The sequence below is a fragment of the Ochrobactrum sp. Marseille-Q0166 genome, from assembly GCF_014397025.1.
Classification (GTDB): domain Bacteria; phylum Pseudomonadota; class Alphaproteobacteria; order Rhizobiales; family Rhizobiaceae; genus Brucella.
Genome location: NZ_JACJUO010000001.1, coordinates 288,357 through 346,027 on the forward strand (window position 1 = coordinate 288,357; position 57,671 = coordinate 346,027).

Genomic DNA, 57,671 nt, shown 5'->3' on the forward strand with positions numbered 1-57,671 from the left:
TAGCCTCACGCCAACGCAATGGGCAATTGCTGCATAACGCTCAATCGATTCGGAAGCGCAACGAAGCGGAGAATAGGGCTTTCCGAAGCGCTTTTCGAACCATAGATGAACGCGCGCTTGATTGCGTATCTCGACAGGATGCGTATAGCCTTCAAAAGCAATAGCCCCCGCTTGAATGGCCAAATCTTCCGCGTGCCATGAGAGATCAGAACCATCGAAATAAGCGATATCGATATCTTTGATGCCATAGCCATGAGTGCGCCCGGTCAACGCGTTCCATACAGAATTATAAAGCGCACCGGAAACGAGCCACCAATCCGGAAGGTCAAGACGGCGTGCGCGCGAAAGTGCGCCCGATAGGATCGGATCGTTTTCGATTATTCTGCAAAAATGTTCTGTCTGCGCTGATCGGGGGAGGCCGGAATAGCAAAGATGTTTCAAATTCACGCCCCCATAAAGTGATGCTGCATCTCATACGATCCGCGAAAAAAATCAATGAATGCGCGGAGTGCCGGGCGCATCTGGCGACGGCTTGGATAATACATGTAAAGACCCGCAAACGGCTGGCACCAGTCCTCAAGTACCCTCACCAGTCTTCCATCCGTGAGGGCATCCCGAACGTGATCTTCGAACAGATAAGCGAGACCAGCGCCATTCAGAACTGCATCGAGAATCAGTCGGTCATCATTGAGAATAAGCGAGCCGTTGACGGCAACTTCCAGCTCTTCGCCCGCCTTTTCAAACTCCCAGCGATAGATACGGCCACTTGAAAAGCGATGCCGAACACAGCGATGCTGCATCAGATCATTGGGGTGTATGGGAATCGTTGTCGCTTCAAGATAGGACGGTGAGGCAACAATCGCCGCACGTAGATCACTTGTCAGGCGGGCGCAGATCATGTCAGCCTCAAGGCTCTCGCCCAGCCGCATACCAGCATCAAAACCAGACGCGACAATATCGGTGAATGCGCTTTCAACCGTCAGATCAAGCGTAATGTCGGGATAGGCTTGAGCGAACTCACCCAAACGCGGCGCAATGACAAACTGTGCTGCGATATGTGGCAACGTTATGCGCAAGGTCCCTGCAGGGCGCTCACGCGCTTCAATCGCGGCACCCAACGCCTGATGAATTTCCTCCAGTGCGGGTGCAAGTCGTTCCAGCAATTGTCGTCCGGCATCCGTGGGCGCAACACTTCGCGTAGTGCGCGACAAAAGCCGGATGCCAAGACTGTCTTCGAGCGCTGCGACTGCATGGCTGACTGCAGAAGGTGCAATCGACAATTCACGTGCCGCGCCACGAAAACTGCCATGGGCAGCCACAGCTGCCAGAACAGCCAGTTGGGAAAGCTGATTTCGATTCATTGTTCTAAAATATAGAACAACCCGTGAAAATAAATCAGTATTATCGAGCGCCTGTTCGAGCGTTAGTTTCAACCTTACCGGATATGCCGAGTTTTCGGAGTATCCGTTCCTCGCAGATTTCAGAACTCGCCCCGAAAGGAATACCGATGAAAACGCGCAAGCTTGGCCAGGAACTAACTGTCTCCACAATCGGCCTCGGCTGCATGGGCATGAGCTACGCCTATGGCGGACAGGACGAAAACGATGCCATTGCCACTTTGCACCGAGCCTTTGATCTTGGCATCACATTCTTCGATACCGCAGAAGTTTACGGGCCTTATGAAAACGAAAAGCTCCTGGGCAAGGCACTCAAGCCATTTCGCGATAAAGTAACGATTGCCACGAAATTCGGCTTCAAGATAGTGGATGGCAATCCGGTTGGCGTCGATAGCCGTCCTGAAAATATCCGATCCGTGGCCGATGCTTCCCTCAAACGCCTCGGTATCGAAACCATTGATCTTTTCTATCAGCATCGCGTTGATCCGAATGTGCCGATTGAAGATGTCATAGGTACCATGAAAGATCTGATCGATGAGGGCAAGATCCGCACCATCGGCCTTTCAGAGGCAGGTGTAAAGACGCTGCGCCGTGCCCACGCCGTTCACCCGATTGCGGCACTTCAGAGTGAGTATTCTCTCTGGGCGAGAGATCCTGAGAGTGATGTTCTGTCTGTCTGTGCCGAACTTGGCATCGGCTTTGTACCTTATAGCCCACTTGGTCGCGGCATGTTGACCGGCAAGGTGCGTTCGCAATCCGATCTCGCAGCAGATGATTTCCGCAAAACCCTGCCACGCTTCCAGCCAGAAAACCTTGAAGCCAATAACAAGCAGGTGGATCTAATTGTCGATATTGCAAAGGAAAAGCAGGTGACACCAGCACAGCTCGCACTTGCCTGGGTTCTCCATCGGGGCGATTTCATCGTTCCTATCCCCGGCGCACGCAAGATCAACCACCTCGAAGACAATGCAAAGGCTGCCTATGTATCACTAAGCAATCATGAGCTGGAACGCTTGGACACGCTTTTCAGCTCTGGCACGATTGCTGGCAAACGCTATCCCGATGCATTGCTGGCAATTACCGGCCTATAAAGCTTTTGGCTTTATGCAAGGAAAGGCAGTTGATCATCTCTGCCTTTCCCGTTCACAGAATAAAACAGATACGAAGATTTAAATTACCAATCTCATAAAGTAGAAAAATCTAATAAGGCTTGTCATTCTTGCAGCCGCATGCTTTTTGCGCGCTATGCAAACAGGAACCATCACGAAAGTGCTTGGCATATTTGCCATCGCCGCCGCTGCTATTGCTTGCTGCTCCCTCGTGGGGCTTGGCCTTATGTATGGGATCTATGGTGTCATCTTCATCGATGGTGTCGCAAGCATCTTTCTTATTGCTGTCTGCGCGGCGATATTCTGGTTCTCGAAAATCGACTGGCGAAAGCCGGAAGCAGCGGCCATCATGATTTCATTCATGTCGTTTATGGCCATGTTTTTCGACAGCCGCGGCAACCCTGTTTACAACCAACCTCTCGCATGGCTGTTCGGAAGCCCCGGTAGCCGCCTTCAAATCAAAGAAATCGTAAGCCATGGCGGCGGCAGTACCGGCGTGAATTACGAGTTCCAGATCGTTAATGTTTATGGCGCAATTGAACGTACGATCAGCGGCTGGTTTGTGATTCCGTTCCGTTTTGTCGAATACCTGATCGTGCTTTCAATCGTCACATCCATCATCACGGTCATAAGAAATCACTCCGGGAGCAACTGGCTCCCGGACAACGCCAGAGAATGATGGGCCAGAGAATGATATTCGACCGTTCGGAGGGGTACATGTTTCCGGCTTTTGAACTGCAATCATTTCACCGTTTTTAGAATGTGCTCAATGAGGGAAAAACACATGAAACGCTTCTCGCCTCGTGCGATCCTGTTCACGCTTCTCGCGGTCATTCTGCCAACCGCTGCTTTCGCGCAAACTGCCGATGAGGCAGATCCAAATGCCGCGATTGAAAAAATGAATGCCTATGTTTCGCTTCTCAACCGCACCATTCGCGCTTCGGAATCGCTCGACCGCTATGATAGCTGGGTCGACATGAAGAAAGGCCCGACCGGTAAGGAACGCAATGTCTACGGTCTTTACTCGCTTTATGATGTACGCAGCGAAATTGAAGCAGCCGAGGAAGCCACCAAGCAAGACCCAAAACTCCCTGCGCTTGATGAAGCGATGGTGAGCTATATTGCGATCTATCAGAAGCTGGCCCCGGTGGTTGATAAAGCGAGCAAATATTACGACCGCAAGGACTACAAGTCCGACAAGTTTGCAGGTGCCAAGGAATTTCATAAGCAGATCGCGGAATATGCGCCGGAATTCACCAAGGAACGCAAGCGTGTTGATGCCCTGTTGAGTGAAGAAAAGAGCAAGATCGACCTTGCAGAGCTCAATGCGCTTGAAAAAGCAGAAGGCAAGAAAGCCAGCTGGCAGGTTCGCAATGTCATGATGCGTGCCAATGCTGTTGTTGAATTGCTACCGGAAAATGAAAAGCCGGTTGTGGATATGGAAGCCTTTGGCAAGGCCATGGATGCTTATGCAGCGGCTGTTCGCGAAATGGACGATTACGCATCCGAGCATCCAAACTCGTTCCACGTTTTTGAATCCCGCCCTGCAAGCCTTTTGGGCAAGCTGCGTGACTTCCAGGAAAAGCTGGAAAAGACCAAGGGCGATGCCCGCAAGGGCAACGTAGCGTCTGATCTGCAATGGATCGTCAACGACTATAATACCATGGTCTCGACATCGCAGAGCGCAACCATTTTCTCGAAGGATTAGAGCGTAATCCGACCGGAGTGAAACGAAGATCGATAAGGTTATGCTTTAAATAGAATGATTAGAATACCGGTTTGATCCAATCAGATGGGCATTCTTAATCACTCCTTCCGATAAAAAGAGCCGGGGCATCAACCCCGGCTTTTTGTTTGCAGGTTGAGAATTACATCCGGCGCAAGGCACGAGGCGCAAGTGTCAGCAGACCCAAAAGCGTCATGATAAGGCCCACCCATAGCGGTGCGTGAAGGCTGTATCCGGATTGAAGCGCAAGACCGCCTGCCCATGGCCCAAGCCCCAGACCGATATTAATGACCGAAGCGTGCATCGCATTGACCAGCGCTCCGGGATGCGCAATCCGCATGACTCGGGCAATGAAAGCCGGATTAAGAGCAATCCCCGTAAGACCAATCATGACGATTGCCAGCATGGTTGCAAATTTCAGTTCAGCGAAGAGGGCAAAGATCCCCATTGCCGCCAGCATGATCAGAATGCCGGTGAAAATGGTTGCAATCGTATGACGGTCGGCAAAACGACCAACAATGTAATTGCCGATGATGTTTGCAGCGCCATAAACCGCCAGCAAGTAAGGCAATTGCGCTTCCGGGAAGCCAGCCAGTTTCGCGGTAATAGGCGAAAGATAGCTATAGACCGAAAAAGAAGCGCCGATCACCAGAGCGCTGGTTGCATAAGCTGCCCAGAGCCGTGGCTTGCGCATTTCATTGAGCTCTGAACGCAGATTTACGTCGTCGTTATTCGGTGCTGCTTCGATCTTGAGAGCGATCACGAAGGCGCAGAATAGAATAAGCACAACAATCATCCAGAAACTTGTCCGCCAGCCAAAGGCGTTGGTGATGGCAGTTGCAAGCGGCACCCCAAGAACCGTGCAAAGCATCAATCCTGCAAACACCAGCGAAGACGCGCGGCCACGCAGTTCAGGCGTAACCAGCTGCGCAGTAATTGCCAACATCAGACCAAAACTGGTTGCAGCCGCCATACCCGTCACAACACGCGCCACGAGCATCACATGAAAACTGCTGGTCGAAGCAGCTACACTTTGAGCAGCCGCATAAAAGATCAACAGAAAGAGTAATCCGCGCTTGTTCTCGATTCTGAGGGCGAGAAAAAGCACCGTGACCAGTGGGCCACCGACAGTCATCCCCAGCGCATAGACCGAAATCAGATTGCCGATATCCGAAACGGACCGCCCAAAAGCCTGCTGAAGTGCTGGCATCATGCCTGAAATCATCAGTTCGGAAGTGGTCAGTGCAAAGACGCCGAGCGTCAGGCAATAAACCACCAGCGGAATTGCACGCGCCTTGCTTGAAGACGCAGAAACCCCTTCCGCCGCGAGGGCAGAATCACACACTTCGTTCATGGGACGAATCCTATTTATGTAGTCAATACTACATAATTCATATCGTCTTGCTCCAAAGCGTCAAGCAAATTATATAAGGGCGACTACAGAAAGGGCAAAAAATGGTTCCGCGCGGCCGACCGCGCAGTTTCGACCGCGATACTGCGCTGGAAAAAGTCATGAAAGTCTTCTGGGCAAAAGGCTATGAATGCGCCCAAATCAACGATTTCACATCGGCGATCAGCATTACACCGCCGAGCTTCTACGCAGCCTTTGGCAATAAGGAGCAGGCCTTTCGCGAGGCCGTGGACTATTATAACCGCACGATTGGCGCTGCCCCTTTCGATGCGCTTGAAAATGCGCGCACCATTCAGGACGGTATGCGGCAGTGGCTTGAACTAAGCGCCGACAGCGCCTTTGCCTGCCCTGCTGGTGGCTGCATGATCAGTGTCAGCTCCATCCAGTGCAAACCGGAAAATGCCAATGTGAAGGCGTTCCTTCAGAAGGTTCGCCATCACAATCAAGACCGGCTTTCACAGCGCCTGAAACGTGCCATTACTGCAGGTGATCTGCCAGAACAAACCGACGTCACGCAGATGACTGAATTTTATCACATGATCCAGCAGAGCATTTCTTTTGAAGCCCGCGATGGTAATTCGAGGGAAGCTGTACAGAAAATCATCGACATGGCCATGTTTGCCATGCCTTCGCGTGCAGACGTTCCTGCATGAGTAGCGCAATATCCGCCATCCTGATCCATGTCAGTGATGTTGATGCAGCAATCGAATGGTATCGAAAGGCCTTTCCACACGCGGTCCTCAAACATCTCGAAGCATTTGATTTCAGCTATCTGCAAATCGGCGATGTTGATCTGGAAATTGTCCCGGCAGACGAAAAGCTTTTGTCAGGTGCAGCCGGAAGCATTGTCTATTGGCATGTCGAGGACTTCGATCAATCGCTCGCACATTTTATAGCTATTGGCGGCACGCTTTATCGCGGACCGCTCGAAATCCAGGACAACATGCGCATGTGTCAGATTAGAGACCCATCGGGCAATTGCGTTGGTCTGCGAGGTTAGAAACAGTCTAGAATTAAACCGCATCTCCAATTGAATAAATCAATTGGCGCTCTGATCTTCCTTATTTCAATCATAATCTTTTTGATTCTCGTTAAATTTATTTATTTTAAAAATCAAAGTTGGAATAATTTTATATTGGTTAAACGATCCGAAAACCGCAAGAATAAATTAAATTTATTTAAAAAAGTAAATCCAGAAATAAAAACCGGATTTACTTGTATTTAAATGTCAAATAAATCCATTTATCCTTTTTTTGCAGTTAAAGAATTATATGCTGAATTTAAATTTCCAGCATTTTTAACGCCTGCCGATATCAACGCAGTTGCTGTTCCCCCCACCAAAGCGGCACCAGCACCTCCAGTGGCCAATCCGGCAACCGTTGCGACAACAACAGCAGGGGCAGCCTTACCAATCTCCCCACCAAGCTGCCTAGCGCTCTCATGAATGCTATCCAAATCGTCAGTCTGAAGTGAACTACAAAAATTTGCACAGCAAAGGCTACTCAAAATACCCTTTTTAAGGCCGCGAAAGATTGCTGTCAGCTTACTATTATCAAACGCATCCTCCCCTCTATAAGAGTTTCTTTTTGACTCAATATTATCTTCATATTTCTTTAATATAAGATTCTTTAAGTCACCAGATTCTATAAATTTATCCTTCCCATAAGATAAATTACTGACATTTTCAAATAGTAATGAACTAGTAATATCTTCATCTTTAGTATAAATACTATCCGGCCTAATATTAATCTTTGATATTTCGCCTCCAAATTTTAAAATCCATTTATCTTCTGGTTTATTCAAATTAACCAAAAACATTCCGCAAGGATTTTTACTTTTCTGACCATCCTTATCTATATAAGCATAATTAAACTTCAAGCTTTCGTGTTCATTAGAAATTTTTTCTTCTTTTAGAAGCAATGCTTCTTTTATGACATCATTATCATCCAATTTAGAAGCATGGTGATACGTTAGGTTCATCAAGTAATGGACAACGTCTTTTTTAAATTCATTAAAAACCTTGTTATACAGCTTTTTAGATTTTGATGAACTTACGTTATTCGGATTTAAATCACGATTCGTCAGGACTCTATCCTGTGTTGGCGGTTGAATTTCATTGACAAATACAGATGCCGCAGAAACAGACCAAGGGTATTGCCCTTCTTTCGCCTCAGTGTGCCAATCATTCGTATGATTCAATTCTGCATTTTTAATTTCAACCTTTCTCATTTTCTCAACTCGCGAAAATTGCTCTAGCAAAAACGCAGACCTTAAGTCCTGCAACTTTGGAGTTTTATACGTTGAAGAAACACCACTTGGACTGGGAACAAAAATAATTTTGGGCTTTTTGTTTTCAACAGGCGTAGGAATATTAACAGAATGCGCACTTGTTGCTTCGCTTACGTTCATAAAAAACCTCAATTAATAAATCGAATAGAGAAAATTATCATTACTAAACATGATGCCAAAAGTCATATATATTATATATATATTGATATATAAAAATATAAATTTTAGGCAAACAAATAAGAAATACATATTTATTGTATATTGACATCGCTGTTGCTCGCGAAGCGCACGATTGTCGGGTTGGCAACACGAGACTGGATTTCAGGTGACAATGCTTCCAGCTCTCTGTGTCGGTCAGTGTACAATCATCCCTGCAACAGCACCGCGACCGCAGGCCGCTTTAAGCTCACCAAGCGAAGCTCCGTCGAAGAAATCAAACCTGAAAACCAGCTCTCGACATAACCGTACGGAGCTTTATTCAACCTTTGAGAGTAGGCGCTTGGCAATGCTATAATCGTCGTTGCTATGCGTAAGCATGTGGCGGCTTCCGAACAAATAGCATGACGAAAAAGACCGAGGAAACGCCTCGGCCTTTCGAATACTGCTATAGCACTAAAACTTATCAGCTTAGCTTTGGATGCCGGTCAACAAGCGACTGCCTGCGTAATTTAAGTGCCTCTATATCACTCTCAAGAGACGCAATTTTTTCGTCAATATCGTCAACGCGTTCTTCAATATTGGCATAAGCCTCTTTAAGCAAAATCTTTGCCTCAGACTTATTCGAAGCGCTTGGCGTATCGCCCCGAAGTGGCTTGTTTGCTGTTTCACTCAGAAAAAACGCTGTTATCAAACCGATTATTGAAGCAGCCATTAAATAATAAGCCGGCACGTAAAGACTATCTGTTGCTTCAACAAGCCAGGCTGCAACAGTCGGCGTTAGTCCTGCTATAATAATGGATATGTTGAAGGCACTCGCCAGCGCACTATAGCGTATTCTCGCTGGAAACAAGGCTGGCAATGTCGACGCCATGACACCGGTTAAGCAATTGAGGAACACTGCAAGCATTAACAATCCAGCAAAAATCCTAGGCGTATTATTGCTCGTGACGAGATGAAATGCGGGAAGCGACAGACACAGCAATCCGAGGCTACCAATCAGCAAAAATGGCTTGCGTCCGAATCTGTCACTTAGAAATCCAACGACTGGCTGGACAAACAACATACCAATCATCACAACGATGATAATCAAAACACCATGATCTTCTGAATATCCAAGGCTTTGGGACAGATAGGTCGGCATATAAGTCAGCAGCATATAGTAAGTGATGTTTGTAACAAGCACCATGCCAATGCACACTGAGAGCGACTTCCAATAGTTGCGGACGATCTCCTTAAACGAGACCATCGGGCGGTCTTTTATCGCATCCTGATCCTCTTTTTCCATACGCTCGAGCTGCTGGGTAAAGGCCGGCGTTTCTTCAGCAGCATGGCGAAGGTAAAGACCGATAAGTCCCAAAGGTGCAGCGAGATAAAATGGAATGCGCCATCCCCAGTCCAGAAATGCGGCTTCACCCATCATGGTGCTTAAGAACACCACAAGCCCCGCTCCCATGACAAAGCCTGCAATCGACCCGAAATCGAGCCAGCTCCCAAGAAAACCTCTTCGGCGGTCGGGTGCGTATTCCGCAACGAAAATCGCAGCGCCTGTATATTCTCCGCCGACCGAAAAACCCTGAACAAGTTTACAGGCCAGCAGCAGAATTGGGGCCCATATGCCAATTGTCGCATAGGATGGAATAAGGCCGATACAAAAAGTACTGGCTGCCATAATAATGATCGTCAGCGACAAGACTTTTTGCCGCCCAAAACGATCGCCCATAACGCCGAAGAACAGGCCTCCTAGTGGGCGTACCAAAAATGGCACCGAGAATGTTGCGAGCGCTGCAATCGTCTGAATTCCGGGTGCTGCATTTGGGAAGAAAACCTGGCCTAACGCATAGGCGACAAATCCGTAGACGCCAAAATCGAACCATTCCATCGCATTGCCAAGTGCAGCGGCGGTGATTGCTTTTTTGAGCTTAACATTGTCGATGACTTTGATGTCTTGGATTTTCAACGGTTCAACAGATGTTGCACCACCCGAATTATTATCTTGCACCATTCGCGCAGCCTCTACATTTCGCAATCATATGAATGTCTTGGGATATAAAGGGGACATTTTCTGAAAGACAAGGCAAGCCGGAAGATCGCGATCGGGAATAGTTATAAATATCTCGCAAATTATTATGCTTTGGAAAGAAAAGCCCGACTTGAGCCGGGCTTTTTGCTTTTGCTTATCCGCGAAGAATGCCGCCAGTTTGCTTTGTCACATTGGCAACGATCTGCTTTGACAATGCTTCCAGATCCTCGTCTGTCAGTGTGCGATCCTGCGGCTGTAGGAGCACTTCAACCGCAATCGACTTCTTGCCTTCACCAAGCGACGCGCCTGAGAACACGTCGAACACTTGAACCCCAACGATCAGCTTCTTGTCAGCGGAGGAGACTGCCTTCACGACGTTGCCAGCTTCAACATCCGCATCCACCACGAAAGCATAATCACGCTTGAGACTCTGGAACTGCGAAAGATTGAGTGCAGGCTTGGTACGAGTGGCCTTGGCCTTCGGCTCAGGGATTGCATCAATATAGACTTCAAAGCCGCAGAGCACGCCCGACACGTCAAGCGCTTCCAGCGTATCCGGATGGAATTCACCGAAATAGCCTAAGATCACCTTTGGTCCGAGCTTCAGCGTGCCCGAGCGACCCGGATGGAACCACTCTGGACCACCGGCTTCGATCTGGATACGATCAACCGGAGCACCAGCCGCTTCAAGTGCTGCCAGCGCATCAGCTTTCGCATCGAAGACCCCAACGGGCGCTGCATTGCCAGACCAGAAACGACCCGAGCCTTCAACGCCTGCCGTGCCGCGACGAATACCGCCAGCCACACGACGCTGCTGTTCAGGCTTGTCGCCTTCATAGATGCCCGACACTTCAAACAAAGCCGTATCGCCAAAGCCGCGATCCGCATTGCGCTGTGCCGCTGCAAGCAGGCCCGGTAACAGGCTGGGGCGCATATCCGACATGTCTGAAGCAATCGGATTGGCAAGTTTAAGTTCAGCTTTGCCACCGCCAAAAGCTTTGGCCTGTGCTTCGGAAATGAAGGAATAAGTCACGGCTTCCATCATGCCGCGCGAAGCAAGTGTGCGGCGAGCCAGACGCGTACGGATCTGTAAAGTCGTCAGAATGCGGCCATTAACCGTGCCAAGGCCCGGCAGCGGCTGTGGTTCGATTTGATTGATACCATGAATACGCATGACTTCTTCAACGAGGTCGGCCTTGCCTTCCACATCGCCACGCCATGTTGGCACGGTTGCCTTGATAACCTTGCCATCACCTTCAACGCCGAAGCCAAGACGCTTCAGAATGTCGAAGGATGCATCATAGGAGACGTCGATACCGGTAAGGCGTTTGACTTCCGAAACCGGGAAATCGATGATACGCGGTGCGGGCTTCTCATAACCGACGACATCCAGCACTGTCGGCTGACCGCCGCAGAGTTCCAGAACCAGCTTGGTGGCAATTTCAGCACCAGGAACCATCATTTCGGGATCGACACCGCGCTCGAAACGATAACGTGCATCCGTGATGATACCCAGTTCACGGCCTGTACGGGCGATCATGCGCGGGTCCCACAGAGCCGATTCGATCAGCACATCGGTGGTGTTTTCATCGCAGCCCGAATGCTCTCCGCCCATGATACCGGCAATCGATTCGGGTCCGTTATCATCGGCAATCACATACATGCCCGGCTTGAACTTATATTCGCGCTGATCGAGGCCGAGAATCGTTTCGCCATCCTTTGCCGCACGCACTGTCAGATTGCCTTTGACCTTTGCCGCATCAAAAACATGCAGCGGACGGCCCTGATCGAATGTCACATAATTGGTAATATCCACCAGTGCATTGATCGGACGCAGCCCAATATCTTTCAGACGCTGCTGCATCCATTTAGGGCTTGGGCCGTTCTTGACGCCCTTAACCATACGCAGTGCGAAGCCGGTACAGAACGGGTTTTCGGCATCCTGATCGAGAATGACCTTAACAGGTGTTTCCCCCTCGCCCTTCACTGCTTCTGGAAGGGTATTTTTAAGCGTGCCAAGCCCCGCGGCTGCCAGATCGCGTGCTATGCCGCGAATGCCGGTGCAATCCGCGCGGTTAGGCGTCAGTCCGATCTCGATAATAGGATCGTCAATGCCTAGATAGCTTGCGAAGCTTGTGCCAACCGGTGCATCTTCAGGCAGATCGATAATGCCGTTATGTTCGTCAGAAAGTTCCAGCTCGCGTTCGGAACACATCATGCCGAAGCTTTCGACACCACGGATTTTGCCAACCGAAAGTGTGACATCGAGGCCCGGTACATAATCGCCCGGACGGCCCAGAACACCAACGAGACCGGCGCGCGCATTGGGTGCACCGCAAACGACCTGAACCGGTTGACCTTCCCCCGTATCGACTGAGAGAACGCGTAGCTTATCAGCATCAGGATGCTGTACCGCCGTCAAAACCTTGGCAATTTTGAAAGCCTTAAAAGCAGCGCGGTCATCGACCCCGTCCACTTCCAAACCAATATCGGTCAGCTTTTCGACAATCTCATCAAGCGTCGCATCGGTTTCAAGGTGATCCTTGAGCCAGGAAAGTGTGAATTTCATTTGTGTGTTCCTTCCTGTCTTTATGCGCTCAGACCGCCGAACAGCGTCGGCAAGTCGAGTGGACGGAAACCGTAATGGTTGAGCCAGCGCACATCAGCATCGAAGAAGGCGCGCAGATCAGGCATGCCGTATTTCAGCATGGCAATGCGGTCGATCCCCATGCCCCAGGCAAAGCCCTGATAAACATCTGGATCAAAACCTGAAGCGCGCAGCACATTCGGATGCACCATGCCGCAGCCCAAAATTTCGAGCCAGTCAGTGCCTTCACCGAACTTCACATGCGGGCCGGAACGATCGCACTGAATATCAACCTCAACGGATGGCTCGGTGAATGGGAAGAAGCTCGGACGCATACGCATCGTGACATTGGGTACTTCGAAGAAAGCCTTGCAGAACTCTTCCAGCACCCATTTCATATTTGCGACATTGGCCGACTTATCGACAACCAGACCTTCGACCTGATGGAACATCGGCGAATGGGTGGCGTCGGAATCCATGCGGTAGGTTTTGCCGGGAATGACAATACGAATCGGATCGTCGCGGCCTTCCTTATCGCGGATCGCCGCAAATTTCTCCATCGTATGCACCTGCACAGGCGAGGTATGCGTGCGCAGAAGTTTGCGCTCACCCTTCTCGTCTGCATTGAAGAAGAACGTGTCGTGCATTTCGCGCGCCGGATGGCCTTCAGGGAAGTTCAGCGCCGTGAAATTATAATAGTCGGTCTCGATATCCGGACCTTCGGCAATCGAGAAACCCATATCGGCGAAAATCGCCGTGATTTCATCAATGACCTGAGAAATCGGATGGATGCGGCCACGCGATACAGCAGCTTCGCGAACAGGAAGCGTCACATCGACCTTTTCACGCTCAAGGCGTACTGCAATGGCTTGCTTGCGCAGCTCTGTCTTGCGTTCAGTCAGTGCATCAGCGACGCGGTTCTTGAGGCCGTTGATGGCAGGTCCCTGCGCCTGACGCTCTTCAGGCGTCATTGCGCCCAGCGTCTTCAGCTTTTCAGAGATAGTGCCTTTTTTACCGAGTGCTGCAACGCGCACCGCTTCGATCGCCTGCTCGTCGCTGGCTGCAGCGATTTCGCCCATGATCGTTTGTTCGAGTTGTTCAAGATCGCTCATTGTCTATATCCCTCTCGTGTCCAGGGGACACTCGACGCCTCTTGATTTGCTTTCCCTGTCGTGCCTGTGGCACTCCACGCCTCTTGATTTAAATCCCGTCACACATGCGCATAACAGAAAGGAAAACCCGCGCCAGCCGAGCCAGCGCGGGTTCCCAAAATTCAAAATATCACTTGGGAAGGACTGGCTTAGCGAACAGCGCCTTCAAAAGCGTTTGGCGTCTCGGTGTTCTTGAGATACTCGAGAGCCTTCTTTGCCGACGCAACCAGTGCACCGAATGCATCAGGTTCATGGATTGCGATGTCGGAAAGAACCTTACGGTCGATTTCGATGCCAGCCTTAGCAAGACCATCGATGAAACGGCCATAGGTCAGGCCCTGTTCACGAACAGCAGCGTTGATACGCTGAATCCAGAGAGCGCGGAACGTACGCTTGCGATTCTTGCGGTCGCGGTAAGCATACTGCTTCGAACGATCTACAGCAGCCTTGGCGGTGCGAATCGTATTCTTACGACGGCCACGAAAACCGGAAGCCTGATCGAGAACTTTTTTGTGCTTGGCGTGGGCGGTAACGCCGCGTTTTACACGTGCCATGATATGATCTCCTTAGAGGATAGACGGCTTAGAGGCCGTTAGGCAGGAACTGTTTGACGATCTTCGCATCGGCTTCCGAGAGCACCATGGTGCCGCGTGCATCGCGAATGAACTTGTTCGAGCGCTTGATCATGCCATGGCGCTTGCCTGCAGCCGCAGCTACAACTTTGCCAGTGCCAGTAATTTTGAACCGCTTCTTAGCAGCCGATTTGGTCTTCATCTTGGGCATTTTGCTACTCCTTTGTTTAGTCCCCGTCGTGCTTGCAGCACTCCACGCCTCTTGTGTTAAGTGGCGTCCATCCTGAAAAAGACCGGAACCTTGTTTGACTCCCGGACCGACCAAGTCCGAAAAGCATACGAAACCGCCACGGCATGCCCTGCCGGGCGGTTCGAACGCGGCCTTATAGGCTTAAAGGCCAGAAAACGCAATGCCTGATTCAGCCCGAATTGGGCTTAATCAGGCTTCAACATCAATAAAGTCGCAGCAAAACCGGCAACACAGCTATGTTTTGCAGATACTCAATGAATTCAAAGAACGGATAGGCCACAAAGAACACCAGACCATCGGTAAATGTCCGATAAAGACGGTCAGGCTTTACTTTGAGCTCATCATCATCACGGAACAGCGAGATACGCGGAAAGAATCGTGGCACACGGGCGCAATAATCCTCATATGGCTTGCCGAAATTGGCTTTGAGGAACTTCTCTTCCGTGCGAATGACAGTGGAAAAAGCCAGGTAGCACAGCACGCCGAAAGCCAGAGCCACGATGATACTGCCTGTTTGAGCGCCGATACCTATCGCGCCAATGCTGCTAAACACATAAAGCGGATTGCGCGTTATCGAATAAGGGCCGGTCTGCACGATCTCGGCACTTTTGCGGCCTCCGATATAAAGCGTACACCACATGCGCCCTAGAATGGCTGCAACGATCAGGCTTATGCCGAATGCTTCGATATATTCATGCAAATGCCCGATTGATTGCGAGCGCACAAAAAGGAGTGCGACGACAAGAAGCCCAATAACGATCGCAATCGCAAGTCGGCGGCGTTGCTGATATTTGCCCAGTTCACCCAGTGTCTTCATGATGATCTCTGAAAAGGATAATTCTGGCTAATAAAAAACCGCCCGAAGGCGGCTTTTCAAAGGCGGGAATTTATGATTAGCGCGGAGCCAGAACCATCATCATCTGGCGACCTTCGAGCTTTGGCTCGGATTCCACCTTGGCGATTTCGACGGTATCTTCCTTCACACGCAGCAGAAGCTTCATACCAAGCTCCTGGTGGGCCATTTCGCGGCCACGGAAACGAAGCGTTACCTTGACCTTGTCGCCTTCTTCGAAGAAACGCTGTGCAGCCTTCATCTTCACTTCATAGTCATGAGTGTCGATGTTCGGTCGCATCTTGATTTCTTTGATTTCGACCGTTTTCTGCTTCTTGCGGGCTTCGGATGCTTTTTTCTGATTCTGATACTTCAGCTTGCCGAGATCCACGATCTTGCACACAGGCGGTTCAGCGTTTGGCACGATCTCAACGAGATCGAGACCCGCTTCTTCTGCCATCGCAATGGCTTCCTGCGTCGGGATGCTGCCGTGGTTATGACCTTCGGCATCAATAAGCTGGACCCGGGGAACCCGGATATCACGGTTGGAGCGCGGTCCGTCTTTCTGGACCGGCGTCGCTCTGAACGGTCGGCGAATGGTCGTTATCTCCTGATTATTAACGTCATAGGCGGCTTAATTTCGTTGCCCGCGACGGCACTTCCCCATCAAACCCCTGTTTAACGCGGAAATGTGATCAAGCGGGCGGTAAAGTCAATAGCATCTTTGACTAGGAAAATCACCCCCGACGAAGAAAGAAGTATTTCGGGTGTGTAAAGCGACATATCGGTCACATTCCTCAATATTTCAAGGGAGTGGCCTGTCAAAAGGTTTTCTCGGACGGGCAGAAATGGCAAATGAAAAGAATTTGATAGAGTGCCTGCTTATTCAGGAGACGAAGTATGAGCGTAGCTGAACCAGATTTTATCGATGTCGATGGTGCAAAAATTGCAGTCCGCAATCGTGCGGGGCAAGTTTCGCCTGGCATTGTCTGGCTTGGTGGCTATCGTTCCGACATGCTTGGCACCAAGGCCGTTGTTCTTGATGAATGGGCAGAGAAGACCGAGCGCTCCGCGCTGCGTCTTGATTATTCAGGGCATGGTGAGTCGGGTGGCGACTTCAATCAGGGTACGATCTCGCGCTGGCTGAATGAAAGCCTCGCCGTTTATGAGAAATATGCGCATGGTCCGCAGATCCTTGTCGGATCATCAATGGGCGGATGGATTGCGCTGCGCATGGCGCAGGAACTGAAGAAAACAGGCAAGTCTCCTGCCGGAATTGTTCTGATTGCCCCGGCCCCGGACTTTACTGCCGAGCTTGTCGAACCATCGCTGACCGACAAACAGAAAAAAGATCTGATCGAAAAAGGCTATTTTGAAGAGCCCTCAGAATATTCGCCAAATCCTTACATCTATACCCGCGCATTGATTGAAGACGGTCGTAACAACCTTGTGCTTAAGGGCATTATTGAGGCCGGCTGTCCGGTGCATATTCTGCAAGGGATGCTGGATGAGGCCGTGCCTTACCAACATGCGCTCAAGCTCGTTGAGCATCTGCCGGTTGATGATGTGACGCTGACGCTGGTTCGTGATGGCGACCATCGTCTTTCGCGACCACAGGACCTCCAACTGCTGATCCGCACGGTCTCGGCACTCGCCGAACGCATATCTTTCGGAGAATAAGTCATGCGCTTTTCGGTTTTTGCGTCTTCGGCGGTTGCAGCGATTGTCGGCTTTGGCAGCACGCTGGCGCTCATTGTAGCGGCAGCCAGTGTTCTGGGCGCAACGCAGGCCGAAACAGCGAGCTGGGTGACAGCAGTCTGTCTGGCGATTGCCGGCTCATCCGCATGGTTGAGTGTACGCTACAAAATGCCGATCATCGCGGCATGGTCCACGCCGGGATTGGCGCTGATCGGCGCAAGTGTCGGCTTTACCATTCCGGAAGCCGTGGGCGCATTCATCGTAACCGCTGTTGCGCTGATCCTCACCGGATTGGTCCGCCAGCTTTCAATGCTTGTTTCGCGTATTCCCGCATCCGTTGCTTCGGGAATGCTGGCTGGCGTATTGCTCAGCTTCGTCATTGCAGCTGCGAAATCCGTCTCGCTTGATCCAAGTTTCGTTTTGCCGCTGGTAGCGCTTTTCTTCATCATCCGCCTGTTCAATCCGTCACTCGCCGTCATCGCCGTGCTTGTACTCGGCATGGCTTATGCGCTGATATCCGGACGCATTTCTCAATTGCCTGCGCCAGAAATCTCGACGCTCACGTTGATCTGGCCAGAGTTTCACATCGGCGCACTGATCGGCATCGCGCTTCCGCTTTATCTTGTGACGATGGCTTCACAGAACCTGCCAGGCTTTGCCGTATTACGCGCATCCGGCTATGAGCCACCGACCAGCGCCGCTCTAAGGGTAACAGGGCTTTTCTCTCTGCTCACCGCCCCTTTTGGTGCGGGCACCAGCAATCTTGCAGCCATTTCAGCCGCGCTTTGCACCAATCCGGATGCACATCCCGATCCGACCAAGCGTTGGATGACTGGGCCTGTTTACGCGGCGTTCTATGTGGTCTTTGCCTTATTCGGCGCGTCGCTGGTGGCAATCTTTGCCGTGCTGCCTGCAACGCTGATTGCACTGGTGGCAGGTCTTGCTCTGAGCGGCCCGTTCATCAATGCCATGACATTGGCGCTGAAGGTCGAAGAAGAACGTCTCGCCGCAATCGTCACCTTCGCTGTCACCGCTTCCGGCATTGCCTTTTTCGGTGTCGGTTCAGCCTTCTGGGCATTGCTGGCCGGTCTTGGTGTGGCAACGCTTGAACATTTACGGAAAAAATTTCCGAGATAAACACATTGCTTAGCTCTCGCGTGGCGGGAACAAGCACGCGACATTCTTGAAAAGCCGCAATTGGTTTACCACGTCAAATTCAAGCCGCGAGATTAGCAAACGGCCCGGAATTCACGGAGTAGACCATGACCAATTCTGCATTGATCCGCCCCGCATGGACACCAGCGACAATTGCGCTGATGGTGCTGGGTTTCATCTTCTTCTGGCCGCTTGGCCTCGCCATGCTCGCCTATATCATCTGGGGCGACCGCCTCGGTGATTTCAAACGCCAAGTTAACGAGAAAACCGACTCTGTATTCGGCTCGTTCCGCAACTGCGGTAAAAGTGAAAGCTTCGGCTTTGGCGGCACCACCGGTAATGCGGCTTTCGATGACTGGCGCCGCGAAGAACTCGACCGTCTGACTGAAGAACGCCGCAAGCTTGAAGAAGCTCGCGCCGACTTTGAAGCCTATGCGCAGGAACTTCGCCGCGCCCGCGACAAGGAAGAGTTCGAGCGTTTCATGAATGAGCGTCGCGCCAACGGCAAACGCACACCAGCGAAGACCGACAGCAACGAGGTCACGGATATTTGACCGCTAAATAAAGGCTGTAATATCTGTTGCGACGCGGGCTTAGAGCGCAACCCGGTTTGAGTGAATCAGACCTGCGCTCTAAGCTTTTTTACCCAATGCATAATCTTATCGATCCTCGTTCCACTCCGGTCGGATTATGCTTCACCCGCGTCGTTTTGCTTTGAACGACAAAAATTTCTGGCTTTTTTCGCGAATCACTTATTTTTAAGGAATGGGCTTTTCCTTATTTCGTTCATCGAAGGCTAAACAGTCGGCGACAGTCAGAAGCGAACGCATTCATGCGGTCGCGGGACGTGAATTGCCTTTGCGCGTGCTTGAAAACCCGCGCGCCAAACGCCTGACACTTCGGATTGAGACCGGCGGCAAGGGTCTGCGTGTCACTATTCCACCGGGCCTGCCCGACCGTGAAGTGCAGAGTTTTTTGATCCGCCATGAAGGCTGGATTGAAAGCCGCATAGCAAAATTACCCGATCAGGCTGGCCTTCGTGTGGGTGTGAAAATACCCATTCGCGGTGTGCCGCATCTCATCACCCATCAGCCCGGACGTGGCACGGTGGATTTGCTGGATGGCAGTATTCTGCTCGTTCATGGCGACCCCGCACATCTTTCGCGGCGCGTCGCCGATTACCTCAAGCGCGAAGTCAAACGCGACATCGAGCAACTGGTTGCCCGTCATACGGCAACCGTGGGCCGCAAAGCCAAGGCGGTCCGGTTCAAGGATACCAAAAGCCGCTGGGGGTCGTGTACTTCCGATGGCGTGCTTTCCTTCTCATGGCGCATCGGCATGGCCCCGCCGCCCGTCATCAACTATCTCGTCGCCCACGAAGTGGCGCATCTGATCGAGATGAACCATGGGCCGAAATTCTGGAAACTCTGCCTTGAGCTTTGCCCCGACACTGAGCGCTGCAAAGCATGGCTGAAGCGTAATGGCAGCGCATTACAGGCTATCGACTTTACATGACATCACATATTCAACACGCCGCCCGGGTGCTATGGGATTACCATTGCATCTATGACGAACTTCAGACCGCCGATGTCATTATCGGCTTAGGCAGTTATGATACCCGCGTCGCAAAACATGCGGCCGATCTCTACATGCAAGGCCTTGGCACCTGGCTCATGTTCACAGGCCATAGCGGTAACTGGACCAAAGGACTCTACAAGGCGTCTGAGGCGGAAGCCTTTGCGGAAATCGCGATTGCTGAAGGCGTGCCGGAAAGCGCGATCATCATCGAGCCAAAAGCGACCAATATCGGTGAGAACATCCTTTTTTCGCGCGAAAAGATGGTGCCAGGTGCCATTAGTCCGATTTTTGTCACCAAGCCGCAGACGCAACGCCGTGTGCGTGCAACGGTTGACCGGCAATGGCCGGAAGCCAAGGCTTTTGTCACAGCACCCGCTACATCTTTCGAGGATCAGCCGACAAAGGCGCATGATTTCGAAAAGCTGGTGCGTGAAATGACGGGCGATTTACGGCGCATTCTGCAATATCCGGCTCTGGGTTTTCAGATTGCGCAGGCAGTTCCCCTTGAGGTCATGGAAGCGTATGATACCCTCATCGCACAGGGTTATGATGACGCGCCAGCCGAAACAGCGCCGGGAACGACTTGAGTCCCGTTGCAATATGTGCGACGGAAACGCCATGGTTTTTGATATAAAAATATGCGGCCTCAAAACGCCTGAAGCAGTCAATGCTGCTCTCGATGGCGGAGCGACGCATATTGGCTTCATCTTCTTTCCGAAAAGTCCACGTCATCTTACACCCGTTGATGGCGGTCGTCTGCGTGAAGCAGCAAAAACCCGCGCCAAAGTGGTTGCTGTGAGCGTTGATGCGGATGACGAAACGCTTGATGAAATCGTTCGCGAATTAAAGCCTGACATGCTGCAACTGCACGGTCATGAAACGCCTGAGCGCGTGGCGGATGTGAAAAAGCGCTATGGCCTGCCGGTGATGAAGGCTTTTGCAATTCGTGACGCGCACGATCTCGAAGTGATCGCGCCTTATAGAGGCATTGCAGATCGCTTCCTCTTTGATGCCAAACCGCCGAAAGGTTCCGACCTTCCAGGCGGCAATGGTGTATCCTTTGACTGGGCATTGCTTGACGCGCTTGACGCGGATGTCGATTACATGCTTTCCGGTGGACTGAACGCGGGCAACATTGCCGAGGCGCTGCAAAATACGCGTGCGCCGGGTATCGATGTTTCATCGGGCGTAGAGCGTGCACCCGGTGAAAAGGATGTGCGTCTTATCAAGGAATTTTTTCAGGCTGTGTCTGATGCCAGACAATAGCCTGCACATGACGGAGTGGCAGCATTGAACAAGCCGGTTGAACCCAATTCCTATAAGACAGGCCCGGATGAAGAAGGCATGTTCGGCATTTTTGGCGGACGCTTTGTCGCCGAAACGCTGATGCCGCTGATCCTCGAGCTGCAGGAAGCCTATGATACGGCAAAGAACGATCCTGAGTTTCAGGCCGAGCTTTCCGATCTTTCGACCTATTATGCCGGTCGCCCTTCCAAGCTTTATTATGCTGAAGGACTGACCAAGCATCTCGGGGGCGCCAAGATTTACTTCAAGCGCGAGGACCTGAACCATACCGGCAGCCATAAGATCAACAATTGCCTCGGCCAGATTCTTCTTGCCAAACGCATGGGCAAGACCCGCATCATCGCTGAAACCGGCGCTGGTCAGCACGGCGTTGCATCAGCAACTGTTGCAGCCCGCTTCGGCCTGCCTTGCGTGGTCTATATGGGTGCCACCGACGTTGAACGTCAGAAGCCAAACGTCTTCCGCATGAAACTCTTGGGTGCTGAAGTAAAGCCGGTCACAGCTGGCAACGGCACGCTCAAAGACGCCATGAACGAAGCGCTTCGCGACTGGGTTACCAATGTTGAAGACACCTATTACCTGATCGGCACCGCTGCTGGTCCGCATCCTTATCCGGAACTCGTGCGCGATTTCCAGTCAGTGATTGGCACAGAAGCGCGTAAGCAGATTCTTGAACAAGAAGGCCGTTTGCCGGATGTGATCGTTGCTGCTGTCGGCGGCGGATCGAACGCAATTGGCCTGTTCCATCCGTTCCTGGACGATGCATCGGTCAAGATCGTCGGTGTCGAAGCAGGCGGTCGCGGTCTAAACGGCGTTGAGCATTGCGCCTCGATGAGTGCAGGCAGCCCCGGCGTTTTGCATGGCAACCGCACCTATCTGCTCCAGAACGAAGATGGCCAGATTCTCGAAGGCCATTCGGTTTCCGCCGGTCTCGACTATCCAGGCGTCGGTCCTGAGCATTCATGGCTCAAAGATAGCGGCCGCGTTGACTATGTACCGATCCTCGACGACGAGGCACTAGAAGCTTTCCAGCTTTGCACCCGGGTTGAAGGTATTATTCCAGCGCTTGAATCCGCTCATGCGATTGCGCAAGCCGTGAAAATGGCCCCAACTATGGGCAAGGATCAGGTGATGATCGTCAATCTGTCCGGTCGCGGTGACAAGGACGTTCACACGGTCGGGCAGTTGCTCGGCATGGAAATGTGAGAACCCAATGAGCAATATCGTTGCCGACACAAATGCTTACAGACCGCGTGCCGCATGGTTCGAGGGACTGACGGAGTGTGGTTCGGCAACAATTAAGCTCAGCATCATCGAAGCCGATCCTTCCAATCCACTCGCGGAAGCAGCGGTTGGCATCGCTCGCAGACAGATCGCATCCGTTGCAGATAAACTTGAGCATACGCCGCATCTCGGCGCTGGCTTCGCTATTCTGCATCAGGGTGAAGAAAGCCTGTGGTTGCTTCTGCACTGGTGGCTGGAGGGAGGCATCGCAACCCAGATTCTCTGGCAGTCTGAACTTGGCGACGAGATCGACTTCATGCCCGCACAGCCTTTGTTGATGGCCTGCGTATGGGAACTGGGGATCATCGACTTTGAACGGCGCGCCTGGATGGAGACGGTTATGTCCGGCCAATCCACCGCCGATTATCTTACGCGCATTTTGCCACGGGGCACGGTATGACCACACGCATCGACACCAAATTTGCAGCGCTCAAGTCCGAAGGACGTCCAGCACTGGTCACTTATTTCATGGGCGGCGACCCGGATTATGCGACATCGCTTGCAGTCATGAAAGCTTTGCCGAAAGCAGGCTCGGATGTGATTGAGCTTGGTATGCCTTTCTCCGATCCGATGGCCGATGGCCCTTCGATTCAGGCAGCCGGTCTTCGTTCGCTTGAAGCCGGACAGACACTGAAAAAGACCCTGCAGCTAGCTGCAGATTTTCGCAAAGAGGACGACAGCACGCCAATCGTCCTTATGGGCTATTACAATCCGATTTACATCTATGGCGTCGAGCGTTTTCTTGCTGACGCCAAGACATCCGGCATTGATGGCTTTATTATTGTCGACCTGCCGTCCGAAATGGACAAGGAACTCTGCATTCCGGCAACTGAGGCTGGCCTCAACTTCATTCGCTTGACGACGCCAACGACTGACGACAAGCGGCTGCCAAAAGTGCTGCATAATTCGTCGGGCTTTGTCTATTATGTCTCGATGAACGGTATCACCGGCTCGGCGATTGCCGATACGTCGCGGGTTGCGGATGCTGTACGCCACATCAAGAAGAGCACCGATCTGCCGATCTGTGTGGGCTTTGGTGTGAAGACACCTGAACAGGCTGCTGCCATTGCTGAAGCTGCCGACGGGGTTGTTGTTGGCACCGCAATCGTCAATGCAGTCGCGGGCGAACTTGATGAAAATGGCAAGGTCAAGGGTGATCCAGTAACTGCCGTCACCAAACTTGTCAGTGCATTGGCAGCAAGCGTTCGTGCAACACGCCTTGAAGCTGCCCAATAAATCGTCCATTTAAGCAGCAAGCACTGTTGAATAATCTGAAGAACAAGAAACGGAACCAAACGTCATGAACTGGATCACCAACTACGTTCGTCCGAAGATCAATTCGATGCTAGGACGTCGCGAGATGCCGGAAAACCTTTGGATCAAGGATCCATCGACCGGCGAAATGGTGTTTCATAAGGACCTTGAGAGCAATCAGTTCGTGATCCCCGGTTCGGGTCATCACATGCGCATCAAGGGCAAGGACCGTCTGCGTTTCTTCTTCGACAATGGCGAATACACGACGCTGGAAAGCCCGAAGGTTCCAACCGATCCTTTAAAATTCCGTGACGAAAAGAAGTATATCGACCGTCTCAAGGACTATCGTTCGCGCACCGGTATGGAAGACGCGATCATCAATGGTCTTGGCACGATTGAAGGCCTGCCGATTGTCGCAACCGTTCAGGATTTCGGCTTCATGGGTGGCTCTCTCGGAATGGGTGCTGGCGAAGCCATCATTCAGGGCTTTGAAAAGGCCATTGAGCTGAAGCGTCCGCTGGTTCTTTTTGCTGCATCGGGCGGTGCCCGTATGCAGGAAGGCATTCTGTCGCTCATGCAGCTGCCACGCACCACGGTCGCGGTGGAAATGCTCAAAGAGGCGGGCCTGCCTTACATCGTCGTTCTTACCAACCCAACCACGGGCGGTGTGACCGCTTCCTACGCAATGCTCGGTGATGTTCATATTGCAGAGCCGGGCGCACTGATCGGCTTTGCTGGTCCACGCGTGATCGAACAGACGATACGTGAAAAGCTGCCTGAAGGATTCCAGAGCGCTGAATATCTGATGGAACATGGCATGGTCGACATGGTCGTCTCTCGCCTTGAGCTGAAGTCGACTATTGCACGTCTGCTTAAGATCATGACCAGACAGCCTGCCAATAGCGATACTCCAGCAGCAGCACCTTCACCAAAGAAGCCAGAAGCTGACAGCAAGGCGGCGTAATCGTGACAGGAAAAGCGGATGCCGTTATTGAACGGCTGATGCAATTGCATCCAAAAGGTTTTGATCTTTCCCTGGACCGCATCCGCGGTCTTCTGGAAAAGCTCGGCAATCCGCACCTCAATCTGCCGCCAGTGATCCATATTGCCGGAACCAACGGCAAAGGATCGGCAAGCGCCTTCTGTCGCGCTCTTTTAGAAGCGAGCGGCTTTGGCGTGCACGTTCATACCTCGCCGCATCTCGTCAACTGGCATGAACGCTATCGTCTTGCCTCCAAAAACGGCGGCAAGTTTGTATCCGACGATGTTCTGGCAGATGCCATCGAACGCGTGGAGCGCGCCAATGAAGGCAACCACATCACGGTTTTCGAGATACTGACTGCCGTTGCTTTTGTATTGTTTTCCGAGCATCCTGCTGATGTTGTCATTATGGAAGTTGGCCTTGGCGGACGTTTTGATGCGACCAACGTGATTGCCGAGCCAGCGGTATCCCTGATCATGCCGATCTCGATCGATCATCAGGCATTTCTGGGCGACCGTGTTGAGCTGATTGCTGCTGAAAAGGCCGGTATCATCAAGCAGGATTGTCCCGTGGTTATTGGCTTCCAGCCCTTTGATGCTGCGCGCGAGGTCCTGATCTCGACCGCAGATCGCCTGGATTGCCCGCTTTCGATCTATGCTCAGGATTTCTTTTCATTCGAGGAACATGGCCGCATGGTCTTCCAGAATGAAGACGGGCTGATCGATCTGCCATTGCCACGCCTGCCGGGTCGTCACCAGCTTGCCAATGCTGCCGCCGCCATTGAAGCCGTGCAGATGGCTGGCTTCACTATTACCGAAAAGGCAGCTGAAAAGGCCATGATGGTGGTGGACTGGCCTGCACGGATGCAGCGCCTCACCCATGGCAAGCTTTTCGATCTCGCGCCTGCTGCATCGGAAATCTGGCTTGATGGCGGACATAACCCGGGTGCTGGCATTGTGATTGCAGAAGCCATTGGCGATCTGGAGGAACGCTCCACACGGCCGTTGTTCCTTATTACCGGGATGATCAACACCAAAGATCCTGTCGGCTATTTTGAAGCCTTTACTGGCATGGCACGCCATGTCTTTACTGTGCCGATCCCATCAAGTGATGCAGGTATTTCAAACAGCGAACTGGCGATCAGCGCACAGAAGGCCGGACTTTCGGCTGAGCCTGTGCATTCAGTCGAAAACGCGCTCAAGATTTTACGCGATACATGGCCTCATGATGAAGCCCCGCCGCGCATCCTGATCGGTGGTTCACTTTATCTTGCGGGCGAAGTCCTGCGCGACAATGGAACACCGCCCGTTTAATAAAAAACCCGGCTCAAAGGCCGGGTTTTTCTTATCTTATAAAATCTGCTGATTAAGCAGCAGAAGCCTTGATCCAGTCAGCAAGGCGGCTCTTTGGAGCAGCGCCAACCATGTTGGCGGCAAGTTCGCCATCCTTGAACATCAGAAGCGTCGGGATCGAACGCACGCCGAACTGTGCTGCGAGTTCTGGATTTTCGTCGATATTGACCTTGGCGATCTTGACCTGGCCAGCCATTTCGGTAGCGATTTCGTCCAGAGCCGGAGCGATCATCTTGCAAGGACCGCACCATTCAGCCCAGAAATCAACGACCACAGGCTCGCTCGACTGAAGAACGTCCGACTGAAAATTGCTGTTATCGACCTTTACGGTTGCCATAGGGCTATCCTCATATCTGTTTGAGAGCATAAGACTCATCGAGAAACTGCTCATTTGACCATATCATGTGGCGTGTTGACTGCCATCCGTCAAGTTCTAGTTGGTAACCTTTGCTTGAGAGTCGCCAAGCGCTTTCAGTGCCTCATCCATTGCCGCTTCCGGCAATGGCAGCAAATACGGGCCTTCTGTGAAGAGTAAGGCGGCCTCGACAACCCTTCCCGGATAAAGGGGGCCGAGCAGTTCCCGATAAAGCGCCAGCTGTGCACGATAGGCGAAAGGCACTGCTTCAACGGTCTTTGGCGGCGGGCGATTGGTTTTATAATCCACAATCAGCACGCGGTTTTCATCCACGCTGATGCGGTCGATCTGACCCGAGACGGCATGGTCTTTTCCGCCGAGATTGATCGTGCCCATGACTGCCACCTCACCACGCGATCCACGAGCAAAAACCGGCGCAAATTTCGGATCAGCCAGAATTGTTGCAACACTCGCCCAGGCTTTCGCGCGTTCAACTTCCGGCCAGTCGGCAGCAATGCGTGCCAGATAATCCTGTGCTAGCTTCTCGCGCTCATTCGCGGCCACTTCTGGCAGATATTGCAGCAGCATATGGATCGCCGTACCGCGACGAAGAGCAAATGCAGACGTCTCGCCGCCTTGTCCAAGAACAGGCGATAATGTGTCGAGCGGTGGCTCTTCATCCGCTTCAATGAGAGCCGATGCACCCGATGGGGCCAGCGGACGCGGCAGACCCGGTTCCGGCTTTATGGGCTTGAGATAGTCGAGCGGCAGCGGCGGCAGCTCTGCGATTTGCGCCACTTCCGGCTCTGCAATCTCAGTGAGACCGCGCGGCGTGTTGCGATAGCGCCGGGCTGCAACACCTGATACCGGATGCACAAAGGGTTCGGCCTTGGTTGTGAGTGCATCTTCAACCAGCCTGTGCCATGTCTCGCCGCTGTCGCGCGAACCGCGATAGCCACAGACAATCAGCCGGTCTTCCGCACGCGTCATGCCCACATAAAGCAAGCGGCGATATTCTTCTTCCGCACGCGCCTTTAAGCCTTCAATCTGTGCCGCCAGAAAGCCCGTCTGATAGCTTCCATTCGGCTGCCAGAGATAGCCTTTCACCTGTGGCCCGTCATTGCTGAGATCAAACGGGATCAGCTTAGGCGCGCGCGTTCCGCTCCAGACGGCATTGCCAGGATCAACCAGAAACACCACAGCACCCTCAAGCCCCTTGGCGGCATGAACAGTCATGATACGCACTTCGTTGCGGCCCTGATCAAGTTCGCGCTTGATCTGCGGTGAGGCTGCATCAAGCGTTTCCAGAAAAGCCTGCATACCCGGCAGACCAGCGCGTTCAGCCGAAAGCGCATAATTCTGGAATTCATCGATAATATCGCCCGCTTCCGGTCCAAGTCGCGCCAGAAGCTTACGCCTTGCACCATCTGTACTTAAGATTCGCGCATAGAACTCGAAGATCGGCATGGTGTCGGCCATATTGCGCCAGCGGCTCAGCGTCTTATGCACGCCAATCAATGCCGGGTCTTCAAGGGATTCATGATACAGCCGCTCAAACAGCGTTTCGCCGCTCTTGCGCGGATTGGCGAGCGCAAACAGCCTGTCATCATCCCAGCCAAACAGCGGGCTTTTGAGAAGAGAGGCCAATGACAAATCATCTGACGGCTGCAACACGAAACGCCCCAGCGCCATCAGATCCTGAATGGCGATGTGGCTTGTAAGTTTGAGCCGGTCGGCACCAGCCACCGGCACATGGCGCTCTTTGAGTGCGCGCGAAAGCGCTGGCATGAACTGATCGCGCTTACGAACCAGCACCATGATGTCTTTCGGTGCCAGTTTGCGGTTCTGGCCCGGAATGGTTTCGCCGCGATCAAGCCAGTAGCGAATGGTCTCTGCAATCTGTTCGGCAAGTTTGATGGCAGGAGCCTGCAAATGATCGACCGGAACGCGCCAGTCGTCTGGCTCCTCCACCACTTCCGGTGTCAGCATATCCCAGATTTCCACCTCGCCCGGCTCGTTATCGCGAATGGCAGAGTGAACGGTGGCACCTGACAAGCCGCGATTGGCCTCGGGACGCGCAAAAACCTCGTCCACGGCCTGCAACACATCCGGCGCTGAACGGAACGAGAAGTTGAGGCTGACGCGCTCGAATTTGAGCTCTGCATCGGCAGCGCGAAGGCTGACCGCCCTGCCCTGCGCTGCAAAGTCTTCCGGCACCGCGCCCTGAAACGAGTAGATCGACTGCTTTTCATCGCCGACGGCAAACAGTGTGCGCTGCACGTTGCGCTGACCGAGGCCTGAGAAAAACTCTTCTGACAACATGCGGATGACCTGCCACTGATCGGGGCTGGTATCCTGTGCTTCATCGACCAAAATATGATCAATGCCGCGATCAAGCTTATACTGCACCCACTGCCCTGCACCATTGCGCGCCAGCAGCGCCACGGTGCGGGTGATCAGGTCTTCAAAGTCGAGCAGACCCCGCCTACGCTTTAAATCGTGATAGCGTTGCAGGAGGTTATCAATCAGCGTGAGTGCGCTCAGATTGAGCCGGATAAGCCGCAGTTCTTTGATCTTGTCGAGACCAAGCTCGACACGCATTGCTGCGGCATTAAAATCTTCCTCGAAATCCGGCAGCAGCTTTTTGACCGCAGCCGAGCCAACATAGGAGCCGGATTTTGCCTCGCCGGTTGCTTTCAGGAAGGAAGCGCGCAGAACGGCTTCCTTGTCGAAGCTGCTTTTGACCTTGTCATATTGCTTGAGCTGCAACGCAAAATCATGTGCGCGTGCCGCACCCTTCTGGATCGACAAAATGAGATCGAGTGCATCGTCGGAAAATTCCGGCACCGGCCACATATCATCCAACAAATCAGATTCGCGCGTGTCTGGCCGAAAGCGGAAATGCCTGTGCAAAATCTCGCTGCGCTCATCCGCATTGCCAAGCGCCGTAATGTATTGCTGCAAGCCATTGCGACGCCCCACCGCCTCATCAAGCAGTGCCTGCAAACCCATCTCGCCTGCTGCCTGCATAACATCGGCAAAGGCGTTCGCCAGTTCCGGATCACCGCCGCCATGTGCGGTCTCAAGCAGGCTGCGTCGCGCTTCGCCGACAAGAGCCACCTGCATGAGATCATCCATCATCTCGAAGTGGCCTGCAATATTCGCCTCAAGCGGGAACTGATGCAGAATCGCTTCGCAAAATGCGTGGATGGTCTGGATTTTCAACCCACCCGGTGTTTCAAGCGCGCGCGCAAAAAGCCTGCGTGCAACGGCAAGCCGTGTCGCTCCCGGACGCCTGCCTTCAAGCTTATCTAGCCTGTCGGCCAAGTCCTCGTCCGGCAACATTGCCCATTCAGACAATCGTGCAAAAACGCGGTTCTGCATGACGGCTGCTGCCGCCTTGGTATAGGTCAGGCAAAGGATTTTCGACGGATCAGTGCCTTCGAGCAGCAGCCGGATCACACGCTCGGTTAAAACGTGAGTCTTGCCCGAACCGGCATTAGCCGACACCCAGACAGAGGCGGCGGGATTGGCAGCACTGGCCTGTGCTGCGATTGTTTCCGGTGGAATGACACGTTGCTTTTTCATTCACCGCCCTCCCCGCCAGCATCACCACCGGCGGACCATTCCAGCACGCGTGCAAGATGATCATAGTCGCCCGTCAGGTCTGTTTCGCGGAAGGGCAGCGCGCGGGAAAGATAACCCTTAGCCGGATTCTGATATTCAGCGAGAAGCTGCGCCAATCGTTGCCAAGCCTCTTCGCCAAGGGCGGGTGCGGTCTTTTCCGATGGTGGCCGACCAATCTTCAAAATCGATTCCGGCTTCACCTCCCCGCCTGCCCGCAACCGCACATAGGTCAGATCAGACGCGCAGACAGAACCCAATTCGCGAAACGCACCGCGCACGAGAAGAGCGGCTTCAAGCGCCAGCTGTGGCGACAAGAGGACGTGCGCCTGTCGTGGCGATGGCGTTGAGCCGGTCTTATAGTCGATCACTTCAGCAGTTCCGTCGCGCATCAGATCGATACGATCGGCGCGGCCCGACAAAGTGATGCCAAGACTTTCGACCTCGCGCTTATCCGACGAAATTTCAGCAAAGCGGGTCTGAACATTGTAAGCGCGTTCCCGCTCCCATTCGAGGAATTGCGGAATAAGTGCGGTAAAACGCGGCCACCATACTGCTTGGATCTCAATGGGCAGATCTATTTCGCCAAAGAAATGCCGGCCAAATTCTTCAAGTTGCGTTGCTGCATCCGGTGCCAGCGGATCGATGCCCTCTTGCGTGAAATGTCCAAGAATGTCGTGAAAAAGCGTCCCACGTTCTGCGGCTGCCGGATCGCGGATCAACGGCTCCAGCGGACGCAACTTCAGAATTTTTTTGGCAAAGATCGCATAAGGATCGCGACGCAGGGTTTCAATTTCCGTCACCGAAAAATGCTTGGGTCGCGCACTTACAGGCGGTGCCGGTTCCGGGCGTTTGACAAAAGGCACATCAGGCGCCTGATCGATTTCACGCGCCCAATGGATAAAACGTTGCCCACGCGAGCGCATATCCTTGGTCACATCTGAACCCAGCACTGTTTCAAGCCGCTGCAACCAGCGCGACGTAATGGTTGGCGCATTATCAGATCGCTGCGAGCGCGACAGCACGACATGATCCATGCCAAGCGCCATTTGAAAATCATGTGCTGCAAGGCCGGTACGGCGCTCAGGTGGATCAAGCGCGATCATCGCCTTCATAGGGCGCGACATGAACGGGTCGTTGCGCGTCTTGGCGGGCCATGTGCCTTCGTTGAGACCACCGATCACCAACGTATCCATGGTCTGCAAACGCGCTTCCAGCGCACCCCAGATAAAGACGCGCGGATGCCCGCCCGGATGCGGCTTGACGGTTTCGCCCGACATCAGAGCTTCAAGAATTGCAGGCCATTCAATAGCCTCAAAATCCAGTCCCGCTTCGCTCGCTACAAGCTGACGCAGAAATGAAGCCAACTTCTCACCATGCTCGCCGGAATAATAACGGGTGACGCTGCCACTCTCATCTCGCGCCAGATTTTCCAGCGCTTCCACAGTTGCCCGTGTAATCTCGCCAATATCCGTTCGCCGGTTAATGGTAGCAAAAGGTGCAAGCGGCGCAACAGCTTCCGACAGGCTCACGCAAAGCGCGCGCGCCGCTTCGATCATGTTAGGCGTAACAGTCGCGTGCCATGCCGGTTGCCTTGACTGGCTGGCGCTTTCTTCCATGCGGCGGTCGAAAAAAGCAGGAAGATCGATGATCGATGCCCTGCCCGTACCGCCACGGAACGCCACCAGTTCAAGTGTTTCCGCAGCCAGTCGCCGGTCAATGCGCTTACCGCCAAGCCGTAGCATCGGGTGCTTGACCAGCGCTAAAAGGGCCACAGGATCGCCAGGGTTGAATACGGTTTCGACCATGAGACGCATCAGCGTCGCGGTTTCAATATCGCGCAAATGACGACCGCCGGAATCATCGGCGTCGATGCCAAAGCGGGCGAGTTCGCCCACCACGCGGCGCGCGAGATTTCTATCGGCAGTAACCAATGCGGCGGTCTTGTTTTCATCGCTGATCGCATCGCGAAGCGCCAGTGCCACTGCCAGCGCTTCCTCACGCTCATTGGCGGTTTCAATCAGATCGATCTTTTGAGCCGATTGCTGCAATGCTTCAGGGTGCATATCCGCATCGCGGTTAAGCAGGCTCCACGCATCCGTGGTTTCCGCCGGGCGCAGCGCTTCACTGACCACGCGCTCCAGCACGCGCTTGTTAACCGGCATATCTTCGATATGCTCGACATCCTCGCGCAATACCCCAATAGCCTGCAACAGCTTGTGGAGACCATATTGCGGATGACCGAAAGTGGACGGATTATCATCCGAAGCCCCCAGCAGATTCCACGCGCCTTCATCAAGATCACGGTCCAGCCCCGGCAGAACCACAGCACCTTGCGGCAGTCGGGCAATGACTGAAACAAGCTCGGCAGTCGCGGGAATGGAGCCCGTGGAACCAGCCGCAATCACAGGCCCTTGCGGCGGATGATCGCGCAATCGCCGCACCTCGCCCCAGATCAGTTCATTGCGGTGCGCTGCCGGATTAGACAGCTTGCGCTCTTGCAGAATTTCCGGCCAGAGTTTCGTGACAATATCGAGAAAGCCAAGCGTGACCTGCCACCAGTCGGCAAGATCATCGGGCGCAATGCTGGCAAGCTCACTCCATTTGGCATTGTCGGTTTCGACCTGATCCATCAGGCCAGCCAGATCACGTGCAAGCCAGATCGCATCAGCGGTTGTTGCAGGAACCGAAACATCATCGACACCAAACAACGCCCGCACATGCGCAGGCAACGATTCACGCCATGGACGAATGAGCCGCGCCAGCAGCAACAGCCGTTCAGCCTTGCCTATTGGCGGATTAAGATCGAATACGCCGCTTGTGGCCGCATTGAAAAAAGCTGCATCCTCGTCCACATCGCCCAGCGGGCGAATGGTCGGAAGGATTGCTGATTTAGCCGGATTCATATCAACCAAAATGGAGCGCAGCGCACGCGCTGCACGACGCGTCGGCACATAGATAGTCGCGTTCGCTAATACCAGTGGGTCAGAGGCATTACCCGGAAAGCCTTCAATCAGGCGGCCTTCCAGAAGTGCCTTGGCGAAGGCTGGTAGAAAAGCTGTGCCGGATGGAATGGAAAAAAGCTTCGGCCTCGTAATGGTCATTCCGCCATGCTCTCCTTACGCAATTGCGGAAAGCACAGCCTCCGCCTCGCCGATCGCTTCCGGTGTTCCCACCGTAAGCCAATGCCCGGTCATGGGCATACCATAAAGGCGCCCGGCTGCAATGGCTTCATCAAAATAGCGATTGAGCGATGAAACACCCGGCTCGGCTTTGGCAAAAATACGCGGATGAATAATGGCTGCACCGGCATAGATGACCGGGTCGCCGGCGACATCACGTAGACGGCGCAAGCGGCCCTCTTCATCCGCAACGAAATCGCCCTTGCCTTCAAAACCTGTTGCCTGATCGAGTCTCGCCGTCATGAGAAGAATATCCATGCGGGTATCGTCCCAGACATGCGCCAGCGCCGTAATATTCGGCTGCGCTTCATCACCAACCCAGAATGTATCAGCATTGAGTACATAGAACGCCTTGCCCCCAAGCTGTGGCAGCACGTTGACGATACCACCTGCGGAATCGAGCAGCAGATCGCGCTCGTCGGAGATCGTGATTTTCGGCTCTGAGCGACTGCCAAGATAGTCGATCAGTTGGTCGGCTAAATAATGAACATTGACGATTGTATTCTCAACGCCTGCACCCGCCAGCGCATCCAAGCCCCAATCGATCAGCGGCTTGCCGGAAACCTTGACCAGTGGCTTGGGCATGGTTTCGGTGATCGGGCGCATACGCTTGCCAAGACCTGCTGCAAGCATGATCGCTGTATCAGGACGTGTCATTGTTTCTCCAGCAATGCGAGATCATCAAACCAGCGGGCGACCGGCGCCATGACCGGATGCTTTAAGACGCGGCCAAGATAGTCGTGAATGCGGGGCAGATGCGCGAGATAATGCGGCTTGCCATCACGCTCATCAAGCCGCACGAACAGGCCCAACAGCTTGGCGTTGCGCTGCGCACCCATGGCGGCATAGGCCATGCGGAAAGCCGCTTCGTCAAACACATGGCCAAGCTTGCGGCGTTCATCGCAATAAGCATCAACCACTGCCTTTTCGAGCTCCGGCGTAATCGTCAGGCGAGCATCGAGTGCCAGCGACGCGACATCATAGGCAGCAGGTCCGATCATCGCGTCCTGAAAGTCGATTGTGCCGATTTTGTCTTTGCCTTTCGCATCCTCAAACCAGAACAGGTTTGGCGAATGATAATCGCGCAGCAGCAGGCTTTTCTCGCAATCGGCAATCGCGTCGAGAACTTTGTCCCATGCCGCTTCATAAGCCTGCGCTTCTGCATCAGTCAGCTTGCGGCCCATCATGCGTGGTGCATACCATTGCCCGACAAGGTTCACTTCCATGATCATCGCATCGCGATCAAAAGGTGCAATGATGTGATCCGGATAGCCTGCAACAGGCGCATGATCAGGCCACTGAACCCCATGAAGATGTGCAAGAAACCGTCCAGCCGCTTCATAGCGTTCGGCCACCGGCTCACCCGATGGAGCCCTGATGCCCTCAAGCCCGAGATTTTCGAGGATCAGCAGTCCTGCATCAATATCAACAGCGCGCATTTGCGGCACGCGCAGGCCATTTTTCGCAAGCAGATCATCAATGGCCACGAAAGCCTGAATATTCTCTGCAATATGCGCAAGCTGGCGATAGGACTTGCCGTTGCGCAATGGCGGATCGTAGGGCATCGCGGGCGCATTCATCAGAATTTCGACACCGTGTTCGCTTGTGATGATCTCATATTTGCGCGGTGAAGCATCCCCCTGTAAATAGCGGCGCGTGGCCCCTGCCCGGTCGTTGTTTTCCAGAAAAGTGCGGATTTTCAGCGTGCGCTCAAGACGCGCAATGGCTGCTTCTGGCCCGCTGATTACGATGCGCCGCCCTGCCCCTTCGTGGGTTAATATGACGGCAAAGCTCGGCTCCGGCAGAAAGCCTTCCGCCTGCTCTGGCCATTCGGACAGCACAACACCATCTTCCAGAAACTCGACAAGCCCTAGCTCGTCCAGCTCTTCACCATGCGAAATCCTGTAGAGGTCGGCGTGAGCGACAGGCAAGCGCAGCCCCTCATAGCTTTGCACAAGTGTAAATGTCGGACTTGGCACTTCAAGCCGCTCATCATCAGCAATCGCGCGAATGATAGCGCGTGCGAGCGAGGACTTACCGGCGCCAAGATCGCCCGATAAGGTAACGAGATCGCCTTTGACCAGCGCCAAGGCGAAATCCTGGCCAAAGCGCTGTGTGGCAGCCTCATCGGGCAGGAAAAGCTCAAGACTGGTTATTGGGCGATTGATTGGGGTGCTCATAAAGCCCCCTTTATCTTATTCGGCAGCAACACGGAAGCTGCGCGCTTCCGACGGGAAGCGACAAATAACAGTTGTTCCGATATCTTTGCCGGTTTCGATTTCCACGCGACCATCATGCAGCTCGACAAAGCTCTTCACGATGGAAAGGCCAAGCCCGACGCCTCGTCTGCGCCCGCCATTCTGATAAGCCTGGAAACGCTTGAACACCGTATCAAGCACATCGCCAGGCATTCCCGGGCCGTCATCATGCACGGCAAACAGAATATCCGTCCCTTCGCGGACGACCTGAAGCGAAACGGTGGAACCTTCCGGTGCATAATTGGAGGCGTTGGACAGTAGATTGAACAGCACCTGACGAACACGATTGGCGTCGGCTCTGAAGGTTTGCACGTCATCGGCAATATCGACATTGAGCGCGATGTCATGCTCCTGCAGACGCTCGCTCACACGCTTTGCCGCAGCTGAAATTTCATCCATGACAGCGACATCATCGATATCGAGCTGCATGATGCCTGCATCAACCGTTGCAAGATCGAGAATATCGTTGACGATGGTTAAAAGCACGGCAGACGATGTGCCGATATGATCGAGATATTCGAGCTGGCGTTCATTGAGCGAGCCAAAGGCAGGTGTCTGTAACAGTTCGGTAAAGCCGATAATGTTTGTGAGCGGAGACCGCAGCTCGTAAGATACATGCTGCACGAAGTCGTTCTTGATCTGATCGGCAAGCGAAAGCGCTTCGTTCTTTTCCTTGAGCGCCCGTTCGACGCGTACCGTATCGGTGACGTCCATGAAGGTGAGCATCGTCTGGCCCTTCGGCAGCGGCACCACGGCATAAGAAAGAATCACACCGTCATCAAGTTCGACCTGCCCCATGCGCCCATTACGCTCATCCAGGAAGCCAGTGACAGAAGAAACGAAATCATCCCAGATGCCATCGCCGCCACGCTGGCCGCAGAGCTTGGAAATGGTTGAGATATGCGTGCCTTCAACGGTGATGGCTGCAGGCAGCGACCAGAGGTCGGCAAATGACGGATTGGACAGGCGCAAACGGCCGTCGGAACCGAACACGGCGACGGCTTCGCCAAGGTGATCAAGCGTTTCGCCCTGCACCTTGATCAGCGTGTTGTAACGACCTTCAAGCTCGAACTTCTCAGTCATGTTCTCGAAGAACCACGTCACGCCGCCTTGCGGATGCGGATTGGCAACCACGCGCAGGATACGGGTATCCGGCAGATGCCACATATGTTCCTCCGGCTCGACAGCACGGTAGGCCGCAAGCATGGAATCCTTCCATTTGCGCCATTCCGGCTGTTCGGGCAGCTTGCCTTCCGAACGCAGGCGGTCAAACAGCAGCGTATTGCTTGGATGCGTCTCAAGCCAGGCCGTGTCGAGCGACCAGAGCGAGACGAAAGCCTGATTGAAGAATTGCAGCTTCATGTCCGGATCGAAGATCGCCACAGCGGTTGAAAGCTGATCGAGCGTCTCGGCATGGCTCTTCAATGTACGGCTCAACTCTTCGCGAATCTGCTCGACTTCGCTTAGATCAAAGCCCAAACCGGCAGAACCTGCCTCCGCACTCACATCCGTCACATCGAAAATGCGGCGATCGCCACGCACGACTGCGGGCAGTTTTTCGTAAAGATCAGGCTCGGCAAACCGGTCGCGTTCGAGACGCTGGCGCGCCTGTGCGCCAAAGAGTTCGCGACGCTCAGACGTCGCCTGTGTGCCGTCCACGGCATCCACGGCCCGTGCATAGGCTGCATTGACCCATTCCATCCGCCCATCGGTGCCACGCACCCAGACCGGCTGTTCAAGACGGTCGAGCAGATGGCGCAACAATGCCAGCTTTTCTGATAGCTCGCGGTTCTGTGCCTGAAGTGCTGCACGCTCGGCCTGCACGCCCTGAAGACCAAGGAAACGCACGATAGCAAAGCTTCCGGAAGTACGGCCATAGACGTCGAGCAGGGTGCCATTGCTGGTTTCAACCGTCAGATCAAAAGCATGAGCCTGTTCTCGTAAGGCAGAAACCGCGCGTTCAAGCTCGGCAACCGATTGTGGCCGCAGCCAGCGACCAAAAGCAAGGAAATGCGAACGATCCTGTGGTGCGCCGCTATCAAATGGTAGTTGCCCGACAACATCGGCGCGTGCGCCGTGGGCATCCCAGACAATTGCACGCTGATCTTTGAGATTAAGCAAAGCTTCATTGCGCTGCGCGGTCAGATTCATATCCGAGAGGCGCGAGCGCAACTCATTGTTTTGCTGCGCAATTTTTGAGCGGTCGCGAATAAGCCAGCCAGCAGAGAGCAGGGCCGCCCCCATCGCGCCAAGAAACATCGAAAACTGGATGACTTCAAAAGCTCCGACACTGCCACCGAAAGGCAATTCGATGCGTGCGGAATTTTCAGCGCCTTGCGCAAATGCCGGAACGGCCGCAACCAGTGCGGCAAAGGAAACTGAAGCCGTGAGAACAACCCGTTTGAGAGGGCTTGCAGCCAATGAAAGCGATGCTTTCAGGTGCCTGCCTGCGCTGTTTGCGGATTTGCTCCGCAAGCTCCCCGTCGAGCCGGTCTCTGGCATATTTCCCTTGTCTCCGCCGCCCGGGAGTTTCCTCATAAAGAGTCTCCCGCATTACAAAATTCCTGTGTCCGGCCCTGTCGCATCGCCACAATGCTAGAAGCCAGTCATGTTTCGAGGATGAATAGGTCGCCCGTCTTTCGCCTGAACCGGCAAAAAACGCCCAACGCAAACACCCGTCAAAACACATTGATTCGTCTTCACAATACCCTCACCGTGAATCCGCGTGAAGCGTGTTGCACGCAAAAATAAAGGTCGGGCAACGTAAAGATGCCCGACCTACAAGATGTAGCAGTATGGTTAACAGTGAATTAATACCTGTAGTGTTCCGACTTGAATGGACCTTGGGGCGTTACGCCGATATATGCGGCCTGTTCCTCAGAAAGCACAGTCAGCTTGGCCCCAAGCTTGTCGAGATGCAGACGTGCAACCTTCTCGTCGAGGTGTTTTGGCAAGACATAAACTTCGTTCTTATACGCGTCGGTACGTGTAAAGAGTTCGATCTGACCCAGCACCTGATTAGTGAAGGAAGCCGACATCACAAAGCTTGGATGACCGGTTGCATTGCCGAGGTTGAGCAGACGACCTTCCGAAAGAAGGATGATGCGCTTGCCATCGGGGAATTCTACCAGATCGACCTGTGGCTTCACATTGGTCCATTTCAGATTACGCAGTCCTGCAACCTGAATTTCATTGTCGAAGTGACCGATATTGCCGACGATCGCCATATCTTTGAGCTTGCGCATATGATCAAGCGTGATGACGTCCTTATTGCCGGTCGTCGAGATCACGATGTCAGCAGTCGGAGCCGCATCATCGAGCGTTACCACTTCATAGCCGTCCATTGCAGCCTGCAATGCGCAGATTGGATCGACTTCCGTAACCTTGACGCGTGCACCGGCACCTGCGAGCGATGCAGCCGAGCCTTTGCCAACGTCGCCATAACCGCAGACGACGGCAACCTTGCCAGCCATCATCACGTCTGTGCCGCGGCGGATGCCGTCAACCAGCGATTCCTTGCAGCCATACTTGTTGTCGAACTTCGACTTGGTGACGCTGTCATTGACGTTGATTGCCGGGAAGGGCAGTAGGCCCTTCTTCTGCAACTGGTAAAGACGGTTGACGCCTGTGGTGGTTTCTTCGGTCACGCCCTTGATCGCATCGCGCTGACGCGTAAAGAAGCCCGGCGTTTCAGCCATACGCTTCTTGATCTGCGCGAACAGAACTTCTTCTTCTTCGCTTTCAGGCTTGGAAAGAACATCTTCGCCAGCCTCAGCGCGCGCGCCGATCAGGATATACATGGTGGCATCGCCACCATCATCGAGAATCATGTTGGATGGTTCGCCATCCGTCCACTGGAAGATCTTGTCGGTATAGGTCCAATATTCTTCAAGCGTTTCGCCCTTGATGGCGAAAACCGGCGTGCCGGTGGCGGCAATCGCTGCCGCAGCATGATCCTGCGTCGAGAAAATATTGCAGGAAGCCCAGCGAACTTCGGCGCCCAGCGCCTTCAGTGTTTCGATCAGCACGGCAGTCTGGATCGTCATATGCAGCGAACCGGAGATGCGCGCGCCCTTGAGCGGCTGCGACTTGCCGAATTCTTCGCGCGCGGCCATCAGGCCCGGCATTTCAGTTTCAGCAATATCGAGTTCCTTACGGCCCCAATCGGCCAGACCGAGATCCTTGACGACAAAATCCTGACTTGCGGTCATCATCTGCTCCAATCAAATTTGTTTAGAAGCCCAAAAGAATGCAAAAGGGCTTCGGCTGGCGTTCTGATTAGCAGATCAATACGGCCAGCACAACGCAACATAAAGAAATCTTTATGTGTCTATATCAATTGAATGGGAAGTATCGAAACGCCTGGAGTCTCAGCATTCCTCGCCAAACTTGTCGGCAATAAGTGTCTGAAGCGCATCGAGCACGGCGTCGGCCTGTTCGCCGGATGCGCGAACGTCGATGCAGCAGCCCGGAGAGGCTGCCAGCATCATCAAACCCATGATCGACGTGCCGCCAACAGTCATTCCGTCCTTGCTGACGCGGACATGAGCGTTGTAACTGTCAACGAGCTGCACAAATTTTGCGGATGCGCGGGCATGAAGACCGCGCTTGTTGACGATCTCAAAAGACCGGGACAAAGCGCTATCGGCATCGTATTCGCCGGTAACGGCTACAGTTGGATGCATGGGTTACTTTCCCGTCAGAACCTGACTTGCAACATTGATGTACTTACGTCCCGCATCCTGCGCTTCGCGCAATGCCGTCTTGATGTCTCCACCAATACGAACGCTGGAAAGCTTGATGAGCATCGGCAGGTTCACGCCTGCGATCACCTCGATCTTGCCTTCTTCCATCACCGAAATCGCCAGATTGGATGGAGTTCCGCCAAACATATCCGTCAGAACGATAACACCTCTACCATTATCAGCCCTGGCCACAGCATCGACGATATCCCGACGACGCTGTTCCATGTCATCTTCGGCACCGATACATACGGTCTCGAAATTGTCTTGCGGGCCAACTACATGCTCAACAGCATGGAGAAACTCTTCGGCCAGCCTTCCGTGCGTAACAAGCACGAGTCCGATCATACTTTAAAAGCTCCTGTCGCGTGCCCGCCGCTTAACCCCTTCACAGGCGCAGATGACACAAAAATCGCCGGAACCCCGCCGACGAGTTGTGCATCTTGGCATTGCAAATCTTGATAGCAAGTGAAAAATTTCAAATTTGCCTTGAAAAAAGCAAAATGCCGCAGCGTTGGGCACTTTTTCGTTCAAGCATTCATGGCCAGGGTTTATAGAAGAGGTTCGCCTCGATAGCGCGCGAAAGTGCGTTGGAATCGCCGTTTGATGAAAGGGAAGGCAAAAGCAAACGGGGAATTTCAATGCCTTCAAACTGCCAGCTTTCACCACCCGGATAGCGTTCCGCCTCATCACGGCTCACCAGAATGACCACAAGATCAAGTGGTGTCTGTTTCACATAAGCAACACGAAAAAGACCGGCGCCGCGAATCTCGACGCCTCCAGCCAGAGAATCGGGAACGCTGGCAATAAGTCTGTTGCCCTCCGCACGAAGCAGAGTACGGTCATCTGAAACGAGAGAAGCGCTTTCCCCCCGCACTAGCGCACGCTCAATCAGAGTGAGTGCAATCTCTGTTTTACCTGCACCCGATGGCCCCATCAGCATCACACCTCTTCCGAGTAATTGCACGGTGGTTGCGTGAAGGCCGCTTTTTTGTTCTTCCGGTGTCATGTCAGGATCATGTGATTGCTGGGAGATCAACAATGAAGCGCGCGCCCAGCATATGATCCGGTCTATCGGCGTCGATGATGTTTTCAGCGCTTAACACACCACCATGTGCTTCAATAATCTGACGACTAATTGACAGACCAAGCCCGGAGTTCTGTCCGAACGCTTCCGAAGCCGGGCGATCCGTATAAAACCGCTCGAAAATTCGCTCTATGTTTTCGATTGGAATGCCGGGGCCATTGTCTTCAACGGTAACCCTCAGACGACTGCCTTCGCCGCTCAGGGTAACAATAATCCGGCCCGTATCCTCGGGTACAAAGGACCGTGCGTTCTCGATCAGATTGCTGACAACCTGTCCAAGCCGCAAATCGTGACCGGCGACGAAAAAGCCCTTTTTACCCGACGGCAACTTACCTGTATTGAAAACAATCTCGGTACCTACCTTGTTACGACGCACTTCTCGCGCCGCAAGGACAAGATTGTTGAGAAGCGTCTTCATATCGACACGGTCAGAATGTTCACGGGCAAGCTCGGCATCAAGGCGCGAGGCATCCGAAATATCTGTAATCAGGCGATCAAGGCGTCGCACATCGTGCTGGATAACATCAAGAAGGCGATTACGCGAATTATCATTCTTCGCCAGTGGCAGTGTTTCAACAGCACTGCGTAGCGAAGTGAGAGGGTTTTTGAGCTCGTGACTCACATCAGCCGCGAAACTCTCAATCGCCTCGATTCGCGTATAAAGCGCATCGGTCATCGCGCGGATTGATGTCGAAAGATGTCCCACTTCGTCCTGCCGTTCGGAGAAATCCGGTATCTCTTCGCGGCTTTTTACGCCAAGACGTACACGGTCAGCGGCAGCTGCCAACTTGCGCAGCGGGCTCGCAATCGTCGAGGCCAGGAACAGCGACAAAATTACCATCACAGCAGCGACAACGCCAAACACCCGGAAAACGGCCATGCGTTCTCCCTGAACGATCTTGTCGATGTCGTCACCTTCTGTAGAAAGCAACAAAACGCCAAGGATGGCACGGGATTGCTGAATAGGAACAGCCACCGACACAACCAGCTCTCCCTGCTGATTGCGTCTTTGTGCGGTTTGCGGAGAGCCAGTCAGAGCGCGAACGATTTCCTGATAAGCAAGACCATTTCCACCCGGCTGTTCCTGATAAAGCGGAAGACCGCCACCATAAAACAAACGTGAGAACCACATGGTAAAGCGTTCCCAAATGCTCGGCTCATCTTCTTCGATTGCGGGAAGATCGTAACGAAACACGGGACCGCCGGACGCAAAGGCTGGCGCATAAAGAGAACGAGAATCCAGAAGCAGATTGGCGTAATGATCATAAATGCGCGCACGTGTGCTGGTTGGAGAAATCAACTGACGCAGTAACGGCGACACTTTTTCCGGATTGATTGGGAATTCCCAATTGTCCGGCGAATCGGGCGAGGGCGTAATGCTCTGCCCGGCCTGCAACTCCAATAGTTTTTCAGGATCAATCATCAACGAATTCGTATCGACTGTAGCCGATGCCGAAATTGCAGCGGCAATGATTTTACCCTGCGTGAGAAGGCTTTCGATCTTGGCATCAATCAGTCCCTCGCGAAACTGATTCATATAGAGAATACCTGAAACCAGAACGCCAAGCGCGGCAATATTGAGAAACAGAATACGGCGAGTCAGACTTGAAAACAGAAACTGGCCTAGAAACCTGCTAAAAGGCGCAAAAAGACGGCGCAGGAAAAGCGAGCGTTGCCGCCGCGCCCTGCGCTCTCTCATAGTCACTGCGCTGTCTTTGCGAGTTTCGGTGACCATGTCGCTGAAATCTTGCCTTTTTAAAACATCACCGGACCGAATAAAAAAGCCCGGTGGTCTGATAATGCTTTCTTAAGCTTCGCGGAAGCGATAACCGACACCATAGAGCGTTTCGATCATCTCAAAGTCGTCATCGACTGACTTGAACTTCTTGCGGAGGCGCTTGATGTGGCTGTCGATGGTACGATCATCGACATAGACCTGCTCATCATAAGCCGCATCCATCAGTGCATCACGGCTTTTTACGACGCCGGGGCGCTGTGCAAGCGAATGAAGGATAAGGAATTCCGTCACGGTAAGCGTTACCGGCTCACCTTTCCATGTGCAGGTGTGGCGCTCCTGATCCATAACCAGCTGACCACGTTCCAGCGACTTGGCCTGCTGACCTGTCGGCTTTGCCGTACCATCCCGTGCCGCAACGCGGCGAAGAACCGCCTTCACACGCTCGACCAGAAGACGCTGCGAGAACGGCTTGGTGATAAAATCGTCCGCACCCATCTTGAGGCCGAACAATTCGTCGATCTCATCATCCTTCGAGGTCAGAAATATTACCGGAAGGTCCGTCTTCTGGCGCAAACGGCGCAATAGTTCCATACCGTCCATACGCGGCATCTTGATATCAAAGATTGCAAGGTTCGGTGGACGCGCTGTCAGCCCATCTAGGGCAGAAGCACCATCGGTATATGTCTCTACGCGATAGCCTTCCGACTCCAGAGCAATGGAAACGGAGGTCAGGATGTTGCGGTCATCATCGACCAGCGCAATTGTCTGCGTTGCCGAAGCTTCCTTCATGCGAACCTTCTCCTTATTAAAACCGCCCCGATAATAGCAGCGGTGTAAATCACCAAACGCCGGTAAGCGCGTCGATCTTATTATAGTCTCGCAGCTTGTGCAGTACAAATTAGGTACAAAATGTGGCAATCACTCAACATCGCGACAATACTTGCCGTGGAATCTTTTTCGCTGGTCAACACCAACCAGAACAGTTCCAAACTGTGGATAGCCATAACAACGCTTAAGTTAAACGATTTAAAAAATTTTCAATATTTTTAAATCGATTAAATATTTGATTTAATTTGATTAATCTGTTTCTGACTGCCATCCCGTTTAAAAGAGACCGGGGCAAACCAAATTTTGAACCAGATGGCGGAGAGACCATGAAAGAGATCGGCATCCACAATACTGCCGCTTCCATTTCCACTTCAGGATTGAAGGAACTGTCCGCAGTCTTTTATAATTTTGGACCGGCACGGCTTTATGAAGAGACTATTCGCCGTGGCGAAGCAGAGCTTTCCGCACAAGGAGCGCTTGTTGCTAGAACGGGCCAGCACACGGGACGTTCGCCAAAAGACAAGTTCGTGGTTCGCGATGCAAACACCGAAGATCAGGTCTGGTGGGACAACAACAAGCCAATGACTCCGGAGGCTTTCGAGCTTCTCTATGCCGATTTCATTGATCATGCGAAAAGCAAGGAGCTTTTTGTACAAGATCTTATCGGTGGCGCCGATCAGGATAACAAGATCAATGCGCGTGTTGTCACCGAATATGCATGGCATTCGCTGTTCATCCGCAATCTGCTGATCCGCCCGGACGAAGCCGCACTCACTTCTTATGTACCGGAAATGACCATTATCGATCTGCCTTCCTTCAAGGCCGATCCTGCACGCTATGGCGTGAGAACCGAAACGGTGATCGCAGTCGATCTCACCCGCAAAATTGTGCTGATCGGCGGCACCTCTTATGCCGGCGAAATGAAGAAGTCAGTCTTCACCGTTCTCAACTATCTTCTCCCTGCCAAGGGAGTCATGCCGATGCATTGCTCGGCCAATGAAGGTCCGAACGGCGACACGGCCGTATTTTTCGGACTGTCCGGCACCGGCAAGACTACGCTTTCGGCCGACCCAAGCCGGACGTTGATCGGTGACGACGAACACGGCTGGGGCGAACATGGTGTCTTCAATTTCGAAGGTGGCTGTTATGCAAAGACGATCCGCCTTTCAGCGGAAGCCGAGCCCGAAATCTATGCCACCACACAACGATTCGGTACGGTTCTGGAAAATGTTGTGCTGGATGAAAAACGCCAGCCGGATTTCAATGACGGATCGCTCACCGAAAACACCCGTTGCGCCTATCCGCTCGATTTCATTCCCAACGCATCCGCATCGGGCAAGGGCAGCCAGCCAAAGAACATTATCATGCTGACCGCCGATGCCTTTGGCGTGATGCCTCCGATTGCCAAGCTGACACCGGCACAGGCCATGTATCACTTCCTGTCCGGGTACACCGCTAAGGTTGCAGGCACGGAAAAGGGCGTCACCGAACCGGAAGCCACGTTCTCGACCTGCTTTGGTGCACCATTCATGCCGCGCCATCCATCGGAATACGGCAATCTGCTGCGCAAGTTGATCGCCGAACACAAGGTCGATTGCTGGCTCGTCAATACCGGATGGACCGGTGGGGCTTATGGCATCGGCAAGCGGATGCCGATCAAGGCAACCCGTGCACTTCTTGCAGCAGCGCTTGACGGTTCGCTCAACAACGCGGAATTCCGCACGGATCCGAATTTCGGCTTTGCGGTTCCGGTTGACGTGCCAGGTGTGGACAAATCCATTCTCGATCCACGTTCGACATGGGCTGACAAGACAGCTTACGACGCACAGGCGCAAAAGCTGGTCGATATGTTCGTGAACAATTTCGAGAAATTTGAAAGCCATGTCGATCACGACGTGAGGGATGCAGCACCTGCCACCCAGATCGCCGCAGAATAGATGTGATTGATATCCTGAGGAGGAGGAGAAGCCCGGCCGAAAGGCCGGGTTTTTCTTTTGTCTAACGGATAGAGCGTATCGCGCTTGATCGTATCCACCGCGATCGCTCTATCCATTTGTTTTTACGCATGTCTTTATCCCAAAACCGGTTCCCACTTTTGGGAGACATGCGTCAGAAAGCGGTGTATCACTTTCCATCATGGAAGAAAGCCGCAACATCATTCGCATCACCAACCGCCTGACGATCCACGAGGACGATCTGGAGGAGAGCTTTATTCGCTCATCCGGTCCCGGTGGTCAGAACGTCAACAAGGTTTCGACCGCCGTACAATTGCGCTTTCATGCAACGCGCTCCGGTCTGCCCGAAGATGTGCTTTCCCGCCTTTTCAAACTCGCCGGTCAGAAAGGCACCAAGGATGGTGACATTTTGATCGAAGCCAATCGCTTCCGCACGCAGGAACGCAATCGCGAAGATGCACGCGAGCGGATGATTGCACTGATCAGGGAAGCGGCGATTCCACCGCCGCCGCCACGCAGGAAAACAAAACCGACCAAAGGCTCGGTCGAACGCCGCCTCAAGGCCAAGGCCGGCCGCTCGGACATCAAGAAGGGCCGTGGCAAGGTTTCTTACGATTAAGCGCATCCAAAAAAGTGGAAACCTCCTACGCAGAGAAATCAGCCCACCGGACTGATTTCTGGTCCCGTTTCGATCGGAAGAAGATGCGCTTAAAAACAAATAGACTATCGCATTTTGGGAACAGACAACATGACAATCAATTATCACGAGCTTGAAACCAGCCATGGCCGCATTGCTGTGCGTGAAAGCGAAGGCGAGGGTGCGCCCCTCCTGATGATCCATGGCAATTCAAGTTCGGGTGCAATTTTCGCACCACAGCTCGAAGGTACAATCGGCAAAAAATGGCGCGTGATAGCGCCTGATCTTCCGGGCCATGGCAAATCTTCCGATGCGATTGATCCTGATCGCAGCTATTCGATGGAAGGCTATGCGGATGCGATGACGGAAGTCATGCAACAGCTCGACATTGCCGATGCTGTCGTTTTCGGCTGGTCGCTCGGTGGCCATATCGGTATCGAGATGATAGCCCGTTATCCTGAAATGCGTGGCCTTATGATTACCGGAACGCCACCCGTGGCGCGTGAGGAAGTGGGGCAGGGGTTCAAGAGCGGACCCGACATGGCGCTTGCCGGACAGGAAGTCTTCTCTGAACGCGATGTGGATTCTTACGCACGCAGCACCTGTGGCGAACCATTCGAGGCATCGCTTCTCGACATTGTTGCCCGTACCGACGGCCGCGCACGCCGCATCATGTTTGAAAAATTTGCCGCAGGCACTGGCGGCAACCAGCGCGACATCGTTGCTCAAGCAAAGCTTCCCATTGCAGTCGTCAATGGGTGCGATGAACCTTTCGTCGAACTCGACTTCGTCTCCAAGGTAAAATTCGGTAATCTTTGGGAAGGCAAAACCCACGTTATCGACGATGCTGGACATGCTCCATTCCGCGAAAAGCCAGCGGAATTCGATGCTTTTCTCGCTCGTTTCATCGAGAGTTGCACAAAATAAATTTTCCAATTCAAATGGCATTGATTGATGCCATTTGACGGCTTCCCACATCCGTCTCGCGCCCTAACTTGATCTACAGGATTGTGAAAAGGGTGAAATCATGGGCATGACTGTTGCGGATCTTCTAGCTCAAACCTTGGCCGAAGCAGGTGTCAAACGTATCTGGGGCGTCACCGGCGATAGCCTCAACGGACTGAATGACAGCCTCAGACGCCTTGGCAAGATTGACTGGATGCATGTCCGCCATGAGGAAACCGCAGCCTTCGCCGCAGGGGCGGAGGCGGCTGTCACCAGCGAACTGGCCGTTTGTGCTGGCAGCTGTGGCCCCGGCAATCTGCACCTCATCAACGGGCTGTTTGACTGTCACCGCAACCGTGAGCCCGTGCTGGCAATTGCAGCCCATATTCCTTCGTCAGAAATCGGTCTCGATTATTTTCAGGAAACCCATCCTCAGGAACTGTTCCGCGAATGCAGCCATTTTGTTGAGCTGGTTTCCAACCCTGCACAAATGCCCGAAGTGCTGAACCGCGCCATGCGTACAGCTATCGGAAAGCGCGGCGTTGCCGTGATCGTCATTCCGGGTGACGTTGCGCTCAAGCAGGCACCTGAAGGGGCAAAGCAGACTTGGACGCAGATCTCGCCTCCACGCATGGTTCCGTCTGATCAGGATGTCGCAAAGCTCGCAGATATTCTCAACAGCACAGAAAAAGTCACCATTCTGGCAGGCAGTGGCTGCGCTGGCGCACATGATTCGGTCGTATCTCTGGCCGAACAACTGAAAGCGCCGGTGGTTCATGCGCTGCGCGGCAAGGAACATATCGAATGGGACAATCCCTTCGATGTCGGCATGACCGGCTTGATCGGCTTTTCATCCGGCTATCACGCCATGCTCAACTGCGACACGCTGCTGATGCTCGGCACCAGTTTCCCTTATCGCAACTTCTATCCCGACAAGGCAAAGATCGTTCAGATCGACAATGATCCTTCACAACTCGGACGCCGCACGCCCATCATGCTTGGCATAACAGGTGATGTTTCCGAAACAATCACCGCTCTTCTGCCGAAGCTCAAATCCGGTCGCAACACGAAATTCCTTGATGCGGCGAAGACGCATTACACCAAGGCGCGCGAGGCACTAGATGATCTGGCAGCACCATCAAAACCGGGCCAGCCGATCCACCCGCAATATCTCACCCGCCTCGTCAATGAGATTGCGGATGAAGATGCGATCTTTACCGCCGATGTCGGCACGCCAACTGTCTGGGCTGCACGCTACCTCACCATGAACGGCAAGCGCCGCCTGCTCGGTTCGTTCAATCATGGCTCAATGGCCAATGCCATGCTTCAGGCGCTGGGCGCAAAGGCTGCAGCACCGGAACGACAGGTCGTTTCGCTGTCCGGCGATGGCGGTTTCACCATGATGATGGGCGATTTCCTGTCATTGAAGCAGCTCAATCTGCCTGCCAAGATCATTGTTTATAACAATGGCTCACTTGGCTTCGTGGCGATGGAAATGAAAGCTGGCGGCTATTTGACCTCTGGGACCGACCTTGAAAACCCGAACTTTGCAGCCATGGCAGAAGCCATCGGTATAAAAGGCTTTCGCGTGGAGGAATCCGCTGATCTGCCGGAAGCATTAAAACAGGCTTTTGCTCATGAGGGTCCGGTTCTTGTCGATGTGGTGACAGCCAAGCAGGAACTGGTGATGCCACCCAAGATCAAGGCGGAACAGGCGAAGGGCTTCAGCCTTTATATGCTCAAAGCCATTATAAGCGGTCGTGGCGATGAGATCGTGGAACTGGCAAAGACCAATCTGGGCCGTTAGTGCTCATTAAACTGCTAATTAAGTGCAAGAACTTATTGAAGAATCCAGACTTGACCAATTTGATGGGCACTGTAGTTTACAGGTACTTGAGATACCGGAAGCCTTGCGTGTTCCGGTAACGGGTTTGATTAAGCGATACGGTAGTAACAACAGGGAGATTTGCCGCATGGGAATTTTCGATTTCGTGAAGTCGGTCGGAACCAAACTTGGTTTTGGTGAAAATGAACCCAAAGCCGATGATCTGAAGAAGGAACTCGACTCACATAATCTCGGCACCGACGGCGTGCAGGTGAGCGTGCAGGGCGACAAGGCCGTGCTGACTGGAACTGTAAAGGATCAATCGGCTTTTGAAAAAGCCATTATCGCTGTCGGTAACTCGCTCGGCGTTTCCAAGGTGGAAGCTTCGGAACTGAAAGTCGATAGTGCCGGGACGACCGGTGCCGAGCCTGTCTTCTACACGGTCAAAAAGGGCGACAATCTCTGGAAAATTGCCGAAGCCCAATATGGCAAAGGCAACGGCGCAAAGAACGACATCATCTTTCAGGCCAACAAGCCAATGCTGACGCACCCGGACAAAATCTACCCGGGTCAGGTGCTGCGGATTCCACCGCTATAAGATATTTATTACAAATTCCGATTCTATGGAGCGCCTCTCTGTTGCAAGCGGAGAGGCGTTCGCATTTTTCCCTTAAACATTCAAACCTTGCTGCATCTACATCCGCAGAGTTCTGCCAAGAGCAAGAATACGCGAAAGATAAAAATGGAAATCTCTCGTAATTTCCATTGCCTGCATGTTTTTTCAACTTGTGCCTTTCTTCCTCCGCAAAAAACCATAAGAATCATTCCCACACTATCCCAAGCAGAAACGGAGATGCTGGATGAGAGGTTTTTGGGCGGGCGCCTTCGCAGTGACCATGTTGGCAAGCACAGTATCCCTGGCGCATGCGGCAGGCAGCGAACCACAATGGCGATACTCTTCCAGCCTGATTGGCGAACCGAAATATCCAGCGGGCTTCAAACATTATGACTATGTGAACCCTGACGCGCCAAAAGGCGGTGTTCTCAATCAGGTAGCCGTCGGTACATTCAACAGCTTCAATCCTTACGTCATTCAAGGTGTTGCAGCAGCTGGTCTCGCCGATTTCGGCGGCGGAATGCTCTATGACACACTGATGAGCGATTCACTCGATCAAGGGTCAACGCAGTACCCACAGATCGCTGAAGCACTGCAATACCCGGACGATTTTTCCTGGGTAAAGTTCAAGCTTAATCCCAACGCAAAATGGCATGATGGACAGCCAATTACTGTCGATGATGTCATCTGGTCGTTCGATGTCCTCAAGAAGCAGTCGCCACTTTACAACAAATATTATGGCGATGTTGAAAAGGCCGAAACGACTGGCGATCACGAGGTAACATTCACGTTCTCACAAAAGGGTAACCGCGAATTGCCCCAGATCATGGGTCAGCTTGCTGTGCTGCCAAAGCATTGGTGGAAAGGAAAAGACCCTCAGGGAAAACAACGTGACATCACGCGTCCGACACTCGAAATCCCTCTCGGGTCAGGTGCCTATAAGATCAAAAGCGCGGTACCGGGACGTTCCGTCGTCTGGGAACGTGTTGCCGACTATTGGGGCAAAGACTTGCCCGAAAATGTCGGTCGCAACAATTTTGATGAAGTACGCTACGAATATTATTTAAGCGAAGACGCGACGTGGGAGGCCTTCAAAAAAGGCGGGCAATACGATTATCGCAACGAGAATCGCGCCCAGCGCTGGGCAGAGCAGTATAATTTCCCCGCCGCTCAGCGCGGTGACGTCGTAAAGAAATCATTCCCGTATAATGCTGTGGGGCGCATGCAGGGCTATTTTCTCAACACGCGCAAAGACAAGTTTAAAGATCCAAAAGTTCGTGAGGCGCTAACTTACGCTTTTGATTTTGAATCGATGAACCGTCTGCTTTTCTTCAATCAATATACCCGCATCAACAGCTACTTCTCGGGCAATCAGTTACAGCTTGATGGCCCGCCAACACCACAAGAAAAGGCAATTCTGGAGACTGTAAAGGATGAATTACCAGCTGTAGCGCTGACGGACGAATTCAAAGCACCCGTTTACGATACACCCCAGGCAACACGCGACAATCTACGCAAAGCGCTGCAACTTTTTAATGAAGCAGGCTGGAAATTACAGAACAACAAACTGGTTGATGCCAATGGCAACCAGTTCACGATTGAATTTCTGGATGACGGCCCGACTTTCGAGCGCGTGCACAATCTCTATATCCAGAATTTGAAGAAGATCGGTATCGACGCACGAATTCGAACGGTAGATGCGGCGCAATATCAGGCGCGCGTCAATGATTTTGACTACGATGTTATATCCGCAGTGACCCCGCAATCGGATTCTCCCGGTAATGAACAACGCGACATGTGGGGCTCCAAGGCCGCTGACTTCAAAGGCAGCCGTAACTATGCCGGAATCAAGAACCCGGCTATCGACAAGCTGATTGACCGCGTCATCTATGCGAAAGATCGTGAGGAGCTGGTTGCTGCAACCCATGCACTCGATCGTGCACTGCTATGGAACTACTACGTCATTCCGCAATGGTATTCCGACCATATCAATATAGCCTATTGGAACAAATTCGGTATGCCTGAAAACCAACCCGATTATCGGGGAATTGATCCATTCTCGTGGTGGGTGGATCCGGCGAAAGAATCAAAGATCAAAACTGGCGCACAATAGGGCACTTGAGAGAATGACCCGTTTTCATATGGATCGCCGCCATTTTCTGGGACTCTCAGGCAGCGCTGCGATCGCTGCCTGCCTGCCGGGAACGGCCTTTGCAAAACTTGCCGTAAATAAGCCCTTGCACGGTCTTTCAGCCTTTGGCGAACTGAAATATCCGCAAGATTTCAAACATTTTGATTATGTGAATCCGGATGCTCCAAAGGGCGGCACTTTCACGCTCGCCCCGAACACGTGGTACTGGAATCAGAACACTGCCACCTTCAACACGCTCAACACATTCACATTCAAAGGCGATGCCCCGCCGCGTATGGAGCTTACTTTTGACAGCCTCATGGCTTCGGCGCTGGATGAACCGGATGCCGTCTATGGTCTGATCGCTGAAAGTGTCACGCTTTCCAAAGATCGGCAAACATGTCTCTTTAAATTGCGTAAGGAGGCACGCTTTCACGACGGCTCGCCCGTGGAGTCTAAAGATGTCGTTTTCACTTATGTGACCCTGAAAGAAAGAGGGCATCCGCTCATCCGGCAAACGCTTGCATCGCTTGAAACCGTGAAAGAAATTGGAAAGCGCGAGGTGCAGATGCACTTTGCAGCCGGTGGTAACCCCAGCGCCATTCTTGACGCAGTAACATTGCCAATATTGTCGAAAGACTGGTTCAAGGATCGGGACTTCGATGCTGCCGGCATGGAAGTCATTCTCGGATCAGGCGCTTATCGCGTTGGCAAAGTCATAGCCGGCCAAGCAATCGAGTATGAACGCGTGGAAGACTATTGGGCGAAAGATTTGCCGGTTCAGCGTGGAACGAACAACTTTGATCGCCTTAGAATAGAGTTTTATCGTGATCGACAACCAGAGTTCGAGGCCTTCAAAAAGGGCAATATCGATTTTCGGCAGGAAAGTGTCGCAAAAAACTGGGCCACTGCTTACGATTTCCCAGCCATTGAGCAAAAGAAGATCATCAAGCGGACCTTTCCACGAGAAAAGCGTCCTCTCATGCAAGCCTGGGCACTCAACCAGCGCCGTGAGAGGTTTCGCGATCCGCGAGTACGTGAGGCGATCAATCTATGCTTCGACTTCGAATGGACGAATGCGAACCTGTTCTACTCGACCTATGAGCGTTCGCAATCCAATTTCAATGGCTCCGATTTTCAGGCAATAGGGCTGCCCACCGAAGCCGAAATACAGATTCTTGAACGTTATCGTGGCAAAATTCCTGACGCTGTGTTCGGGGAAGCACCACGCATGCCCGTTTCTGACGGATCGGGGCGCGATCGCAAACAATTTTCCCGCGCCATAGAACTGATGCATGCAGCTGGCTTTGAACGCAAAAACGGTCAATTCCAAAGCCCGAACGGCGAAAAATTCGCGCTCGAGATTCTCAGTAATTCGGAAAGCTTCTCCCGAATTTATAATCCTTTCGTTCAGAAGATGCGGGCAATCGGCATTGATGCAAGTTTGCGGCTGGTGGATCCAAGCCAATATCAAGCCCGGATGCAGGATTTCGACTTCGATCTGGTGGGCATCGCCATGCAATTTGGTGCGACACCAACAAAAGAATCGCTCGCAGGAATGTTCGGATCAAAATCCGCAAACACCCCCGGCAGCTACAATCTCCCGGGTACTTCCGATCCGATCATCGACGAACTGATCGATGATGTCGGTAAGGTTTCCAACCGCGACGAACTTATCGCAACGATCCGCGTGCTTGATCGGTACTTGCGTATCCGGCTGGAGTGGATTCCAAATTGGACAGCAGCGAATCATCTGGTCGCCTATTGGGATCGCTTTGGCTTCAAAGAGCCAAAGCCCGATTATGGCTTTCCAGTTGAGACGCTTTGGTGGATTAAAACATAACCCCGAAAAGGGAAGACGTTTTCGGGCAGAAACACGGTTTTGAAAACAAAAGGGCAAAAGCTATTGGCAAGCCATAAAAGCAATCTGAATTTACGGAGCCGCGAAGGCTGATGGGCGCATATATTTTACGCCGCCTGCTTTTGATGATCCCAACCATTCTTGGCATCATGGCCATATCTTTCGCTGTCGTTCAGTTTGCACCCGGTGGTCCTGTTGAGCGCGTCATTGCGCAGCTCTCTGGTCAAGGCGGCGACGCTCTTGATCGCATTTCCGGTGGCGGCGCTGACGCCGGACAAGCGGGAATGGATAGTGGCTCGGTCAATTCCAAATATCGCGGTGCACAGGGGCTTGATCCGCAATTCATTGCCGATCTTGAAAAGCAGTTTGGCTTTGATAAACCTCCGCTTGAACGCTTCGGACATATGCTATGGAGTTACCTGAGCTTTGATTTTGGCCGCAGTTACTTCCGCGACATAAGCGTGATCGATCTTATTAAAGAAAAGATGCCGGTTTCCATATCGCTGGGCCTTTGGCTCACTTTTCTCTCCTATCTGATCTCGATTCCCCTCGGCATTCGCAAGGCAATCAAGGAAGGCACCCGCTTCGATACATGGACCAGCGCGATCATCATCGTCGGCTATGCCATTCCAAGCTTCCTGTTTGCCATTCTACTGGTCGTGCTTTTTGCCGGCGGCTCATTCTTCGACTGGTTCCCACTGCGTGGTCTTACCTCGCCAGACTTTGCACAAATGTCGTTGATGGGAAAAATCGGCGATTATCTTTGGCACATGGTTTTGCCAGTAACGGCTCTGGTCCTGTCGGCCTTTGCCACTACGACGCTTCTAACCAAGAACTCGTTTCTGGAAGAAATCCGCAAACAATATGTAACCACGGCACGCGCCAAGGGACTAACCGAACATCAGGTGCTTTATCGCCACGTGTTCCGCAATGCGATGCTGATCGTGATTGCCGGTTTTCCTGGGGCCTTCATCTCCGCTTTCTTTACCGGATCACTGCTGATTGAAACAATCTTTTCGCTCGATGGGCTAGGACTGCTCGGCTATCAGTCGATCATCAATCGCGATTATCCGGTAGTATTTGCCAGCTTGTTTATTTTCTCACTGATTGGCCTTCTGGTCGGCTTGTTGTCTGATCTAATGTACACATGGATTGATCCGCGCATCGATTTTGACCGGAGGGACGTGTGATGACTGACACTACACTTTCCTCTCGCGTAAAGCCTGTAAAACGCCCGTTTCTTTCGCCGCTCAATCGTCGTCGCTGGCAGAATTTCAAGGCCAATAGGCGCGGTTACTGGTCGCTATGGATTTTCTTGTTCTTACTCTTGGCTGCGCTCTGCTCCGAGTTTATCGCCAATGACAAACCGATCCTCGTTTCCTACAAGGGCGAGTTGCTGACACCGGTTTTTGTCGATTACCCGGAAGAGAAATTCGGCGGTTTTTATGCGGTCACCGATTATCGCGATCCGGTGATACAGGAAGAAATCGCCAATAATGGCTGGGCTATCTGGCCCCCAGTTCGCTATTCTTTCAATACAGTCAACAATGACATTCCGGAAGCTGCTCCATCAAAGCCCTTCTGGCTTTATACGGCAGAACAGCGTTGCCAGCGCTATCCGCTGGGCGTGAATGATCCCAATTGCATTGTTGGAAATTTCAACTGGCTCGGTACTGATGATCAGGCGCGCGATGTCTTTGCGCGTGCACTTTATGGCTTCCGCATTTCCGTGCTGTTTGGCCTGATCCTCACCTTCTTCTCTGCAATCATCGGCGTGACTGCTGGTGCAGTGCAAGGCTATTTCGGCGGCTGGGTGGATCTGATCTTCCAGCGTGTGATCGAAATCTGGTCATCAATCCCGGTACTTTATCTGCTTTTGATTATCGCTGCGATATTACCGCCCGGATTCTGGGTCTTGCTGGGCATTATGCTGCTGTTCTCATGGGTCGCCTTTGTCGGCGTTGTGCGTGCCGAGTTTTTGCGGGCCAGAAACTTTGAATATGTGAATGCAGCTCGCGCGCTGGGCGTAAAGAACGGCACCATCATGTGGCGACATCTTTTGCCCAATGCGATGGTGGCAACACTCACCTTTCTACCGTTTATTCTCAATGGTTCGATCACGACACTGACAGCGCTCGATTTTCTGGGGTTTGGCCTGCCGCCCGGTTCGGCTTCGCTTGGCGAGTTGCTCGCTCAGGGCAAGAACAATCTTCAAGCCCCTTGGCTTGGCATTACAGGCTTTGTGGTGATCTCGGTCATGCTGTCGCTGCTGATCTTCATCGGTGAAGCGACACGCGATGCATTCGATCCGAGAAAGGCGTTTCAATGAGTGACGGATCAATGAAAAATAAGCCCCTGCTTTCCGTCCGTGATCTTTCCGTCGCTTTCCGCCAGAACGGCGAAGAACGCATTTCCGTTGATCATGTTTCCTTCGACATTGCGGAAGGTGAAACCATTGCGCTCGTTGGCGAGTCGGGCTCGGGAAAGTCCGTTTCGGCGCTCTCCATTCTGAAGCTTCTGCCCTATCCGGCTGCAACCCATCCATCCGGTGAAGTTTTCTTCAACGGCAAAGATCTGATGAAGGCATCCGAGCCAGAGTTGCGCCGCGTGCGTGGCAATGATGTCACGATGATCTTTCAGGAGCCGATGACCTCGCTCAATCCATTGCATACGGTGGAGCGGCAGATCGGTGAAATCCTGAAGATGCATCAGGGCATGAGCGATCAGGCAGCGCGCAAACGGACGCTGGAACTGCTGGAAGAAGTAGGTATCCGTGAGCCGGAAAAACGTCTTCAGTCCTTCCCGCATCAGCTTTCGGGGGGCCAGCGCCAGCGCGTTATGATTGCTATGGCGCTTGCCAACGAGCCAAAGCTGTTGATTGCTGACGAACCGACGACGGCGCTGGACGTCACAGTGCAGGCACAAATTTTGCAGCTACTTGCAGAGCTAAAAACTTCGCAAAACATGTCGATGCTCTTCATTACCCATGACCTCGGTATCGTTCGCAAGATCGCCGACCGGGTTTGCGTGATGAGCAAGGGCAAGATTGTCGAGACCGGACCGACCAAGGAAATTTTTGATAATCCGCAACACGAATATACTAAGCATCTCCTTGCTGCAGAGCCGAAGGGTGAACCTCCTCTGGCCGATCTCTCTGCCAAAACGGTGATGGAAGGCAAGGATGTCCGGGTCTGGTTCCCGATCAAGAAGGGATTCCTTCGTAAGACGGTTGATCATGTGAAGGCCGTGGATGGGATTGATGTGGAACTGCGTGCTGGACAGACGCTGGGTGTGGTAGGTGAGTCCGGTTCAGGCAAAACAACGCTGGGCCTCGCCCTGTCGCGCATGATTTCATCCAAAGGGGAAATCCGCTTTGATGGACGCGATATCGCGAAGTTCAGCTTCAAGGATATGCGTCCGCTGCGCCGCGAAATGCAGATCGTTTTTCAAGACCCTTTCGGCTCATTGAGCCCGCGTATGACCATTGCTGATATCATTGCTGAAGGTCTGCTGGTGCATGAGCCAAAGATTTCCGCTGATGAGCGAGATGAGCGCGTAGTCGCAGCGCTCAAAGAAGTGAACCTTGATCCTGAAAGCCGCTTCCGCTACCCGCATGAATTTTCCGGCGGTCAGCGCCAGCGTATCGCCATTGCGCGTGCCATGGTGCTCAATCCGAAATTCGTGATGCTGGACGAGCCGACCTCGGCGCTTGATATGAGCGTGCAGGCACAGGTGGTGGATCTTTTGCGCGCTTTGCAAAAGAAGCATGACCTCGC

Annotated in this window: 49 protein-coding genes (2 of these 49 cut by a window edge); 26 read left to right on the forward strand and 23 right to left on the reverse strand. The window is 52.9% G+C overall.

Features of this window, described 5'->3' with window-relative positions; genetic code table 11:
• Together H5024_RS01330 and H5024_RS01335 are read right to left on the reverse strand one after the other, a co-directional pair.
• A protein-coding gene (locus H5024_RS01330) for a nucleotidyltransferase family protein (protein ID WP_187543674.1) crosses the window boundary here: on the reverse strand, nt 1–441 show its 5' portion. It extends 174 nt beyond the left edge of the window; only the first 441 of its 615 coding nucleotides appear in the window; the start codon lies at nt 439–441; the stop codon falls past the left edge of the window.
• A 2-nt stretch (nt 442–443) separates the two neighbouring features.
• Complete coding sequence (locus tag H5024_RS01335; RefSeq protein WP_187543675.1) at nt 444–1,361, reverse strand: LysR family transcriptional regulator; 918 nt, start codon at nt 1,359–1,361, stop codon at nt 444–446.
• A gap of 146 nt (nt 1,362–1,507) precedes the next feature.
• Between H5024_RS01335 and H5024_RS01340 the strand changes: the two genes are divergently transcribed.
• The 3 genes from H5024_RS01340 to H5024_RS01350 all read left to right on the forward strand — a co-directional run bounded on the left by H5024_RS01340 (nt 1,508) and on the right by H5024_RS01350 (nt 4,214).
• Nucleotides 1,508–2,488: an aldo/keto reductase gene (locus H5024_RS01340; RefSeq protein WP_187543676.1), complete on the forward strand. Its 981-nt coding sequence runs from the start codon at nt 1,508–1,510 to the stop codon at nt 2,486–2,488.
• A 178-nt stretch (nt 2,489–2,666) separates the two neighbouring features.
• A complete protein-coding gene (locus H5024_RS01345; protein WP_348770674.1) occupies nt 2,667–3,185 on the forward strand; it encodes a hypothetical protein in 519 nt (172 codons plus the stop codon).
• Nucleotides 3,186–3,290: 105 nt separating this feature from the next.
• Complete coding sequence (locus tag H5024_RS01350; RefSeq protein ID WP_187543678.1) at nt 3,291–4,214, forward strand: YiiG family protein; 924 nt, start codon at nt 3,291–3,293, stop codon at nt 4,212–4,214.
• A gap of 160 nt (nt 4,215–4,374) precedes the next feature.
• Here H5024_RS01350 and H5024_RS01355 read toward each other — a convergent pair whose 3' ends face one another.
• The gene (locus tag H5024_RS01355; RefSeq protein ID WP_187543679.1) at nt 4,375–5,586 is read right to left on the reverse strand and encodes an MFS transporter; all 1,212 of its coding nucleotides are present in this window, start codon (nt 5,584–5,586) and stop codon (nt 4,375–4,377) included.
• 158 nt (nt 5,587–5,744) lie between these two features.
• Between H5024_RS01355 and H5024_RS01360 the strand changes: the two genes are divergently transcribed.
• Together H5024_RS01360 and H5024_RS01365 are read left to right on the forward strand one after the other, a co-directional pair.
• Nucleotides 5,745–6,296, forward strand: a complete 552-nt coding sequence (locus H5024_RS01360; protein ID WP_247875198.1) for a TetR/AcrR family transcriptional regulator — start codon at nt 5,745–5,747, stop codon at nt 6,294–6,296.
• Nucleotides 6,293–6,643 carry a VOC family protein gene (locus H5024_RS01365; protein ID WP_187543681.1) on the forward strand — a complete coding sequence of 117 codons (351 nt, stop codon included), beginning with the start codon at nt 6,293–6,295 and terminating at the stop codon, nt 6,641–6,643. The genes H5024_RS01360 and H5024_RS01365 overlap by 4 nt, the downstream gene beginning before the upstream one ends.
• Nucleotides 6,644–6,885: 242 nt before the next feature.
• Here the strand turns inward: H5024_RS01365 and H5024_RS01370 are convergent, their stop codons facing one another.
• From H5024_RS01370 to infC, 8 genes are all read right to left on the reverse strand, one after another.
• Nucleotides 6,886–8,052: a hypothetical protein gene (locus tag H5024_RS01370; protein WP_187543682.1), complete on the reverse strand. Its 1,167-nt coding sequence runs from the start codon at nt 8,050–8,052 to the stop codon at nt 6,886–6,888.
• Nucleotides 8,053–8,554: 502 nt separating this feature from the next.
• On the reverse strand, nt 8,555–10,093 hold the full coding sequence (proP, locus tag H5024_RS01375; protein WP_187543683.1) for a glycine betaine/L-proline transporter ProP: 1,539 nt from the start codon (nt 10,091–10,093) through the stop codon (nt 8,555–8,557).
• Between the two features lie 172 nt (nt 10,094–10,265).
• The gene (pheT, locus tag H5024_RS01380) at nt 10,266–12,680 is read right to left on the reverse strand and encodes a phenylalanine--tRNA ligase subunit beta (RefSeq protein WP_187543684.1); all 2,415 of its coding nucleotides are present in this window, start codon (nt 12,678–12,680) and stop codon (nt 10,266–10,268) included.
• 20 nt (nt 12,681–12,700) lie between these two features.
• Entirely contained in the window at nt 12,701–13,810 is a 1,110-nt protein-coding gene (gene pheS / locus H5024_RS01385) for a phenylalanine--tRNA ligase subunit alpha (protein ID WP_187543685.1), read from the reverse strand.
• Nucleotides 13,811–13,998: 188 nt separating this feature from the next.
• The gene (rplT, locus tag H5024_RS01390) at nt 13,999–14,403 is read right to left on the reverse strand and encodes a 50S ribosomal protein L20 (RefSeq protein ID WP_007872656.1); all 405 of its coding nucleotides are present in this window, start codon (nt 14,401–14,403) and stop codon (nt 13,999–14,001) included.
• A 28-nt stretch (nt 14,404–14,431) separates the two neighbouring features.
• Nucleotides 14,432–14,632, reverse strand: coding sequence for a 50S ribosomal protein L35 (rpmI, locus tag H5024_RS01395; RefSeq protein ID WP_024898386.1), 201 nt, complete (start codon nt 14,630–14,632; stop codon nt 14,432–14,434).
• 241 nt (nt 14,633–14,873) lie between these two features.
• Nucleotides 14,874–15,488 carry an isoprenylcysteine carboxylmethyltransferase family protein gene (locus H5024_RS01400; RefSeq protein WP_187543686.1) on the reverse strand — a complete coding sequence of 205 codons (615 nt, stop codon included), beginning with the start codon at nt 15,486–15,488 and terminating at the stop codon, nt 14,874–14,876.
• A 76-nt stretch (nt 15,489–15,564) separates the two neighbouring features.
• A complete protein-coding gene (gene infC / locus H5024_RS01405; RefSeq protein WP_095448014.1) occupies nt 15,565–16,101 on the reverse strand; it encodes a translation initiation factor IF-3 in 537 nt (178 codons plus the stop codon).
• Nucleotides 16,102–16,403: 302 nt separating this feature from the next.
• On the opposite strand from infC, the gene H5024_RS01410 reads away from it, so the two are divergent.
• From H5024_RS01410 to H5024_RS01460, 11 genes are all read left to right on the forward strand, one after another.
• The gene (locus H5024_RS01410; protein WP_187543687.1) at nt 16,404–17,183 is read left to right on the forward strand and encodes an alpha/beta hydrolase; all 780 of its coding nucleotides are present in this window, start codon (nt 16,404–16,406) and stop codon (nt 17,181–17,183) included.
• 3 nt (nt 17,184–17,186) lie between these two features.
• Entirely contained in the window at nt 17,187–18,338 is a 1,152-nt protein-coding gene (locus tag H5024_RS01415; RefSeq protein WP_187543688.1) for a benzoate/H(+) symporter BenE family transporter, read from the forward strand.
• Nucleotides 18,339–18,463: 125 nt separating this feature from the next.
• On the forward strand, nt 18,464–18,910 hold the full coding sequence (locus H5024_RS01420; RefSeq protein ID WP_187543689.1) for a DUF2852 domain-containing protein: 447 nt from the start codon (nt 18,464–18,466) through the stop codon (nt 18,908–18,910).
• Nucleotides 18,911–19,121: 211 nt separating this feature from the next.
• Nucleotides 19,122–19,871, forward strand: a complete 750-nt coding sequence (locus tag H5024_RS01425; protein WP_187543690.1) for a M48 family metallopeptidase — start codon at nt 19,122–19,124, stop codon at nt 19,869–19,871.
• The gene (locus tag H5024_RS01430) at nt 19,868–20,521 is read left to right on the forward strand and encodes a YdcF family protein (RefSeq protein WP_187543691.1); all 654 of its coding nucleotides are present in this window, start codon (nt 19,868–19,870) and stop codon (nt 20,519–20,521) included. The genes H5024_RS01425 and H5024_RS01430 overlap by 4 nt, the downstream gene beginning before the upstream one ends.
• Before the next feature lie 31 nt (nt 20,522–20,552).
• Nucleotides 20,553–21,200, forward strand: a complete 648-nt coding sequence (locus H5024_RS01435) for a phosphoribosylanthranilate isomerase (protein WP_187543692.1) — start codon at nt 20,553–20,555, stop codon at nt 21,198–21,200.
• Between the two features lie 24 nt (nt 21,201–21,224).
• Entirely contained in the window at nt 21,225–22,445 is a 1,221-nt protein-coding gene (trpB, locus tag H5024_RS01440) for a tryptophan synthase subunit beta (protein ID WP_187543693.1), read from the forward strand.
• Nucleotides 22,446–22,452: 7 nt separating this feature from the next.
• Nucleotides 22,453–22,923: a hypothetical protein gene (locus tag H5024_RS01445; protein ID WP_187543694.1), complete on the forward strand. Its 471-nt coding sequence runs from the start codon at nt 22,453–22,455 to the stop codon at nt 22,921–22,923.
• Nucleotides 22,920–23,759: a tryptophan synthase subunit alpha gene (trpA, locus tag H5024_RS01450; protein WP_187543695.1), complete on the forward strand. Its 840-nt coding sequence runs from the start codon at nt 22,920–22,922 to the stop codon at nt 23,757–23,759. The genes H5024_RS01445 and trpA overlap by 4 nt, the downstream gene beginning before the upstream one ends.
• A 64-nt stretch (nt 23,760–23,823) precedes the next feature.
• Entirely contained in the window at nt 23,824–24,741 is a 918-nt protein-coding gene (gene accD, locus H5024_RS01455) for an acetyl-CoA carboxylase, carboxyltransferase subunit beta (protein WP_187543696.1), read from the forward strand.
• A gap of 2 nt (nt 24,742–24,743) precedes the next feature.
• A complete protein-coding gene (locus H5024_RS01460; RefSeq protein WP_337961958.1) occupies nt 24,744–26,072 on the forward strand; it encodes a folylpolyglutamate synthase/dihydrofolate synthase family protein in 1,329 nt (442 codons plus the stop codon).
• A 52-nt stretch (nt 26,073–26,124) separates the two neighbouring features.
• Here the strand turns inward: H5024_RS01460 and trxA are convergent, their stop codons facing one another.
• The 12 genes from trxA to H5024_RS01520 all read right to left on the reverse strand — a co-directional run bounded on the left by trxA (nt 26,125) and on the right by H5024_RS01520 (nt 43,886).
• Nucleotides 26,125–26,448: a thioredoxin gene (trxA, locus tag H5024_RS01465; RefSeq protein WP_006473274.1), complete on the reverse strand. Its 324-nt coding sequence runs from the start codon at nt 26,446–26,448 to the stop codon at nt 26,125–26,127.
• A 96-nt stretch (nt 26,449–26,544) separates the two neighbouring features.
• Nucleotides 26,545–30,054 carry a double-strand break repair helicase AddA gene (gene addA / locus H5024_RS01470; RefSeq protein WP_187543697.1) on the reverse strand — a complete coding sequence of 1,170 codons (3,510 nt, stop codon included), beginning with the start codon at nt 30,052–30,054 and terminating at the stop codon, nt 26,545–26,547.
• The gene (gene addB / locus H5024_RS01475; protein ID WP_187543698.1) at nt 30,051–33,194 is read right to left on the reverse strand and encodes a double-strand break repair protein AddB; all 3,144 of its coding nucleotides are present in this window, start codon (nt 33,192–33,194) and stop codon (nt 30,051–30,053) included. The genes addA and addB overlap by 4 nt, the downstream gene beginning before the upstream one ends.
• 15 nt (nt 33,195–33,209) lie before the next feature.
• A complete protein-coding gene (locus H5024_RS01480; RefSeq protein WP_187543699.1) occupies nt 33,210–33,929 on the reverse strand; it encodes a nucleotidyltransferase family protein in 720 nt (239 codons plus the stop codon).
• Nucleotides 33,926–35,440, reverse strand: a complete 1,515-nt coding sequence (tsaE, locus tag H5024_RS01485; RefSeq protein ID WP_187546510.1) for a tRNA (adenosine(37)-N6)-threonylcarbamoyltransferase complex ATPase subunit type 1 TsaE — start codon at nt 35,438–35,440, stop codon at nt 33,926–33,928. Before tsaE ends, H5024_RS01480 begins: the two co-directional genes overlap by 4 nt.
• 27 nt (nt 35,441–35,467) lie before the next feature.
• On the reverse strand, nt 35,468–38,032 hold the full coding sequence (locus H5024_RS01490; RefSeq protein WP_187546512.1) for a PAS domain-containing sensor histidine kinase: 2,565 nt from the start codon (nt 38,030–38,032) through the stop codon (nt 35,468–35,470).
• Between the two features lie 308 nt (nt 38,033–38,340).
• Complete coding sequence (gene ahcY / locus H5024_RS01495) at nt 38,341–39,741, reverse strand: adenosylhomocysteinase (protein WP_187546514.1); 1,401 nt, start codon at nt 39,739–39,741, stop codon at nt 38,341–38,343.
• 159 nt (nt 39,742–39,900) lie between these two features.
• Nucleotides 39,901–40,215 (reverse strand): HPr family phosphocarrier protein, encoded by a 315-nt coding sequence (locus tag H5024_RS01500; protein WP_094578520.1) that lies wholly within the window; start codon nt 40,213–40,215, stop codon nt 39,901–39,903.
• 3 nt (nt 40,216–40,218) lie between these two features.
• On the reverse strand, nt 40,219–40,620 hold the full coding sequence (locus tag H5024_RS01505) for a PTS sugar transporter subunit IIA (RefSeq protein WP_187543700.1): 402 nt from the start codon (nt 40,618–40,620) through the stop codon (nt 40,219–40,221).
• A 190-nt stretch (nt 40,621–40,810) separates the two neighbouring features.
• Complete coding sequence (locus H5024_RS01510; protein WP_187543701.1) at nt 40,811–41,281, reverse strand: HPr kinase/phosphorylase; 471 nt, start codon at nt 41,279–41,281, stop codon at nt 40,811–40,813.
• Between the two features lie 7 nt (nt 41,282–41,288).
• Nucleotides 41,289–43,094, reverse strand: coding sequence for a stimulus-sensing domain-containing protein (locus H5024_RS01515; RefSeq protein ID WP_187543702.1), 1,806 nt, complete (start codon nt 43,092–43,094; stop codon nt 41,289–41,291).
• 72 nt (nt 43,095–43,166) lie between these two features.
• Complete coding sequence (locus H5024_RS01520) at nt 43,167–43,886, reverse strand: response regulator transcription factor (RefSeq protein WP_187543703.1); 720 nt, start codon at nt 43,884–43,886, stop codon at nt 43,167–43,169.
• A gap of 365 nt (nt 43,887–44,251) precedes the next feature.
• Here H5024_RS01520 and H5024_RS01525 point away from each other — a divergent pair, with 365 nt between their 5' ends.
• The 10 genes from H5024_RS01525 to H5024_RS01570 form a co-directional block, all read left to right on the forward strand.
• Entirely contained in the window at nt 44,252–45,862 is a 1,611-nt protein-coding gene (locus H5024_RS01525) for a phosphoenolpyruvate carboxykinase (protein WP_187543704.1), read from the forward strand.
• A gap of 199 nt (nt 45,863–46,061) precedes the next feature.
• Complete coding sequence (arfB, locus tag H5024_RS01530; protein ID WP_187543705.1) at nt 46,062–46,499, forward strand: alternative ribosome rescue aminoacyl-tRNA hydrolase ArfB; 438 nt, start codon at nt 46,062–46,064, stop codon at nt 46,497–46,499.
• 129 nt (nt 46,500–46,628) lie between these two features.
• Complete coding sequence (locus tag H5024_RS01535) at nt 46,629–47,444, forward strand: alpha/beta hydrolase (protein ID WP_187543706.1); 816 nt, start codon at nt 46,629–46,631, stop codon at nt 47,442–47,444.
• Between the two features lie 100 nt (nt 47,445–47,544).
• Entirely contained in the window at nt 47,545–49,269 is a 1,725-nt protein-coding gene (gene poxB / locus H5024_RS01540; RefSeq protein ID WP_187543707.1) for a ubiquinone-dependent pyruvate dehydrogenase, read from the forward strand.
• 166 nt (nt 49,270–49,435) lie between these two features.
• A complete protein-coding gene (gene lysM / locus H5024_RS01545) occupies nt 49,436–49,885 on the forward strand; it encodes a peptidoglycan-binding protein LysM (RefSeq protein WP_187543708.1) in 450 nt (149 codons plus the stop codon).
• Between the two features lie 262 nt (nt 49,886–50,147).
• Entirely contained in the window at nt 50,148–52,016 is a 1,869-nt protein-coding gene (locus tag H5024_RS01550; protein ID WP_187543709.1) for an extracellular solute-binding protein, read from the forward strand.
• Between the two features lie 13 nt (nt 52,017–52,029).
• Nucleotides 52,030–53,877, forward strand: coding sequence for an extracellular solute-binding protein (locus H5024_RS01555; protein WP_187543710.1), 1,848 nt, complete (start codon nt 52,030–52,032; stop codon nt 53,875–53,877).
• Nucleotides 53,878–53,987: 110 nt separating this feature from the next.
• Nucleotides 53,988–55,085, forward strand: coding sequence for a microcin C ABC transporter permease YejB (locus H5024_RS01560; RefSeq protein ID WP_187543711.1), 1,098 nt, complete (start codon nt 53,988–53,990; stop codon nt 55,083–55,085).
• Entirely contained in the window at nt 55,085–56,224 is a 1,140-nt protein-coding gene (locus tag H5024_RS01565) for an ABC transporter permease (RefSeq protein ID WP_187543712.1), read from the forward strand. The genes H5024_RS01560 and H5024_RS01565 overlap by 1 nt, the downstream gene beginning before the upstream one ends.
• Nucleotides 56,221–57,671, forward strand: partial view of an ABC transporter ATP-binding protein gene (locus H5024_RS01570; RefSeq protein WP_187543713.1) — the 5' portion only. The gene runs 193 nt beyond the window's last position; 1,451 of the gene's 1,644 nt are visible here — the first part of the coding sequence; the start codon lies at nt 56,221–56,223; the stop codon falls past the right edge of the window. Before H5024_RS01565 ends, H5024_RS01570 begins: the two co-directional genes overlap by 4 nt.

Excerpts from the sequence above, each read along its gene's own strand:
- H5024_RS01535 (WP_187543706.1), top strand. The coding sequence starts at position 46,629 with ATGACAATCAATTATCACGAGCTTGAAACCAGCCATGGCCGCATTGCT.
- H5024_RS01360 (WP_247875198.1), top strand. The coding sequence starts at position 5,745 with ATGAAAGTCTTCTGGGCAAAAGGCTATGAATGCGCCCAAATCAACGAT.
- H5024_RS01365 (WP_187543681.1), top strand. The coding sequence starts at position 6,293 with ATGAGTAGCGCAATATCCGCCATCCTGATCCATGTCAGTGATGTTGAT.
- H5024_RS01335 (WP_187543675.1), bottom strand. The coding sequence starts at position 1,361 with ATGAATCGAAATCAGCTTTCCCAACTGGCTGTTCTGGCAGCTGTGGCT.
- ahcY (WP_187546514.1), bottom strand. The coding sequence starts at position 39,741 with ATGACCGCAAGTCAGGATTTTGTCGTCAAGGATCTCGGTCTGGCCGAT.
- H5024_RS01340 (WP_187543676.1), top strand. The coding sequence starts at position 1,508 with ATGAAAACGCGCAAGCTTGGCCAGGAACTAACTGTCTCCACAATCGGC.
- accD (WP_187543696.1), top strand. The coding sequence starts at position 23,824 with ATGAACTGGATCACCAACTACGTTCGTCCGAAGATCAATTCGATGCTA.
- pheT (WP_187543684.1), bottom strand. The coding sequence starts at position 12,680 with ATGAAATTCACACTTTCCTGGCTCAAGGATCACCTTGAAACCGATGCG.
- H5024_RS01445 (WP_187543694.1), top strand. The coding sequence starts at position 22,453 with ATGAGCAATATCGTTGCCGACACAAATGCTTACAGACCGCGTGCCGCA.
- addA (WP_187543697.1), bottom strand. The coding sequence starts at position 30,054 with ATGAAAAAGCAACGTGTCATTCCACCGGAAACAATCGCAGCACAGGCC.
- H5024_RS01500 (WP_094578520.1), bottom strand. The coding sequence starts at position 40,215 with ATGCATCCAACTGTAGCCGTTACCGGCGAATACGATGCCGATAGCGCT.
- H5024_RS01355 (WP_187543679.1), bottom strand. The coding sequence starts at position 5,586 with ATGAACGAAGTGTGTGATTCTGCCCTCGCGGCGGAAGGGGTTTCTGCG.
- arfB (WP_187543705.1), top strand. The coding sequence starts at position 46,062 with ATGGAAGAAAGCCGCAACATCATTCGCATCACCAACCGCCTGACGATC.
- H5024_RS01370 (WP_187543682.1), bottom strand. The coding sequence starts at position 8,052 with ATGAACGTAAGCGAAGCAACAAGTGCGCATTCTGTTAATATTCCTACG.
- proP (WP_187543683.1), bottom strand. The coding sequence starts at position 10,093 with ATGGTGCAAGATAATAATTCGGGTGGTGCAACATCTGTTGAACCGTTG.
- H5024_RS01435 (WP_187543692.1), top strand. The coding sequence starts at position 20,553 with ATGGTTTTTGATATAAAAATATGCGGCCTCAAAACGCCTGAAGCAGTC.
- trxA (WP_006473274.1), bottom strand. The coding sequence starts at position 26,448 with ATGGCAACCGTAAAGGTCGATAACAGCAATTTTCAGTCGGACGTTCTT.
- H5024_RS01490 (WP_187546512.1), bottom strand. The coding sequence starts at position 38,032 with ATGCCAGAGACCGGCTCGACGGGGAGCTTGCGGAGCAAATCCGCAAAC.
- H5024_RS01550 (WP_187543709.1), top strand. The coding sequence starts at position 50,148 with ATGAGAGGTTTTTGGGCGGGCGCCTTCGCAGTGACCATGTTGGCAAGC.
- pheS (WP_187543685.1), bottom strand. The coding sequence starts at position 13,810 with ATGAGCGATCTTGAACAACTCGAACAAACGATCATGGGCGAAATCGCT.
- H5024_RS01350 (WP_187543678.1), top strand. The coding sequence starts at position 3,291 with ATGAAACGCTTCTCGCCTCGTGCGATCCTGTTCACGCTTCTCGCGGTC.
- addB (WP_187543698.1), bottom strand. The coding sequence starts at position 33,194 with ATGACCATTACGAGGCCGAAGCTTTTTTCCATTCCATCCGGCACAGCT.
- H5024_RS01520 (WP_187543703.1), bottom strand. The coding sequence starts at position 43,886 with ATGAAGGAAGCTTCGGCAACGCAGACAATTGCGCTGGTCGATGATGAC.
- H5024_RS01560 (WP_187543711.1), top strand. The coding sequence starts at position 53,988 with ATGGGCGCATATATTTTACGCCGCCTGCTTTTGATGATCCCAACCATT.
- H5024_RS01480 (WP_187543699.1), bottom strand. The coding sequence starts at position 33,929 with ATGACACGTCCTGATACAGCGATCATGCTTGCAGCAGGTCTTGGCAAG.
- H5024_RS01410 (WP_187543687.1), top strand. The coding sequence starts at position 16,404 with ATGAGCGTAGCTGAACCAGATTTTATCGATGTCGATGGTGCAAAAATT.
- H5024_RS01510 (WP_187543701.1), bottom strand. The coding sequence starts at position 41,281 with ATGACACCGGAAGAACAAAAAAGCGGCCTTCACGCAACCACCGTGCAA.
- H5024_RS01555 (WP_187543710.1), top strand. The coding sequence starts at position 52,030 with ATGACCCGTTTTCATATGGATCGCCGCCATTTTCTGGGACTCTCAGGC.
- lysM (WP_187543708.1), top strand. The coding sequence starts at position 49,436 with ATGGGAATTTTCGATTTCGTGAAGTCGGTCGGAACCAAACTTGGTTTT.
- H5024_RS01400 (WP_187543686.1), bottom strand. The coding sequence starts at position 15,488 with ATGAAGACACTGGGTGAACTGGGCAAATATCAGCAACGCCGCCGACTT.
- rplT (WP_007872656.1), bottom strand. The coding sequence starts at position 14,403 with ATGGCACGTGTAAAACGCGGCGTTACCGCCCACGCCAAGCACAAAAAA.
- H5024_RS01515 (WP_187543702.1), bottom strand. The coding sequence starts at position 43,094 with ATGGTCACCGAAACTCGCAAAGACAGCGCAGTGACTATGAGAGAGCGC.
- H5024_RS01415 (WP_187543688.1), top strand. The coding sequence starts at position 17,187 with ATGCGCTTTTCGGTTTTTGCGTCTTCGGCGGTTGCAGCGATTGTCGGC.
- rpmI (WP_024898386.1), bottom strand. The coding sequence starts at position 14,632 with ATGCCCAAGATGAAGACCAAATCGGCTGCTAAGAAGCGGTTCAAAATT.
- H5024_RS01565 (WP_187543712.1), top strand. The coding sequence starts at position 55,085 with ATGACTGACACTACACTTTCCTCTCGCGTAAAGCCTGTAAAACGCCCG.
- H5024_RS01505 (WP_187543700.1), bottom strand. The coding sequence starts at position 40,620 with ATGATCGGACTCGTGCTTGTTACGCACGGAAGGCTGGCCGAAGAGTTT.
- H5024_RS01430 (WP_187543691.1), top strand. The coding sequence starts at position 19,868 with ATGACATCACATATTCAACACGCCGCCCGGGTGCTATGGGATTACCAT.
- H5024_RS01420 (WP_187543689.1), top strand. The coding sequence starts at position 18,464 with ATGACCAATTCTGCATTGATCCGCCCCGCATGGACACCAGCGACAATT.
- H5024_RS01525 (WP_187543704.1), top strand. The coding sequence starts at position 44,252 with ATGAAAGAGATCGGCATCCACAATACTGCCGCTTCCATTTCCACTTCA.
- poxB (WP_187543707.1), top strand. The coding sequence starts at position 47,545 with ATGGGCATGACTGTTGCGGATCTTCTAGCTCAAACCTTGGCCGAAGCA.
- trpA (WP_187543695.1), top strand. The coding sequence starts at position 22,920 with ATGACCACACGCATCGACACCAAATTTGCAGCGCTCAAGTCCGAAGGA.
- H5024_RS01425 (WP_187543690.1), top strand. The coding sequence starts at position 19,122 with ATGGGCTTTTCCTTATTTCGTTCATCGAAGGCTAAACAGTCGGCGACA.